Source organism: Pseudomonas lini, assembly GCF_030812475.1.
Classification (GTDB): Bacteria; Pseudomonadota; Gammaproteobacteria; order Pseudomonadales; family Pseudomonadaceae; genus Aquipseudomonas; species Aquipseudomonas lini_A.
This window is the reverse complement of record NZ_JAUSSR010000002.1, coordinates 403,700-461,370: the sequence shown is the minus strand read 5'-3', so window position 1 is coordinate 461,370 and position 57,671 is coordinate 403,700. Positions and strand designations below refer to the sequence as shown.

Below are 57,671 nucleotides of genomic sequence, written 5' to 3'. Positions count from 1 at the left end.
GGTAACCGCGTAGGCGCGTCCGGGGCGTTCAGCGGCCCCAGTCAGAGCACAAAAGAAGCGAGGAGGCGGGTCAAACAAGAGTACTTGCAGGCTCAGGAACAACAGCGAGTTCAGGAGGCCGCCGCCGCGGCACAAGCGCAGGAGCAGGTCCGAGTGCAGGCGCGACAGCAAGTACTCGAGTCGTGGATGCAGCGTCATCATAACGTCAGGACCGGTGTCGACCAAAACTTCGCTGCCAAAGCCTCGCAACTGGCGTCATCGCTTCAAGACGAAATTTCGGCGGCTAGACGCGCGCCTAACAGCGATTCGGCCGAACGCTGGCAGCTGTATCTCATCACCAAAGAGAAAAACGAAATTGACGGGCTGATCGCCCGCAAAACTTCAGAACTCGACGCAAAGAACTCGATGGCCCATGGGTTCGATGGTCACAATGCGCTCGATCGTTCAGCCAGTGATTACCTGTCGCGTCTGGACCAGTTCGGCGAGGCACTCGGCGAGGGTCATCAGAGTTGGGAAAACGCCTACAACGCCGCCCATGAGGCGCGTTTGTTGTTGGCACAAATCAATGCGCTCTCCGAAAAATCCATTGCCTTGTCCAGGCACCATGCCGAACAGACCATCGCCTGGCGAGAAAGAGAAGCCGTCTGGGAGCGTCATCGGCAGGTCAAGGAACAACGGGATGCGCGCATTCGCTTCAAGCAACAGGCCGATGCAGATGCGCGCATAGAGCGGGTCAGGCAGGCCAACACGCTGACCGTACCTGCCACTGCGCTTGCCCAGGGCGGGATGATCCTGCCCCAGGAAGCGGTACAGGTTGCACAAGAGGTTGCCGCCGCGCTGGAGAAAGCCGTTCAGGCGGCCGCCGATACGCTAATCGACGGGCTTCGCATTGCAGCAAGGACAGGTCCGGTTTTCGTCACGGCGATGGTGTACTCACCCGCCCTGGGCAACGGCGAGTTGACTGCGGAACAACGCAGGCGCTTGTTCCACGCTGTTGGCGTGCCTGCTCAAGCATTGGGGCTTTACGATCGTCAAGAGCTGCAAGCGATCGCTGACGCAGGCGGCCAGGTAGAGGTGGAGTTCCGGCTCAAATCCGTTGCCATACCGGAAGGTATTGCGATCATCGCCGTCAGTACCGGGGGTGACATTGATTCCCGGGTTCCAGTCGTCAATGCAGTACTCGATCCACTCTCCGGTCTGTACACCGCCGCAATCCCAGGGGCGCCGCCCCGTCAGTTGGTGATCGCGCCTGATGCCATGCCACAGTCAGCCTTGACGACCCCCTCTCGGTTGGCTGTCACACCGTCCGAGGTTCTGGACATCCCGTCAGGTGTCGATTTACGCATCCAGGACTGCATCGTTTGCGTGCCCGGTCTGCCGCCGACCTATCTGTCCTTCAGTTTGCCGCCGATGGGGGCGGGCGTCGTCACCGGAACCGGACAACCGGCAACTACTGACTGGTGGCGTTCGGCCTCCCCAACGCAGGGGGCAGCCATTCCCGCTCAGATCGGCGATCAGTTTCGAGGTCGGGAATTCAAGTCGTTCGAAGCCTTCGATAAAGCTGTGTGGCAAACGCTCGGAGAGCATCACCTGCTTGCCTCTGCATTCGATGAGGTGAACAAAAAACGCATCGAACAAGGCTTCGCACCCTACGCACCGAAAAGCACGTGGGTCGGTGAAAACCGTGAGTTCGAATTGCGGTATCAGGAACGGGCGGAGTTCTGGTCTGATCCTTTCAACCTCGACAACATCAGCATCAAGACGCCGAATAATGCTGAGGGCTGGCTCGGGATCGCACCTGCAGTGGTTCCTTGGCCAATCCCACCCGCCAGTAGCTGGAAACCTTTGGTGCCGCCGGGCAGCGAAGATCTTGGCTCGACGACATTGCCCATCGCGCCGACCGTACCGGTGGTTAATCCCGGCAACCCGGCCATCCCGGTCCTACCGGAAAACGAGACGTTTCCGGCTGTTGACGAAGGGGGGATTGGTGCGAAAATTCCCGGGTTTCCGGGGGATATGGAGCTGCCTTCACCGGATGTTTTGTTTCGTGATCGGCGGGACGATCCGGGTATAGCAATCGGAGTGGGGCAGACGGTTTCAGGGGTATGGTTAGGGGATGCTGCGCGGAAGGAGGGCGCTCCTATACCTTCTCAAATTGCTGATCAGTTAAGCGGGAAGGAGTTTGCCAATTTCCATCGATTCAGAGAGGCTGTTTGGAAGGCTGTGGCGGCGGATTCGAGACTGAGTCAGCAGTTCAGTGACCACAACCTACGCAGAATGCGCGAGGGCCTGGCTCCGTACCCTCGGCTCGCCGACCAAAGCGGCGGGCGTAAAACGTTCGAACTTCATCATGATGTGGAAGTGGCAATGGGCGGCGACGTTTATGGAATCGAAAATATTTCGGTTATGACTCCACGGCGTCATATACAGCTACATAAGGAAAGAAAAAATCATGATCTTTAAAGAGAAATTAGAAGACTACACCGAAGCTGAGTTTTTGTCGTTTCTGCGAAAATTTCGCGATTATCCCGATGGATTGCACGGCAGAGCGCTGGAGGTATATTTAGACCGACTTCTTACGCACTTTGAACTCGTCACAGAGCACCCCGACCGTTCAGACGTCATCTTCTATCCTAAGGAAGGCCAGGAAGACAGTCCGGAAGGAATCTTGAAAGAAGTCAAAGAATGGCGCGCAGCCAATAACAAATCTGGTTTCAAGCCGGAGTAGCTCGCGTATTGACAATCTGTAGCTGGCATCTGCCCGTGGATATCAGCTTCTTCGGCTGTCTTGCCCAAGCGAACAAGGAAGCACCAAAGATGGAACTTAAAACAACACTCAAGGAATACACCGCGTCAGAGTTTCAGGCGTTGGTCGACAGAATCTGGGCTGTCGATTTACCCAAGCAGGATCATGACCGACTCATCAATCATTTTGACCGGATCGTCGGTCATCCCCTAGGCGCAGACTTGCTGTTTTACGCCGACAACAGATTTTTTTCGAACAGCTCGGAGCTGGTCGTGCATAACGTCAGAAACTGGCATGAACAGCAAGGCCTTGCTGCATTCCAGAACGAGGCTGACTCCGCCCCGCGTCCATCGTTACCGGCGAGCCCTGTCGCCCGCAGCCTGATGGAGGTGGAAGAAATTGCCGCGAACGTGGCCAGTTCAGAACAAGCCGTGGAAATGGCATTCGGCGTTTTTGAGCGGGGTATCCAGCATTCGCAAAGTCAACAGAGCGCTCCGTTGGCTATCGCTGAGCAGGAGGCGAGCATACGTGCCCTGGAGCTTGCTCAGCACGAAACCTTGAAAGCCGTCAGCAAGTTCGAATTCCATAAAACTAGCATTGAATTCGCCAAAAAAAGTGCTCAGAGGAACCTGGATTATGTGCGGCCAGAGCAAGCGCAGTGGCAGGGCATCGCACAACAGATCAATGCCATACACGACCGTTACATTGCGCTATCGGTCACCATTGCTCCGCGGCATCGTGCGCTTCATGACCAGGCCGAAGCATTATTGCAGGAGGCGCAGGAGCAATTGATTCGTTCTCGTACCCAGGTCGGCGCCGTGTCGGCGCAAACCACTCACTTGACGACTGCGTCACTGCTCGTTGCCAATAAACGCCCCGACATTCTGCTGGATCGAGCGCCATCGATGCTGCTGTTTTCTCAACAGGTTGACCTGCAAAAAGCCATTCGTTCGGCTGTCGCAGAATTTACCTGGCGCAATACGTCAGGCGAGCTGAGTGATGAGAACCAATGCGCAGGTGTACTTAAATTCGAATTTTCCAGCCGCGCGGAGACTAAGATTTTTGGCCTCAGCGTTCCCTTATTCGAGTTGCAGCCGCTGGAGGGGCAGGATTGGCAGGCGCTGGCGGCAGACGGGGGCGAGGTCGATGTTCTTTTCAGAATGGGCACCGCTGTCGTACCCAGTAAACCCGGAACGATGTTCAAGGGGTTGCGCGAGATCAAGGAGCTGGAACAGGTTTACATTACGCCGTCGCCGCTAAAACCTCCGACCTCCCGGGTAAGGGTCAGATTGGCGCATTATGACGAGCAACTCAACACTTACAGTTTCACCGCTGACGGCACCGCACCGATCATCGTTCGCTGGTCTGATCCGGCCCCCCTCGAAAGAAGTGTTCCCGCAGCACCAACGGTATCGCCTCGCCTGGGGTTTGTTCAATCCTCGCCAGTGCCCACCCTCGAGCCTCTTGCGGGCGAAGGGAAAGACCTGCGGATCGACGATTATATCGTCGTCTTTCCCTCCGAATCAGAGCTTGACCCGCTGTACGTCATATTCACAAGTCGACGGTGAGCATCCGGTTAAACCGGTGCAGTACGAAGCGTTCGATCACGTCCATCGCCAACGGCAAAGCTCCGGGCATGATCGCGCTACCGTTCAGCACCCATTCAGGCTCACTGAGTCAGGGCTTCTTCATCTGCTCGCGCAGGCGTTCTTCCTGCTCGCGCAGTTTCGAGGTGAATTCGTCACCGAAATCCTCGGCCTCATACACCTGGCGAATCTCGATTTCGGCGTCGGTGCCCGGCATCGGGTTGGGGCAGCGCTTGACCCAGTCGATCGCTTCCTGTTTCGACTTCACCTGCCATAACCAATAGCCGGCGATCAATTCCCTGGTTTCGGCGAACGGGCCGTCGATGACCGTGCGCTGGTCTCCCGAGAAACGCACTCGGGCACCCTTGCTGCTGGGCTGCAGCCCGTCGCAGTCGATGAGGACGCCGGCCTTGACCAGTTCCTCGTTGAAGTTGCCCATGGCGGTCATCAGTTCTTCGCTGGGCAGGATGCCGGCTTCGGAATCCGGGCTGGCTTTCACAAAAATCATGAATCGCATGGTCTTGTCTCCGCTGGATGTGAGTGACTCAGTGCTAGTCGAATGACGCTGTCCCTAATCGACAACGCTGCGCACGAAAGATCACTGCAACTTGTCCTGACACCCAGGCTTCCTGTAGGCGCCGGATGAATCGCGGGTTTTTGTATCCAGTTTTGCGGCTTACTGAATGACAATTTGTATCCGGGCATAGGTCGCCAGATCATTTCATGGTTAACTTCGACCTCGTCAAAAATCTCCACATCAACGATCAGAAGGACTACGTTCATGGCTCAAGTCACTCTTAAAGGCAACCCGGTTCAAGTCAATGGCGAACTGCCACAAGCCGGTTCCAAGGCGCCAGCCTTTTCCCTGGTGGCGGGCAATCTGTCCGACAAAACCCTGGCAGACTTCGCCGGCAAGCGTAAAGTGTTGAACATCTTCCCGAGCGTCGACACCCCGACCTGCGCCACTTCGGTCCGCAAGTTCAACGCCCAGGCCAACGACATCGCCAACACCGTGGTGCTGTGCATCTCCGCTGACCTGCCATTCGCCCAGGCCCGTTTCTGCGGCGCCGAAGGCCTGGACAACGTACAGAACCTGTCGACCCTGCGCGGTGCCGAGTTCATCCAGAACTACGGCGTGGCGATTGCTGACGGTCCGCTCAAAGGCCTGACTGCCCGTGCCGTCGTGGTCCTGGACGAAAACGACAATGTTCTGTACAGCGAACTGGTCAAGGAAATCGCTCAGGAACCGAACTACGACGCGGCCCTTGCGGTTCTGAAATAAGTAAAGCATTACAATTGTTAACGGCCTGGCCCTGTCCAGGCCGTTTTCATTTGTGTTTCAGTGTCTTGGACAAACCTCCTGATACGTAAGCCAAAGGTAAATTGCCGGTAAAGGCGCTTTGCTAAACGTCCTCCAGTGCTTATCGTTCAGCCTCCCGTAGAAAAAGCCCACGCGCCCAATGGTTGATCATTCAATGCAATCCTCTGCTTCCCGTAGTCCTCGTCGCTGGCTGTTCGGCCTGCTTGTGCTGTTGGTCATCGCCGTCCTGTGCTGGAAATTCTGGCCTGGCGGTGATGCGCCAAAAGAAGGCACGGGGCAAAAAGCCGTGTCCGGGCAGACCGGTCGATCGGGGGGCATGCGTCCGGGCTTCGGTGGCGCGGCCGGCCCGGTGCCGGTGCGGGTGGCGCCGGCGGTGAAGGGCGACTTCCCGCTGTACTACAAGGCGTTGGGCACCGTGACGGCGCAGAACACCATCAATGTGCGCAGCCGGGTCGGCGGCGAACTGATCAAGATTGCGTTCGAAGAAGGGCAGATGGTCAAGGCGGGCGATCTGCTGGCCGAGATCGATCCGCGTCCCTACCAGAACGCCTTGCTCCAGGCTGAAGGCACCTTGCTGCAGAACCAGGCGCAACTGAAGAACGCCCAGGTCGACGTCGAACGTTACCGCGGCTTGTATCGCGAGGACAGTATCGCCAAGCAGACCCTGGACACCGCCGAAGCGCTGGTGGGCCAGTATCAGGGCACGGTCAAGACCAACCAGGCGGCGGTCAACGACGCCAGGCTCAATCTCGAATTCACCCGGATCCGCGCCCCGATCACCGGCCGCGTGGGCCTGCGTCAGCTGGACGTCGGCAACCTCGTCGCCGCCAATGACACCACGGCGCTGGCCATCATCACCCAGACCCAACCGATCAGCGTGGCCTTTACCCTGCCGGAAAACAGCCTTGACGTGGTACTGGCCCGCTATCGCACCGGCGCCAAACTGCCCGCCGAAGCCTGGGACCGTGGCGATACCAAGTTGCAGGCCACCGGCGTGTTACAGAGCCTGGACAACCAGATCGACGTCACTACCGGCACCTTGAAATTCAAGGCGCGCTACGAGAACCGTGACCAGGCGTTGTTCCCCAATCAGTTCGTCAACGTCCACCTGCTGGCCGACACGCTCAAGAACGTCGTGCTGGTGCCCTCGGCGGCGATCCAGTTCGGCACCAACGGCACCTTCGTCTACGCGATGGAAGGCGACAAGAAGGTCACGATCCGTCAGTTGAAAGTGGGCTCCAGCGATGGCGACAACACCGTCATCACCGAGGGCCTGGCCGCCGGTGATCGAGTGGTGCTGGAAGGCACCGACCGCCTGAAAGAGGGCAGTGAAGTGGAAGTGGTCAACGACAGCAAGGATGTGCCGACCACCCCCACCGAGCATCTGCAAGGCAAGTCGGCCGCCACCGCGCCTGACACGACCGTCACCGACAAGGCGAAAAAGGGCGGCGCATGAACATCTCGCGGCTGTTCATCCTTCGCCCGGTCGCCACGACCCTGAGCATGCTGGCCATTATCCTGGCGGGCGTGATCGCTTATCGGTTGCTGCCGGTATCGGCCTTGCCCCAGGTGGATTACCCGACCATTCGCGTCATGACGCTGTACCCCGGCGCCAGCCCGGATGTGATGACCAGCGCCGTGACCGCACCACTGGAGCGTCAGTTCGGGCAGATGCCCGGCCTGACCCAGATGGCCTCGACCAGTTCCGGCGGCGCCTCGGTGCTGACCCTGCGCTTCAGTCTCGACATCAACATGGACGTCGCCGAACAGCAGGTCCAGGCGGCGATCAACGCCGCGACCAATCTGCTGCCCAAGGACTTGCCGGCGCCACCGGTGTACAACAAGGTCAACCCGGCGGACACCCCGGTGTTGACCCTGGCCATCACCTCTAAGACCATGTTGTTGCCCAAGCTCAACGATCTGGTCGACACCCGCATGGCGCAGAAGATCGCCCAGATCAGCGGCGTCGGCATGGTCAGCATCGCCGGTGGCCAGCGTCAGGCGGTACGGATCAAGGTCAACCCAGAGGCCCTGGCGGCCAACGGCCTGAACCTGTCCGACGTGCGGACCCTGATCGGCGCCTCCAACGTCAACCAGCCCAAGGGTAACTTCGACGGCCCGACCCGGGTGTCGATGCTCGATGCCAACGACCAGCTGACCTCGCCCAAGGATTACGCCAACCTGATCCTGGCTTACGCCAACGGCGCACCGCTGCGGCTCAAGGACGTGGCAGAGATCGTCGACGGCGCCGAGAACGAGCGACTGGCGGCCTGGGCCAATGAAAACCAGGCGGTCTTGCTGAACATCCAGCGCCAGCCCGGCGCCAACGTCATCGAAGTGGTCGACCGGATCAAGGCCTTGCTGCCCAGCATCACCGACAACTTGCCGGCCGGTCTCGATGTGGTGGTGCTCACCGACCGCACCCAGACCATCCGCGCCTCCGTCACCGACGTGCAGCACGAATTGCTGATCGCCATTGCCCTGGTGGTGATGGTGACCTTCCTGTTCCTGCGCCGCGCCAGTGCCACGATCATTCCGTCGGTGGCCGTGCCGCTGTCGCTGATCGGTACCTTCGGGGTGATGTACCTCGCCGGTTTCTCTGTCAACAACCTGACCCTGATGGCCCTGACCATCGCCACCGGTTTCGTGGTGGACGATGCGATCGTGATGCTGGAGAACATTTCCCGCTACATCGAAGAGGGCGACAGCCCGCTGAACGCGGCGCTCAAGGGCGCCAAGCAGATCGGTTTCACCCTGGTGTCCCTGACCCTGTCGCTGATCGCGGTGCTGATTCCGCTGTTGTTCATGGCGGACGTAGTGGGGCGCCTGTTCCGCGAGTTTGCGATCACCCTGGCGGTGGCCATCCTGATCTCGCTGGTGGTGTCCCTGACCTTGACGCCGATGATGTGCGCGCGGTTGCTCAAGCGTGAACCAAAGGAGGAAGAACAGGGCCGTTTCTACCGGGCCAGCGGCGCGATAATTGATTGGATGATCGCGGCTTACGGTCGCAAGTTAAAGTGGGTTCTCAAGCACCAACCGCTGACGTTGCTGGTGGCCATCGGCACCCTGGCGCTGACCGTGTTCCTGTACATGGTGGTGCCCAAGGGCTTCTTTCCGGTGCAGGACACCGGGGTGATCCAGGGCATTTCCGAGGCGCCGCAGTCGATTTCCTTTGCAGCCATGAGTGAGCGGCAACAGGAACTGGCCAAGGTGATTCTTGCCGACCCGGCGGTGGAAAGCCTGTCGTCCTACATCGGGGTCGACGGCGATAACTCGACGCTCAACAGCGGCCGATTGCTGATCAACCTCAAGTCCCACAGCAACCGTGACCTGAGCGCGACCGAAGTGATTGCGCGCCTGCAACCCGAGCTGGACAAGCTGACCGGCATCCGCCTGTTCATGCAGCCGGTGCAGGACTTGACCATCGAAGACCGGGTCAGTCGCACCCAGTACCAATTCAGCATGTCATCGCCCGATTCCGAGTTGCTCAGCCTGTGGAGCGGCCGTCTGGTGGAGGCCCTGGCCGGTCGGCCGGAGTTGACCGACGTCGCCAGCGACTTGCAGGACAAAGGCTTGCAGGTCTACCTGGTGATCGATCGTGACGCGGCGTCGCGGGTAGGGGTATCCGTGTCGAACATCACCGATGCGCTGTACGACGCCTTTGGCCAGCGGCAGATTTCCACCATCTACACCCAGGCCAGCCAGTACCGCGTGGTCCTGCAATCACAGGCCGGCGAGAAGATCGGCCCGGACGCGCTGAATCAGATTCACGTCAAGACCACCGATGGCGGGCAAGTGCGCCTGTCCAGCCTGGCGCGACTCGAAGAGCGCCAGGCGCAACTGGCGATCACCCACATCGGCCAGTTCCCGGCGGTGATGATGTCGTTCAACCTGGCACCCGGCGTGGCGCTGGGGCATGCGGTGGACATCATCGAACAGGTGCAACAGGACATCGGCATGCCGATCGGCGTGCAGACCCGGTTCCAGGGCGCGGCCGAGGCATTCCAGGCCTCGCTGTCGAGCACCTTGCTGCTGATCCTGGCGGCGGTGGTGACCATGTACATCGTGCTCGGCGTGCTGTACGAGAGCTATATCCACCCGATCACCATCCTCTCGACCTTGCCCTCGGCGGCGGTCGGCGCCTTGCTCGCGCTGCTGTTGAGCGGCAACGACCTGGGGATGATCGCGATCATCGGCATCATCCTGCTGATCGGTATCGTGAAAAAGAACGCGATCATGATGATCGACTTCGCCCTCGACGCTGAACGCAACCAGGGCCTGGACCCGGAAACGGCGATCTATCAGGCGGCACTGCTGCGCTTCCGGCCGATCCTGATGACGACACTCGCGGCGCTGTTTGGCGCGGTGCCGTTGATGCTGGCCACCGGATCCGGCGCTGAGTTGCGCCAACCGTTGGGCCTGGTGATGGTCGGTGGCTTGCTGATGAGTCAGGTACTGACGCTGTTCACCACCCCGGTGATTTACCTGTACTTCGACCGCCTTGGCCGTCGCTGGGGGCACAAGTCCGGGTCCGTGGAAGTGGTCGAACAGCCATGAACCTCTCCGGACCTTTCATCAAGCGCCCGGTCGCCACCCTGTTGCTGAGCCTGGCGATCATGCTGCTGGGCGGCGTGAGCTTTGGCTTGTTGCCGGTATCGCCGCTGCCGCAAATGGACTTCCCGGTGATCGTGGTCCAGGCCAGCCTGCCCGGCGCGAGCCCGGAAGTGATGGCCTCGACGGTGGCCACGCCGCTGGAACGCTCCTTCGGGGCGATTGCCGGCGTGAACACCATGAGCAGCCGGTCCAGCCAGGGCTCGACCCGGGTGATCCTGCAATTTGACCTCGATCGCGACATCAACGGCGCGGCGCGGGAAGTACAGGCGGCGATCAACGCCTCGCGCAACCTGCTGCCGAGCGGGATGCGCAGCATGCCGACTTATAAAAAGGTCAACCCGTCCCAGGCGCCGATCATGGTGCTGTCATTGACCTCGGACGTGCTGGAGAAAGGCCAGCTCTACGACCTGGCCTCGACCATCCTGTCCCAGAGCCTGTCCCAGGTGCAGGGCGTCGGCGAAGTGCAGATCGGCGGCAGTTCCCTGCCGGCGGTGCGCATCGAACTCGAGCCCCAGGCGCTGAACCAGTACGGCGTGGCGCTGGACGATGTGCGCAACACCATCGCCAATGCCAATGTGCGCAGGCCCAAAGGCTCGGTCGAAGACGGTCAGCGGCTATGGCAGGTGCAGGCCAACGATCAACTGGAGAAAGCCAAGGATTACGAGTCGCTGATCATCCATTACGCGGATGGCGCGGCCTTGCGCCTGAAGGATGTGGCCAAGGTCAGCGACGGCGTCGAGGACCGCTACAACAGCGGTTTCTTCAACGACGACGCGGCGGTCTTGCTGGTGATCAATCGCCAGGCCGGTGCCAACATCATCGAGACGGTCAACGAGATCAAGGCCCAGCTGCCGGCGTTGCAGGCGGTGCTGCCGGCCAGCGTCAAGCTGAACCTGGCGATGGACCGCTCGCCGGTGATCAAGGCGACCCTGCACGAAGCGGAAATGACCCTGTTGATTGCGGTGGCCCTGGTGATCCTGGTGGTGTTCCTGTTTCTGGGTAACTTTCGCGCGTCGTTGATCCCGACCCTGGCGGTGCCGGTGTCGCTGGTCGGCACTTTTGCGGTGATGTACCTCTACGGCTTCTCGCTGAATAACCTGTCGTTGATGGCGCTGATCCTGGCCACCGGGCTGGTGGTGGACGACGCCATCGTGGTGTTGGAGAACATTTCCCGGCACATCGACGAAGGCGTGCCGCCGATGAAGGCAGCCTACCTCGGGGCCCAGGAAGTCGGTTTCACCTTGCTGTCGATGAACGTGTCGCTGGTGGCGGTGTTCCTGTCGATCCTGTTCATGGGCGGGATCGTCGAAAGCCTGTTCCGCGAGTTCTCCATCACCCTGGCGGCGTCGATCGTGGTGTCGCTGCTGGTCTCGCTGACGCTGACGCCGATGCTCTGCGCCCGCTGGCTCAAGCCACACACGCCGGGGCAGGAAAACCGTCTGCAGCGCTGGAGCCAGCGGGCCAACGCGTGGATGGTCGGTAAATACGCCACCAGCCTCGACTGGGTGCTGCGTCACCGGCTGCTGACGCTGCTCAGTCTATTCGTGACAGTTGGCGTTAACATTGCTCTTTATGTCGTTGTTCCTAAAACATTTATGCCCCAGCAAGATACCGGCCAGCTGATCGGCTTCGTGCGCGGTGACGACGGGCTGTCGTTCACCGTGATGCAGCCGAAAATGGAAATCTTCCGGCGCGAAGTGCTCAAGGATCCGGCAGTGGAAAGCGTCGCCGGCTTCATCGGCGGCAACAACGGCACCAACAACGCCTTCATGCTGGTGCGCCTAAAACCGATCAAGGAACGTAACCTGTCCGCGCAGAAAGTCATTGAACGCCTGCGCAAGGAAATGCCCAAGGTCCCCGGGGCGCAGTTGATGCTGATGGCCGACCAGGACCTGCAGTTCGGCGGTGGCCGCGAACAGACCACGTCGCAATATTCATACATCCTGCAAAGCGGAGATCTGGGAGAGTTGCGCGAGTGGTACCCCAAGGTCGTGACCGCGCTCAAGGCGTTGCCGGAACTGACGGCGATCGACGCCCGTGAAGGCCGTGGCGCCCAGCAAGTCACGCTGATTGTCGATCGCGACCAGGCCAAACGCCTGGGCGTCGACATGGATATGGTCACCTCGGTGCTCAACAACGCCTACAGCCAGCGGCAGATATCGACGATCTACGACAGCCTCAACCAGTATCAGGTCGTGATGGAGGTCAACCCCAAATACGCCCAGGACCCGATCACCCTCAATCAGGTCCAGGTGATCACCGCCGACGGCGCGCGGATTCCGTTGTCGACCATCGCTCATTATGAAAACAGCCTGGAAGACGATCGGGTCAGCCACGAAGGCCAGTTCGCCTCGGAGAGCATTGCCTTCGACATGGCTGAAGGCGTGACGGTGGAGCAGGGCACGGCCGCCATCGAGCGGGCGATTGCCAGGGTCGGCTTGCCTGAAGCCGTGATCGCGAAAATGTCCGGGACCGCCGATGCGTTTGCCGCCACCCAGAAGAGCCAGCCGTGGATGATTCTCGGGGCGCTGGTGGCGGTGTACCTGGTGTTGGGCGTGCTGTATGAGAGCTACATTCATCCGCTGACCATTCTCTCGACCTTGCCGTCGGCCGGAGTGGGCGCGCTGCTGTCCATCTATGCGCTGGGCGGCGAGTTCAGCCTGATCTCGTTGCTCGGCCTGTTCCTGCTGATTGGCGTGGTGAAGAAAAACGCCATTCTGATGATCGATCTGGCCTTGCAGCTCGAACGGCATCAGGGCCTGGAACCTCTGGAATCGATCCGCAGTGCCTGCCTGCAACGTCTGCGGCCGATTCTGATGACCACGCTGGCCGCGATCCTGGGCGCGTTGCCGTTGCTGCTGGGCCGCGCCGAAGGGGCGGAAATGCGTCAGCCCCTGGGCCTGACCATCATCGGCGGGTTGATCTTCAGCCAGGTGTTGACCCTCTACACCACCCCGGTGGTTTACCTCTATCTCGACAAACTGCGCCATCGCTTCAATCACTGGCGTGGGGTGCGTACCGATGCTGCTCTGGAAACTCCGCTATGACTGACCATTCGCTGTTCAACCTTGCTGCACCCGTGGTCACGGCCCGAGGTTCGCGTTTACTCGGCCTGGCGCTGTGCGTGGCGCTGCTCAGCGCCTGCGCCATCGGCCCGGATTACCAGCGCCCGTCGGCCGCCGCGCCCGCCCAATACAAGGAAGCGGCCGGCTGGCGCCAGGCCAATCCGAGCGATGCCCTGGCTCGCGGTGCCTGGTGGGAGCTGTATGGCGATCGGCAGCTCAATGACCTGATCGTGAAACTCAACAGCGCCAACCAGACCGTCGCCCAGTCCGAAGCCCAGTACCGTCAGGCCCAGGCCCTGGTTCGCAGTGCCCGTGGGGCGTTTTTCCCCACCGTGAACCTGACTGTCGGTAAAGACCGTAGCAGCCAGGGTACCGGGAGCAGCAGCTCGAGCCTGACCAGTACCTCCAGCGGCATCCGGGACACTTACACCGCCCAGGCCGGGGTCAGTTGGGAGGCCGATGTCTGGGGCAAGCTGCGCCGGGGCCTTGAGGCCGATACGGCCAACGCCGAGGCGAGTTTTGCCGATCTGGCGGCGATGCGGTTGAGCCAGCAGTCGGAACTGGTGCAGAACTATCTGCAATTGCGGGTGATCGATGAGCAGAAACGCCTGCTTGAAGCGACAGTCGACGCCTATCGACGCTCGCTGACCATGACTCAAAACCAGTATCGCGCCGGGGTCTCCGGCAAGGACGCGGTGGCCCAGGCCACCACTCAGCTAAAAACGACCGAGGCCGAGCTGGTCGATCTGATCTGGCAGCGCGCCCAGTTCGAGAACGCCATCGCCGTGCTGGTCGGGCTGGCACCGGCGGATTTCAGCCTGGCCGAAACCCGGGACATCCCGGCCTTGCCGCAGGTGCCGCTGGCCTTGCCATCGCAATTGCTGGAACGCCGCCCGGACATCGCCGCCGCAGAACGCTCGGTCATGGCGGCCAATGCCAACATCGGCGTGGCCAAGGCTGCGTATTACCCGGACCTGACACTGAGCTTGAACGGTGGGTATAGCAGCAGCACCTCCAACAACTGGTTCAGCGTGCCCAACCGCTTTTGGTCGGTCGGTCCCCAACTGGCAATGACCTTGTTCGACGGTGGCCAGCGCTCGGCGGAAGTCGACCGCAGCGAAGCCGCCTACGACGAAACCGTGGCCAATTATCGCCAGACCGTGCTCGACGGCTTCCGCGAAGTGGAGAACTACCTGGTTCAACTCAAGGTGCTGGAAAACGAAGCAGGCGTACGCCAGGAAGCATTGGACGCGGCGCGTGAATCGCTGCGCCTGATCCAGAATCAGTACAAGGCCGGGGTGATCGCGTATCTCGACGTGGTGGTGGTGCAAGCTACTGCATTAAGTAACGAGCGTAACGTATTGAATTTACTGCAGAGTCGTTTGATTGCCAGCGTGCAATTGATCGCGGCGCTGGGTGGTGGATGGGATGGGGCGCAGATGAGTGAAAACCTGTAGGAGCTGGCTCGCCAGCGAAGGCGGACTCACATTCACCATCGATGTCGACTGACCCACCGCTGTCGCCGGCAAGCCGGCTCCTACAGGGGGCGGTGTTTTATCCCAAAACACGGTATCGGCCATGACCCAGTTTTCACTTCAAACAAGCGTTTCATCAGCTTGCTGGCCTTTTGCTAATTTTGTCAGTGCGTTCTTGTGCGCAATCAGTACAATCGCCGGATTTTCCCCCTCGAGAAAGGAAGCAGTACGACGGGGGTGATCGCGAGAAGCCCCATGCTCATCGGTAGCTATTCCCCCACACTGGTTATCATCTCGCTCTGTGTAGCGATTCTCGCTTCCTATACCGCACTTGACCTCACCGAACGCATCGCCACGGCCAAAGGTCGCGCCGTGCATCTATGGACCGCGGGCGGCGCCTTTGCCATGGGCATAGGCGTGTGGTCGATGCATTTCATCGGCATGCTCGCGTTCAAACTACCCATCGACCTCGGTTACGACGTCACCCTGACCTTGCTGTCACTGCTGATCGGAATTCTGTCCAGCGGCTTTGCCTTGTGGCTGGTCAGCCAGCCGCAGTTGCCCGCCTGGCAACTGGCGTTCGGTGCGTTGGTCATGGGCGCGGGTATCAGTGCGATGCATTACACCGGCATGGCCGCCATGCGCATGCAGCCGGGCATCGATTACGACCCGACGCTGTTCTGGGCGTCGCTGCTCATCGCCGTCGGTGCGTCGGGCGCCGCGTTATGGATCGCTTTCCGCCTGCGCCAGCACAGCCCTTATGTGATCCTGATCCGTGGCGGTGCGGCGATCATCATGGGGATCGCCATCGTCGGCATGCACTACACCGCCATGGCCGCGGCGCGCTTCGCCGACGGCAGTTTCTGTGGCGCGGCCATCGACGGCTTGAACGGCAAAGGCCTGGATAACCTGGTGCTGATCACCACACTGGCCATCTTGACCATTGCCTTGCTGACGTCGGTGCTCGATGCACGCATGGAGACGCGAACGGCCAGCCTTGCCCACTCGCTGACCGAAGCGAATCGTGAACTGACCCAACTGGCCCTGCATGACACCCTGACCGGCCTGCCGAATCGGGTACTGCTGGCTGACCGCATCGATCAGGCGATGTCAAAGGTGCAGGAGCAGGGCGGTTGTTTTGCGCTGATGTTCATCGATCTGGACGGGTTCAAACCGGTCAACGATGCCTTCGGTCATCACATGGGCGATCAGTTGCTGCGAGCGGTCAGCTTGCGGTTGCGCGAGGATTTGCGCAGTCAGGACACCCTGGCGCGCATCGGTGGCGATGAGTTCGTGCTGCTGGTGCAACTGGGCGAGGAGAACCACGCCTTGAACCTGGCGGCCCGCCAGGTAGGTTTGATTGCGCGCCCCTTCCAGGTGGCCGAACATGACCTGCAAATCTCCGCCAGTGTCGGCATCGCGGTTTACCCGGGTAACGGCTATACCGCCGAAGATCTGCTGATGAACGCCGACGCGGCGATGTATCACGCCAAGGGCACAGGGAAAAACGGCTACAGTTTTTTCGATGTGTCGATGAACAGCAACGCGCGCAAACAGCTGCAATTGCTGCAAGACCTGCGCAACGCACTGGAGCAGCAGCAGTTCAGTCTCCATTACCAGCCCAAGTTCGACGCCGCCAATGGACATCCGGTCGGCGCCGAAGCGCTGCTGCGCTGGGAGCATCCTACCCAGGGCCTGCTGCTGCCGGACAAGTTCATCGATGTTGCGGAAAAAACCGGGCTGATCATTCCGATTGGCAATTGGGTGCTCAATGAAGCTTGTCGGCAGATGCGCGAGTGGTATCTGCTCGGTTACACCGATTGGCGCATTGCGGTGAATCTTTCGGCCTTGCAGTTCTGTCACGTCGGGCTGGTGCAAAGCGTCGCCAGAGCCTTGGCTACGCACCAATTGCCGGCCAACAGCCTGACATTGGAAATCACCGAGACCACAGCCATGTACGACGCCGATGTGAGCATGACGGTGCTTCAGGCGTTGTCGGAGATGGGCGTCGACCTGTCCATCGATGATTTTGGCACCGGCTATTCGAGCTTGATGTACCTCAAGCGCCTGCCGGCCAATGAGCTGAAGATCGACCGTGGATTTGTCCGCGATCTGGAACACGACAGCGACGACGCCGCCATCGTTTCAGCCATCGTCGCCCTTGGCCGGGCACTGGGTCTGCGGATCGTCGCCGAAGGCGTTGAAACCGGGGTGCAGCAGGACTTCCTGACGAAGCTCGGCTGTGACTCGTTGCAAGGCTACCTGCTCGGCCATCCGCTGCCGGCGGCGCGTTTCATGGCGGATATTCTGCTGGGTGAAAAATTGGCTGTGAGTTGAAGGCTGTCTTTTGCACGAGCCAGCGGTGCCGGTGATCCGCAGAATGGGGTGTACCTGCCGCACCGCGTAATCGTTCTTCGCGAGCAAGCTTGCTCCTACACAGGTCATGCAAAAACCGGCAATGGCGGTTATTCTTTGCTCCGACTGCTAAAGCTTGAAACGGGGGAAAGCCAGCATGGATAAAGTCATCGTCATCACCGGCGGCAGCCGCGGCATCGGCGCCGCCACTGCTTTGTTGGCCGCTGAACAGGGCTATCGGATCTGCATTAACTACCTGTCCGACGAAGACGCCGCCCAGACGGTGCTCGAGCAAGTCCGCGCCCTCGGCGCGCAAGCCATTGCGATACGTGCCGACGTCAGCATCGAAGACGAAGTGATCGCCCTGTTTCAGCGGGTGGACAACGAACTGGGCAGGGTCACGGCCCTGGTCAATAACGCTGGCACCGTCGGCCACAAGTCCCGGGTCGAGGAAATGTCGGAATTTCGCATCCTCAAGACCCTCAAGACCAACGTCCTGGCGCCGATCCTCTGCGCCAAGCATGCGCTCCTGCGCATGTCGCCCAGACACGGCGGACAGGGCGGCAGCATCGTCAACGTATCCTCGGTCGCCTCGCGCCTGGGCTCTCCCAACGAATACGTGGACTACGCAGCGTCCAAAGGTGCGCTGGACAGCTTCACCATCGGTTTGGCCAAGGAAGTGGCGGGCGAGGGGATTCGTGTCAACGCCGTGCGCCCGGGGTATATCTACACCGACTTTCATGCGCTGAGCGGCGATCCGGACCGGGTCAGCAAGCTGGAATCGGCGATTCCCATGGCACGCGGTGGCAGGCCGGATGAAGTGGCGGAGGCGATTGTCTGGTTGCTGTCGGACAAGGCGTCGTATGCAACCGGGACCTTTGTCGACCTGGGTGGTGGCCGGTAGTAGCTGAAGATCAGAAGTTTACGGCCTTCGGGAGTACGCAAACCCTGTAGGAGCTGGCTTGCCAGCGAAGACGGCGGCACATTCAACATAGATGTTGACTGACAGATCGCCTTCGCTGGCAAGCCAGCTCCTACAAGGTTGCTGCGATCTATTGCTTTAAAACGACCTGACAATCCTGCCCAACGTCTCCATCGCCTTCTCCGCAGCCTCATCCCACGGGCTGCCATAGTTCAGTCGAATACAATTCCTGAACCGCTGTGCCGGTGAAAAAATCGGTCCTGGGGCGATGCTGATCCCCTGCGCCAGCGCCATCTGAAACAACTTCAACGAATCCATCTGCGCCGGCAACTCCAGCCACAAAAAGTACCCGCCCGCCGGCTGACTGACCCGGGTCTGCGCTGGAAAATAGCGCGCAATGGCCGTCAGCATCGCGCTCTGCTGCTCTTCCAGCGCATAACGCAGCTTGCGCAAATGCCGGTCGTAACCGCCATGCTGCAGGTAATCGGCAATGGCCGCCTGGGCCGGCATCGAGGCGCAGAGCGAGGTCATGAGCTTCAACCGTTCAATCTTCTGCGCGTAACGCCCGGCAGCGACCCAGCCGATGCGGTAGCCGGGGGCCAGGCTCTTGGCGAAGGAACCGCAGTGCATCACCAGTCCTTCAGTGTCGAAGGCTTTGGCCGGTTTCGGCGCCTGCTGGCCGTAATAGAGTTCGGCGTAGACGTCATCTTCGATCAGTGGCACTTGATGGCTGCGCAACAACGCCACCAGTTCGCGTTTTTTACCTTCGGGCATGGTCGCGCCCATGGGGTTCTGGAAACTGGTCATGCACCAGCACGCCTTGATCGGGTGGCGCTCCAGGGTTTGCGCGAGTACGCCAAGGTCGATGCCGTCGCGGGGGTGCACGGGAATTTCCACGGCTTTGAGCTTCAGGCGCTCCAGCACTTGCAGGCAGGCGTAGAACGCCGGCGCTTCGATGGCCACCAGGTCGCCAGGCTCGGTGACCGCTTGCAGACACAGGTTCAAGGCTTCCAGCGCGCCATTGGTGATCAGCAGTTCTTCCATGGGCAGCATCAGCCCGCCGACCATGTAGCGCAGGGCGATTTGTCGACGCAGCTGCGGGTTGCCCGGGGACATGTCGGTGACCACCATGCGCGGGTCCATGTCCCGGGTGGCACTGGCCAGCGAGCGCGACAGACGTTGTAGCGGGAAGAGGGCAGGACTGGGGAAGGCCGAGCCGAAGGGCACGGTGTTGGGGTCCTTGATCGAATCGAGGACCGAGAACACCAGTTCGCTGACGTCGACTTCCGTGGATTCGTTGACCTGGCTGCTGATCACCGGCTCGGAAAACGGGCTCGGTGCATGGGCGTTGACGAAGTAGCCGGAACGCGGCCGGGCGCGGATCAGCCCACGGCGTTCGAGCAGGTAATAGGCCTGGAACACCGTGGACGGGCTGACGCCATAGGTCTGGCTGGCGTAGCGCACCGAAGGCACACGCTGGCCGGGGCCGAGGACGCCGGAGCGGATCAGTTCAGCGATGTCGTCGGCGAATTTTTCGTAGCGTTTCATCGGGTGCCTGGATGGGTGTCATTCAGAAATATCGAGGTGACTTGTTCGCGAGCAGGCTCGCTCCTACAAGTACACTGCGACACCTGTGGGAGCGAGCCTGCTCGCGAATGGCAGCATCGCAGTCTAAGGGATCAACGGTTCATCGGCGCAACAAACCGGCTCGTGGCCACGCTATAAATGTCGGGCTCATCACCGTCGACAATCTTGAAGATGATGGTCTGCGAGCCGCTGCTCGGCCGTTCCGCCGTCATCGCCACCGACACCGGCACATCGACGATCTCGCCGGGCGCCAGGCTCAGGTCGGTCTTGCCCTGGAGCTGGAAGCCGTCGCCATCGACCAGGGTCAAACGGTAGTCCTGCCGTTGCTGGGTCTTGTTGATAATTTTCAGGCTATAGATATTTTCAATCTGGCCCTGGCTGTTCTCGCGAAACAGGCCCCGGTCCTTGCTCACGTCCAGCGAGACCATCGACCGCTCTACCAGCGCCAGGGCGAGGGCGCCGATCATCACCAGCAGCACCGCGGTGTAGCCGATCAACCGTGGCCGCAGCAGCCGGGTCTTGCCCCCCTGCAACTCATGCTCCGAGGTATAGCTGATCAGTCCGCGGGCATAACCCATCTTGTCCATGATCGAATCGCAGGCGTCGATGCACGCGGCGCAGCCGATGCACTCCATCTGCAAACCGTCGCGAATATCGATACCGGTGGGACAGACCTGGACGCAGAGCTGGCAGTCGATGCAATCGCCAAGTCCGACCTCTGCCGGAGCCACCTCGCGCTTGCGTGGGCCACGGTGCTCGCCACGGGCGACGTCGTAGGAAATGGTCAGGGTGTCTTTGTCGAACATCACGCTCTGGAACCGTGCATAGGGGCACATGTGCATGCACACCGCTTCACGCAGCCAGCCAGCGTTGATGTAGGTGGCGCCGGTGAAAAACAACACCCAGAACAGGCTTACGCCGCCCATTTGCAGGGTCAGCAACTCCTCGGCCAACGGCCGGATGGGCGTGAAGTAGCCAACGAAGGTCAGGCCGGTCAGCAGGCTGATGGCCAGCCACAAGGTGTGTTTGGTCGAGCGCCGGATCAGCTTGTTCAGGCTCCAGGGCGCGGCGTGCAGTTTGATCCGCTGGTTGCGCTCACCCTCGGTGACCTTCTCGCACCACATGAAGATCCAGGTCCAGGAGCTCTGGGGGCAGGTGTAGCCGCACCAGACCCGCCCGGCGAACACAGTGATCGCAAACAGGCCGAACGCGGCGATGATCAGCAGTGCCGAGAGCAGGATGAAATCCTGTGGCCAGAAGGTCGCGCCGAAGATATGGAACTTGCTTTGCGAAAGATCCCAGAGCACCGCCTGGCGGCCGCCCCAGTTCAACCACACGGTGCCGAAGAACAGCAGGAACAGAAAGCCCGCGCCGCCCATGCGCAATGTGCGGAACAGGCCGGTGAAACTGCGGGTGTGGATCAGGTTGTCGCTGGACTTGGCCTTCATCTTTGGACGCGAAGGCTCGAAGCTTTGTACGGGCGGGACGTTTTCCAGGGTTCGGACGGGAATTCTTTCGCTCATGGTCTGTCGCTCATCAGCCTCCATCAGGCAGGAGCACTATGAGCGCCGATCTGTTTGCATAACAGACTCAGCTATTGCAATAAAAAGCGGATCAGATGGGCTGGAGCCCGCGGCCTGCGACAACTTGAAGCACCTGGCGCAGCGCGACCCCGACGCCTGTATCAGGCGCCGGGAAGTTGTTGATGCCAATCAGTCAAATCACCGAATCACTGTCGGTGGCCTTCAGATGCCTGCGACCGTCCACGGCACCTGCTACGGTCAATGCATCGGCTTCAGCTTCGGTGATGTAGATGTGCTGACCATTGATGTCCACCGCCGACATGGCCTTTTCGGGGTCAGTGACAACAGTGACATCGGGGCACAGACGAATTTCTTCGCCGTTCTCGGTGGTAAAGAAGCAGGTTTGGTTTTCGATGCGTACCGTCATGGGAGGTGTCCTTTTTTCGGCGGGTTCTAGACTGTTAGGGCGTCACGGGCGGACATCGTTCGGTGCAACCGATTAATGGTCGCCGCGGTCCATCTTCTAATCGATTTCATTACAAGGACTGCACATGAACGCCTGGTGGCATGAGGTTTGGGAAACGCTGCAAGCAGAGTTCGCCGACATCACGGATGCGTCTCAGTTGACACGCATCACCGTCCGCCTGTTGATGGCTGCGCTGCTTGGCGGGATTCTCGGTTTCGAGCGCGAACAAAAGGGCAAGGCTGCCGGGGTACGCACCCACATGCTGGTGGCGCTGGGAGCGGCGCTGTTCGTGCTGGTGCCGCAGATGTCCGGCTCCCAGGCCGACGCCATGAGCCGGGTGGTGCAGGGCGTGATTGCCGGCATCGGCTTTCTCGGGGCCGGGACCATCCTGAAGAACCAGGAGGGCGATGAAGGCCACGTCAAAGGCCTGACCACCGCCGCCGGCCTGTGGATGACCGCGGCCATCGGCGTTTCAGCCGGGTTGGGGCGCGAGGCGACGGCGGTGCTCAGTACGTTGCTGGCGTTGGCGATCTTGGGTGTGATGCCCAAGATCGTGAAGATGCTCGAGAAAGATCGCGCCCCGTAGGGCGCAAAATTCAGTCCACACTCGAACGTCGCTGTCTGGCAGGATAATTACCGCTCCTAAGACGGTGGGGTCAATCACCTTTCCAGAATAACTGTTTTATTTATATAACCAATCTCTAATATTTTCTTGGCCCCTATGTCTAGCGGCCATAACGTTATCTGTTTCTCGAATGGCCTTTCGTTTCCGGGCAACGTCTATGGGGCGCTTAATTGACTTGAATTGGCTCGCAGTTAACCCCTTTTCTGAAATATCGAGCTCTGCCATTATACGCTTCAGGTAGTCGTTGGAGTTCTTTAGCTTTGCTTGGAATACCGGGTCTTGTTGTTCCATGTGAAGTTCAAGTTGTGATTGGGTGGGCGTGCGTTCTAAAGGTGCGGGCTCATGGATTGAAGTGGGGGACGGCTCTTTTGCCAAGCGCTCTTTAGATAATCTACCTGAGGGCTTGATTTTTTGTTGCGTTGTAATGTTGATTCCTTTTACTTGCCCTGTTCTTTGGTAGAAGCTCTTTCCTTCAGCGGTTACCTTAACTGCTTTTGAGGAAACGCCTTTAAAGTTACTTTTGCCAACTATTCCAAAAAACCGCCCGACCCAGGAATTCCCGGTATCATCGTGCCGCATCATGGGTTCCCCCTCACAATACGCATAGGCATTTAATCCGCCCTGCCCAAAAGGGCTCAAGCCATCAGGACTATTAAATCGCATAAGAACAGGATTGAATGCGCGATACCCATTGCCCAGCAAATAATAACCGGTAACCGGATCCCTTCTCTGACCATTAAAGCCAAGCAAGCTGAGTAAGCCGCTACCCGCCAAGCGATGCCCATAGGGCGTATAAACAAGTGTGTGAAGCTGATGCTGTTCAAGGACGTGTGTCACTGAGCGTTGTAGATCGGTGGCAAATAATGTGGTGTCGACCTTGCCGCGTTGAGACTGCAGTTGCGCCAATGGTTGGTCATCATGCCGGAAGAAACTGGTTTGCATGTCGCCCTGGATTTCGGTCGATAAATGATCTTCAGCATAAAAGCGCCGACTGTGAGGCTCGGTGGAAGTTTCGCAATCGACCAAGCGATCCAGCGCGTCATAGAGGTAGTGACACAGTAAGTTTTCGCGAGCAAGCGTTGGCATTGGCTGAACTCCGTGTAAGGACGCGGCTATCATCAGCGCTTTTGCTTCGTTTGCCTACTATCAGAACTGATAGGGTGCATTGGTAAAAAAGAATCAAAGTAGCGACAGGCCCAAGCCTCACTCTATAGCGCTTGTTGATGATTAATCCCACGCTCGGCGCAGGAATGCCTCAAGGAGAGCTCTGCGTTTCAGCTGGAAAGGGACGGGGGAGCGTCCCCGGGCTGCGTTCCCACGCAAGGGGTGGGAACGATCAATGCGCCGGGGCTTTTACTCTGGCGTGACGATCACCGGCGGCATCGTGTCCGGTGGTTCCTCCCTCGGCGGTGGGGTGGTGCCGGGCGGCTCCTGCTCGGGCACCGGTTCGGGTTCGGTCGGTGGAATCGTCGGGTCATCGATATTCGGATCTGGGGTTTTAGCCGGGACGGGAATAACCATCGTTGAAGCCTCCTTGTGGCACATGGCGTAAGACGTGCTTAAGTAGGTTGACCCTTGCACAAAGGAATTGATTCCCGCGAAGACTCAAGCAAATCCCCGTGAACTTTACCCGCGCCCGTCGCTCGGAACCTAAGTGAGTTCATTCCGGGGCCGACGGCCTTGCGCGAATGGCAACCAAGCACAAGAGCGTCCATGGGGCGTAAAGGAGAGATGCTCGATGACTGCTGAAAAACCGACAGAGCTCAACTACAACCCGCACATGCCGCTGTCGCAGGCTTTACTGCTGCCGCGCATCGCGATCGAAAACACCATGCCGACCCTCGATGGCGGGCAGTTTGCCGTCAAAGCCGTGGCGGGGCAGGACGTGGTGGTGACCAGCAAGGTATTTGCCGATGGCCACGATCAACTGGCCGTGCGGGTGCGCTGGCGTGCCGATGGCGACGAGACCTGGCAAAGCGAGGTCATGACCAGCCTGGGCAATAATGGCTGGAAGGGCCAATTTCATGTGGTAGAGCAGGGTCGTTACGTATTTTGCATCGAAGCCTGGATCGACCAGTTCGCCAGCTTCCGCTATGAGCTGGAGAAAAAGCATCTGGCCAGCGTGCCCGTCAGTCTGGAATTGCAGGAAGGTCGCAATCAGGTCCAGCAAGCGGCGGAGCGCACCGAAGGCCGGTTGAGCGAAGACCTGGCGGCGCTGCACCATGAATTGTCCGGCCTGCTCGAAACCGAGCAGGTCGCGCTGTTCATGCACCAGCGCAGTGCCGAATTGATGGCCCAGGCCGATCACCGCGCTTATTTGAGCCTCAGTCCCGAGTATCCGCTGGATGTCGAGCGCGGGCTGGCGCAGTTCGCCAGCTGGTATGAACTGTTTCCACGCTCGATCACCGATGACCCGGCCCGCCACGGCACCTTCAACGATGTGCATGCGCGGCTGCCGATGATCCAGGACATGGGCTTCGACGTGCTGTACTTCCCGCCGATCCACCCGATCGGCCGCAGTTACCGCAAAGGGCCGAACAATTCCCTCACCGCCGGCCCCAATGATCCGGGCAGCCCCTATGCCATTGGCAGCGAAGAGGGCGGGCACGAGGCGATTCACTCGGAACTGGGCACCCGCGAAGATTTCCGCCGCCTGGTCGCTGCAGCCGCTGACCACGGGCTGGAAATCGCCCTCGATTTCGCGATCCAGTGTTCCCAGGACCATCCGTGGCTCAAACAGCACCCGGGCTGGTTCAACTGGCGGCCGGACGGCACGATCAAATACGCCGAAAACCCGCCGAAGAAATACCAGGACATCGTCAACGTCGACTTCTATGCCACCGATGCCATTCCCAGTCTCTGGGTGGAATTGCGCGACATCGTGGTCGGTTGGGTCGAGGAGGGCGTGAAGATTTTTCGCGTCGACAACCCTCACACCAAGCCGCTGCCGTTCTGGCAATGGTTGATCGCCGATGTGCGGGCGTTGCACCCGGAAGTGATCTTCCTGGCCGAAGCCTTCACCACTCCGGCGATGATGGCGCGACTGGGCAAGGTCGGTTATAGCCAGAGCTATACCTACTTCACCTGGCGTAACACCAAGGCCGAACTGGCGACGTACTTCACCGAACTGAACGAGTCGCCGTGGCGCGAGTGCTACCGCCCGAACTTCTTCGTCAATACGCCCGATATCAACCCGGCGTTCCTCCATGAATCCGGACGCGCCGGCTTTCTCATCCGCGCGGCACTGGCGACCATGGGCTCCGGCCTGTGGGGCATGTATTCAGGCTTCGAGCTTTGTGAAGCGGCACCCGTGCCGGGCAAGGAGGAATACCTCAATTCCGAGAAGTATGAAATCCGCCCGCGGGACTTCACCGCACCGGGCAATATCATTGCCGAGATCGCCCAGCTCAACCGGATTCGCCGCCAGAACCCGGCCCTGCAGACGCACCTGGGACTCAAGGTCTACAACGCCTGGAATGACAACATCCTCTATTTCGGTAAACGCAGTGCCGACGGCAGCAATTTCATTCTGGTGGCGGTGAGCCTGGATCCGCATAACGTCCAGGAAGCGAACTTCGAATTACCGTTGTGGGAAATGGGTTTGCCCGACGATGCCAGCTGCCAGGGCGAAGACCTGATGAGCGGTCATCGCTGGACCTGGCATGGCAAGTACCAGTTCATGCGAATCGATCCGGCGCATCAGCCGTTCGGGATCTGGCGCTTCACTGTTTAGACACAAGGGTACCCGCGTTTGTGGCGAGGGAGCTTGCTCCTGTTCGGCTGCGAATCAGTCGCAAAACCAGCGAACGCGGTGTACTGGATGAATTGCAATGGGGTTGCTGCGCAACCCAGCGGGAGCAAGCTCCATCGCCACAAAGAGCCATCCTCGGCAGCATCAATGCTCCCCCAGGCGGCTTTATTGAATTCAACAGGAGTTTCAAATGGCGAAGAAACCCAAGGCAGCCACCTTTATCAAGGATCCGCTCTGGTATAAGGATGCAGTGATCTACCAGGTTCACGTCAAATCGTTTTTCGACTCCAACAATGACGGGATCGGCGACTTTCCCGGTCTTATCGCCAAACTCGATTACATTGCCGACCTCGGCGTCAACACCATCTGGCTGTTGCCGTTCTACCCTTCGCCACGGCGCGACGATGGCTATGACATCGCCGAATACCGGGGCGTGCATTCCGACTACGGCACCATGGCCGACGCCAGGCGGTTCATTGCCGAGGCTCACGAGCGTGGCCTGCGGGTGATTACCGAACTGGTCATCAACCACACCTCGGACCAGCATGCGTGGTTCCAGCGCGCACGCAAGGCCAAGAAAGGTTCGGCGGCGCGGGACTTCTATGTCTGGTCCGATGACGATCACAAATACGACGGCACCCGGATCATCTTTCTCGACACGGAGAAGTCCAACTGGACCTGGGATCCGGTGGCCGGCCAGTACTTCTGGCACCGCTTCTATTCGCACCAGCCGGACCTGAACTTCGACAACCCGCAAGTCATGAAGGCCGTACTGTCGGTCATGCGTTACTGGCTCGACATGGGAATCGACGGCTTGCGCCTGGATGCGATTCCGTACCTGATCGAACGTGACGGCACCAATAACGAAAACCTGCCCGAGACCCATGACGTCCTCAAGCAGATCCGCGCCGAAATCGACGCCAACTACCCGGACCGCATGCTCCTGGCGGAGGCCAACCAGTGGCCGGAAGACACCCAGCTGTATTTCGGCGACACCGACGCCAAGGGCCTCAACGGCGATGAGTGCCACATGGCGTTCCACTTCCCGTTGATGCCGCGCATGTACATGGCGCTGGCCCAGGAAGACCGTTTCCCGATCACCGACATCCTGCGCCAGACCCCGGAAATTCCGGCCAACTGCCAGTGGGCGATTTTCCTGCGCAACCACGATGAACTGACGCTGGAAATGGTCACCGACAAGGAGCGCGACTACCTGTGGAATTACTACGCGGCCGACCGTCGGGCGCGGATCAACCTGGGCATTCGCCGCCGCCTGGCGCCGTTGATGGAGCGCGATCGCCGTCGTGTCGAATTGCTTAACAGCTTGCTGCTGTCGATGCCCGGCACGCCGACCCTGTATTACGGCGATGAAATCGGCATGGGCGACAACATCTACCTCGGTGACCGCGACGGCGTGCGTACACCGATGCAGTGGTCGATCGACCGTAATGGCGGCTTCTCCCGCGCCGACCCGGCCAGCCTGGTGCTGCCACCGATCATGGACCCGCAATACGGCTACCTGTCGGTCAACGTCGAAACCCAGGCCGGAGACCCTCACTCGCTGTTGAACTGGACGCGGCGCATGCTTGCCGTGCGCAAGCAGTCGAAGGCCTTCGGTCGCGGCACGTTGAAAATGCTCTCGCCCAGCAACCGCCGGATCCTGGCGTACACTCGTGAATACAACGGGCCGGATGGCAAGTACGAAATCATCCTGTGTGTGGCCAACGTCTCGCGCAGCGCGCAAGCGGCGGAGCTGGACCTGTCCGCCTACGCCGGCATGGTGCCGGTGGAGATGCTGGGCGGTAACGCCTTCCCGCCAATCGGCCAGCTGAATTTCCTGCTGACCCTGGCGCCCTACGGTTTTTACTGGTTCGGACTCGCAGCGGAGAATCAAATGCCCAGCTGGCACGTAGAACCGGCGCACAGTCTTCCAGACTTCACAACGCTGGTACTGAAGAAACGCATGGAAGAGCTGCTCGAAGCGCCTTCACGCGCCACGATGGAGCAGGGCATCCTGCCCAGCTGGTTGCAAAACCGCCGCTGGTTCGCGGGCAAGGACGCGGCCATCGACAAGGTCCACCTGGCCTACGGCGTGCGCTTCGGTGATGCGCAGCATCCAGTGTTGCTCAGTGAAATCGAAGTCACCAGCGGCGGCCAGACCAACCGTTACCAATTGCCGTTCGGCTACATTGCCGACGATCAGGTCGGCCCGGCGTTGCCGCAGCAATTGGCGCTGTCTCGGGTGCGACGTGGGCCGCAGGTCGGTCTGATCACCGATGCGTTCGCCCTGGAAAACTTCATCCGCGCGGTATTGCAGGGCATGCAGAACAACACCCTGTTGCCTTCGGATGGTGGCGAGATCCGTTTCGAATCCACCGACGAACTGGTCAAGCTGGGTCTCCCGGCCGAGCCGGAAGTGCGTTACCTGTCAGCCGAGCAGTCCAACAGTTCGGTGGTGGTGGGCAGCAGCATGGTGCTCAAGCTGATCCGTAAAGTCGCCTCGGGCGTGCACCCGGAGCTGGAGATGAGTGCGTACCTGACCGAGGCCGGTTTCGCCAATATTTCGCCGCTGCTGGGTTCGGTGATTCGTCGCGATGCGGCGGGCGAGGACAATCTATTGATGATTGCCCAGGGTTACCTGAGCAATCAGGGAGATGCCTGGGAGTGGACGCAGAACAACCTGGAACGGGCATTGCGCGACGAATTGGCCGACGCCATGTCCGAACAGGAGCAGCACTACAACGCCCTCGGCGAGCTGAGGGACTTCGCCGGCATGCTTGGCCAGCGCCTGGGGGAAATGCACCAGGTGTTGGCGGCACCCACCGACAACCCGGACTTTGCGCCGCAGGTCACCACCCAGAAAGAGGCGCTGGCCTCGGCCAAGGACGTGGCGGCGCAGCTGGAAAACGCGCTCAGGTTGCTCAAGCAGCATCAAAACGAACTGAACCCGGCGGACAAAAGCCTGGTCACTCGTTTACTGGACAACAAAAAAGCCATTCTCAGCCACGTCCAGGAATTGGGCAAAAAGGCTGCCGGCGGCCTGCGGATCCGCGTCCACGGCGACTTGCACCTCGGGCAAGTGCTGGTGATCAAGGGCGATGCCTACCTGATCGACTTTGAAGGCGAACCGGCGCGCCCGCTCCACGAACGACGGGGCAAACACAGTCCGTATAAAGATGTGAGTGGAGTGTTGCGTTCGTTCGACTACGCTGCGGCGATGACGATCAACGTGCACAACGTCGACAATACCGACGTAGCCCAGGCCGCTCGCCAGCGTGTCGCCGAACGCTATTTGAATGAAGCGCGACAAGCATTTGTCGACGCTTATCGGCTGGCGGCAGCTAGTCTTGCTCATGCGTGGCAAGATCCGGAAGGCGAGGACGCCGCGCTGGCGTTGTTCGGTCTGGAGAAGGCGGCTTATGAGGTGGCGTATGAAGCTGAAAATCGCCCCACTTGGTTGCCGGTGCCGCTGCACGGTTTGTATGGGCTTTTGAGTGGGCTTAAACCCTTTTCCGATTTTGATGGAGAGTAGTCATGAGTTTCTCGAACAGGGAACAGGGTCACGCTAAAGAAGCGCTGTTGCCCAAGTCACGGGATATCGATGCTCTGGTACGTGCCGAGCATCATGACCCTTTCGCAATACTCGGCCCCCACGGCGATGGCGCCGGCGGGCAATTCATTAGGGCCTATTTGCCGGACGCCTTGAGCGTGCAAGTGGTGGCCAAGGACTCCGGGGAGGAACTTGGCAACCTCGAGGCCACCCAGACACCCGGTTTGTTTGTCGGGCACTTCGATCGGGCCCAGCCCTATCTGCTGCGCACCCGCTGGGCCGGCGGCGAACAAGTGTCCGAAGACCCCTACAGCTTTGGCCCGTTGCTCGGCGAGATGGACTTGTACCTGTTCGCCGAAGGCAACCATCGCGATCTCAGCGCATGCCTCGGTGCGCAACTGAAGACAGTCGACGGTGTCGACGGCGTGCGCTTCGCCGTGTGGGCACCGAACGCCAAGCGGGTGTCGGTGGTCGGAGACTTCAACAACTGGGACGGCCGCCGCCATCCCATGCGTCTGCGACATCCCACCGGCGTCTGGGAACTCTTCATCCCGCGCATGCAAGCAGGGGAGGCCTACAAATACGAAATCCTCGGCAGCCACGGCATTCTGCCGCTCAAGGCCGACCCGATGGCCCTGGCCACCTCGTTGCCGCCGGACACTGCGTCGAAAGTCGCTTCACCGCTGAAAGTGGACTGGCAGGATCAGGACTGGATGCTGTCGCGCGGCGACCGTCACCGTTCGGATGCGCCACTGTCGATCTACGAACTGCATGCCGGGTCCTGGCAGTGCGAGCTGGATGATCTGGGCGAGGTAGCCCGTCAGTACACCTGGCACGAACTGGCCGACCGGTTGATTCCATACGTCAAGGAACTGGGTTTCACCCACATTGAACTGATGCCGATCATGGAACATCCATTCGGCGGTTCATGGGGTTATCAACTGCTCTCGCAATTCGCCCCGAGCGCCCGCTATGGTTCTCCGGATGATTTCGCGGCCTTCGTCAACGCCTGTCACCAAGCGGAAATCGGCGTGATCCTCGATTGGGTGCCGGCGCATTTTCCGACCGATACCCATGGCATGGCGCAATTTGACGGCACCGCTCTGTACGAATACGGCAATCCGCAAGAAGGCTTTCACCAGGATTGGGACACGCTGATCTATAACCTGGGCCGTACCGAAGTGCACGGCTACATGCTGGCGTCGGCGCTGCACTGGCTCAAGCATTTCCACGTCGATGGCCTGCGGGTCGATGCCGTGGCGTCGATGCTGTATCGCGACTACTCGCGCAAGGCCGGCGAGTGGGTACCCAACCGGCATGGCGGCCGGGAAAACCTTGAAGCCATCGACTTCCTGCGCCATCTCAATGACGTGGTAGAACTCGAAGCCCCCGGCGCGCTGGTGATTGCCGAAGAGTCCACCGCGTGGCCCGGTGTCAGCCAGACCACCCAACAGGGCGGCCTGGGCTTTGACTACAAGTGGAACATGGGCTGGATGCACGATTCGCTGCATTACATCCAGCAGGATCCGGTATACCGCGCCCATCACCATAACGAACTGAGTTTCGGCCTGGTGTACGCGTGGTCCGAGCGTTTCATTCTGCCGATCTCCCACGATGAAGTGGTGCACGGCAAGCATTCGCTGATCGACAAGATGCCCGGCGATCGCTGGCAGAAATTCGCCAACCTGCGGGCATACCTGAGTTTCATGTGGGCGCACCCGGGCAAGAAGCTGCTGTTCATGGGGTGCGAGTTCGGCCAGTGGCGCGAGTGGAACCATGACCAGCAACTCGACTGGTACCTGCTGCAGTACTCGGAACACAAGGGCGTGCAGAAACTGGTCGGCGATCTCAATCGACTGTACCGCGAAGAGCCGGCACTGCACGAGCAGGACGCCGCGCCGCAAGGTTTCCAGTGGTTGATCGGCGATGACGCGGTCAACAGCGTCTATGCCTTCATGCGCTGGAGCAAGGACGGGCGGCCGGTATTGGTGGTGGCAAACTTCACGCCGGTACCGCGTGAGGGTTATCGCATTGGTGTACCGTTTGCCGGTCGCTGGAGCGAGGTGATCAACAGTGATTCGGCGACTTATGCCGGTTCCAACTACGGTAACAGCGGCGGAGCGTTTACCGAGGATGAGCCGAGCCATGGGCAGGCGCTGTCCCTGGTGCTGAATCTGCCGCCGTTGGCGGTATTGATGTTGCGTCCGGAGGGTTGATCTGACACCGCGTCGCGCCCTTCGTCGGAACGCCACCCCGAGCAAGCTCGCTCCGGGTGGCATTCCGACGAAGGCGTCAGATCCGACAATGCATTCTTTGAAGACAAACACTCACCACCGCATCCGCACCCCAAGACTCCCAATCAACCCGTTCAAATCATTGTCATCCACATCACTGCTGTAATCGGCACTGACGTATAGACTCAGCGCGGGCGTCACCCGGGCCACCAACCCCAAACCCACTTCGACCGTCGACGAATAGCGGCTGCTGCTGATCTTGTCGACTTGATCGAGGGTGACCGAATTGCCGGTGTACACCGTGTGCCACAAGTTGGTCCGCACATAAGGTTCGACGGGCAGGCCGTTGATGTCGTAACTACCTTTCAACCTTGCACCGACGCGACCGCTCCAGGAGGTCAGGTCACTGGAGGTGGCATCCCTCGAGCTTGCATTGGGGGTGTCCAGGGTGATCCGTTGATTGATCAATTGCGCCTGGGGTTCGACCACCCAGTTTTCGCTCAGGCCGATCGCAAAACCACCTTCCACCGACAGCGTTACCGCGCTGCCTTCGGTCACCTGCCGGGCGCCTTCGCTATTACGGCTGTAGCCGTTGACCCGGCCGCCACTGGCGCTCAAGTCGACGTGCCAGCCTTGGGGGCCGGTCAGGCTCCAATAAGCGCCGAGGCTCTCGCCTTGCAGGTTGAGGGTATCGGTCTGGGGATCGGAAAGGGCACGACTGGTCAACAAACCGTTGCTATTACCCTGGAAGTGGCTCGTACCGCCTATCAGGCCGACCCGCTGGGTATGACCGCTGCCGCTTCGAACGGTGAGCATCGCCGGGCCTTTGAATTGGTTGGCGTCCGGAATCGACGAGCCCTGGGCTTGATAATCGGTCAGCGCCTGCCTCGATGCCTGCCCATAGATCTGATCCCAGGCCAGGGGGGCGGCGTCCTCAACGGTGAGATGTGAACTGCGCATGTCAGGGTTGGGACCGAAGTGGCCAGGATAGGTGGTAGCGAGGGAGGGCAAGGTCAGCATCTGAACCTCCTGGTCATACCAGGGGGTAGCTGCTTGATCTTCTGGCGAAGCGTGGGTCTCCATGGCTGAGCACAGCAGGAGAGAACTCGAGACCGTGCAAAACGTGAATTTGATCTCTTGCGGGCTGAGTGGATTTTTCATGGAGGTCTTCCTTGCAATAGCATGCCTTATCTCGCTATGGCGCCTTTCTCCTACCCCGAATGAGGGGCGACCGAATGGGTTGGGCAAACCTCTGGCCGCCCGTTATGGCGGGAGTCCGTAGGCTTGCCCCTGATATGGTTCCGGGGGTAGTAAGGTGTAGCTAAGAAGCCCTTTGCCATTGCGTCAAGAAATTGGCCGATGAGCGGTACTGGTATTTTTAGGGCCTATAAGTGACTGAATTATGGCGCTTCTCTAACCTCTTGTTTGTTCGTCAGATCGTCAAAAAAGCGCGAACCAAAGCCCTCGCCATTGTCAGCAACCTATCCTCGAACGTGCCGTGCCGGCTCTGGAGAATTTGTGTTCCACAGGTTGGCGCGCCGGAAAGGTTTCAGTGGCAGACCGGCGATTGTGTAGCGAATTTTTAACCGCACCCCGCGGCAACCGGTCCAGGCGCTGTCGGAGTCGAACGATAGGTGTGAAAAACCGTCATCCTGGCGGTGGAGGACCACCAGCTGGTAGATCCTGGTGTCGCAAGGATTTGTGACAAAAATCAGGGGATTGCCCGTCAATGTCCCGTCGTTGAAGCGTTCAGGCCCGTTACAGGCGGATCTTCAGAGGTGGACTTCCACCGCCAGAGGCAAGTGATCCGACAGGTGTGTCCACGGCCGGGTGCCCAATATCCGAGGGTCATGGCTGCTGGCGTTGCGCAGGTAAATCCGGTCCAGGCGCAGCAGCGGGAACCGCGCCGGATAAGTCTTCGCGGGGCGGCCATGATGGCGTTCGAAGGCTTCATGCAGGTAGTCGCGACGGATCAGTGCGGCATTGCCCTGGAGCTGCCAGTCGTTGAAGTCGCCGGCGATGATGACAGGCGCATCGTCAGGCAAGGATTCGAGCAACTGGCACAAGAGCTGAAGTTGCAGCTGACGATGGCTTTCCAGCAGGCTCAGGTGCACGCAGATCGCATGGACTTCGGCGTGCCCCGGGACCTCCAGCACACAATGCAGCAGGCCGCGGCGTTCGGGGCCGGTGATCGACACGTCGAGGTTGCGGTATTCGCGGATGGGGTATTTCGACAGCAGGGCATTGCCGTGGTGACCGTCGGGGTAAACCGCGTTGCGGCCGTAGGCGAAGTCGTTCCACATGCTGTCGGCCAGGAACTCGTATTGCGAGGTTTGCGGCCAATTGTTGAAACGAGAGGAATGACGCTCGTGCTCGCCGACGACTTCCTGCAGGAAGACCAGGTCGGCCGAGGTGCTGCGCACCGCTTCGCGCAGTTCGGGAAGAATGAAGCGTCGGTTGAGCGCGGTAAAACCTTTGTGGGTATTGACGGTGAGCACTCTCAGCCGATGAACCACCGCAGGTATTTCCAACGGCGTGGATTCGATGCTCTGCGGCTTGGAATCACTGGTCACGTTCACTCCTCTGATTTCGGGCTGCATATGTATGCGACTGATGCGGGGGCCGGCAGTTCAGCGGGATTCGTCGTGACATTGGTTTCATGGCTCAAATAAAATCCCTGTAGGAGCCGGCTTGCCGGCGAAGGCGGCCTCGAGCCTTGCGGTGCTAATGAAAACGCCTTCTTTGGCAAGCCAGATCCCACAGGGTTTGGCGTGTCCACAATCGAGCGTACCCAAATCCCGAGTTGGTAAAGTCCAATGTGGGATCGGCGTTGGCTCAGACGAAGACTATTTCATACGGCAAGCGTATTCGCTCCAGCAATACCCGGGGCAGCAGCGGGACGAGGCCGATGGCCGGTTCGCCGTCGAGCTGGCTGGCGTAGGCGTGGGTGGCGTGGCTTTTGCGTGCGACGGTCCAGGTATCGAGCCGGATCTTGCGCGCGCGATGCCACGGAATCATGCCGCGATTGCGGGTCGGCCAGTGCCAGGCCCAGAGCGGTACTTCATGAAACGTTGCACCCACCATGGCTGCCGCCTTGGCGCTGGCCCGGCCAACCGCAGCATGGTCATTATTGCTGTCCTCGCCCCAGGTGCTGAATACCACGTCGCCGGGGCGCAGGTAACGGGCGATGAATTGAGTCAGTTGAAGTTCCCGCCCGGCCAAGGCGTTGTCGGTGAAACCGCCGCGAATCCACTTCAGGCTGTGCATCGGTAACCCCAGCCGGCGCAAGGCCTCGACGCTTTCCTGGGGGCGAAACACACTCAGGCGTTTCTCCGACCACTGCTGCGACCCCGGATGGCTGGCGCTGCCGTCGCTCATGGAAATCAATTGCAGGGGATGCCCGAGGGTGCTGAGCAACTGCAGCAAGCCGCCGCAGGTCACGACTTCATCCCCGGGATGCGGCGCGATCACCACGACACGCGCGCCAAGGGGCACCAGGGTTTCGGTATTGATGACGGGAATGGTGTTCAGTTGAGGGGCGCTGTTCCAGATCTGCGCGGGGTGGCTGCTTTCATTGACGGAAACAGTCTTCATCGGTGCTACATCCTTGTCTGATTACAAAGTGCAGCGCTCCCAACCCTGGATTGCCGCGAGCAGAGTATTGCTCATGTCAGGCTATTCGTCGCGTCGATGATCTATCTGGTACGTTTTTTATCTTTTTGGCCTGGACGAGCCTCGCACATGAAAAAACCTTTCATCATCGCAAGCCTTCCAGGGCCGCCACCGAACGGGGTTCGCGGCTCCATAGTTCCAACAGGAAATCGGCCTCCTGATGCAGGACCAGGCGCGGCAGGTGCAAATGCTCGTGGAGCAGGTCATGAACGAGCCGGGCATTGAGCGGACAGCCATCGATCGGCGGGCGCCAGTGACACGCCAGGAGCTGGCCGTCGGCGGTCAGCGATTTTGCGGCGCGTTCGATCAGTTGCTTGAGATCCGGGGCATCCAGGTAATAGCCGACTTCGCTGAGCACGATCAGGTCGAACTGTTCGTTGGGCCAATCGCCCGGCAAACGGCTCTGGCGGACTTCAGCATGATCGAACAGGCTCAGACGAGTGCGGGCCAGTGCCACCGCCGCGGCCGCGGTGTCGCAACACAGCAGGCGGTCGCAGCGGGCGGCCAGATCCGCACTCAGTTCGCCGTTGGCGCAACCCGGCTCGAAGATGGCGCGATAGTGCGCCCGGGGCAGCGCGGCCAGGGTGATGGCACGTTTGCGCTGTTCATACCAACGATCGCGGAACGCCCAAGGATCATCGCTACCTGCAAACAACCCGTCGAAGTAGCGATCCTCGACGCTCATAGAAACACCACCTCGAAAGGTTGCAGCAATCGATCGAGCACATAGGGGGCCAGGACCGGCGGCAAGCCGATGCGCGGATCGCCTTCCAACTGGCTGGCGAAGGCGTGTACGGCATGACGCTTGCGCGCCACCTGATGCGGCGTGAGCAAGACTTTTCGCGCCCGGTGCCACGGCACACCACTGTCATCGGGGGTTGCCCAGTGCCAGGTCCAGACGGGCAGTTCGTGCAAAGTGGCACCGACGCGTCGGGCCGCCTCGGCGCTGGCACGACCCACGGCCTCGTGGTCGCAATGACCGTCTTCGCGCCAGGTGGTAAACACCACATCGCTGGCACACAGGTGGCGTTCGATGAACGCGCTCAACTCGGCTTCCCGCGCCGCCACCCGACTGTCCGCAAAGCCGCCGCGCAACCATTTCAGACTGTGCAGCGGCAAGCCTAGACGGCGCAGGGCTTCGGCGGACTCCTGGGGGCGGACCGCACTCAGACGTTCCACCGGCCAGCGCTCGGACCCCGGGTGACTGGCACTGCCATCGGTGACCGAGATCAACTGCAGCGCACGATCAGCCGCCGCGAGCAGTTGCAGGAAGCCGCCGCAGCCCAGCACTTCATCGTCCGGATGGGGCGCGATGATCACGGCCCGGGAACCCTCCGGCACCAGCGCCAGGATGTCGATCACCGGTAGCTGCGCCAGGTGGCTGGACGTTTGCCACAGGTGCAGCGGCGTACCCTGACCGACGATTGGATTGGTTTTCATAGGCTCCATGTTCCGTTGATGACCTGTCGACCCAGCGCCGCAAGGTCTCGTTCGGCGTGGCTCTGACGCAGGAACACCGGCAGGTCGGCGATCAGCCGGGCGAATTGTCGATCCTTGCAATAGGGACCGGCGCCCAAGCCATGGCCGACATGCAGGATGACCTGTTCGGCGCTATGCTCGACCACCGCCCGCACGCGACGAGCCAGCAGCTCGGCATTGTCCAGTGGAGCGGCATCGATGCCCAGGGCACTACCGCGCAGCACCTCGGCAGCGGCCTGCAATGCGCTATCCACCGCCCCGAGGTGGGCCAGGGCATGGGGTTCTTCGTGGTGGGCGCAGTGACTGCGCAGACGTTCGGCAATGCGTTGAGCGGCGCCATACCAACAGGCGGCAATACCGATCCCGCCTTGCCAGAAGCCGGGGCGTTGCAGGTAGTCGCCGGGCTGGCCGATGGCGTGCGCCCTGGCGCCGTCGAACAGCACGTCGACGCTGCCGGTCGCACCCATGCCGACGGCGTGCCAGCCTTGATCGGTGATGGTCACACCGGGTTGATCCAGCGCCACCGCCACCAGTTGCTGTCGATCCTGCTCGTCCCAGGCGGTCAGCAAACCGTGGTTCAACACCGCAGCGCCGGAACACCAGGCCTTGCATCCGTTCAGTACAATCGATTGCCCCTGTGGGCTGATCCGGACCCGCGCCTGGGGCGGTTCGGCGGCCCACATGCCCCATGTACTGCCCGGTGTTGGCGATCCACCGAGTTGCCGGATGATCGCCAGCGCATCTGTATGGCCCTCGTACAACTTGCACAACCCCAGATCATGCCCGCCGACCTCGGCCAGCGCCTGAAATCGCTCCAGGGTCCGGCCACTGCCGGGCAGCGGAAGCCGATCGAGACCTGCTTCCACCAGCGCCCGCAGGCACCGGCCTAACGCTTGGGTGTCAGCGTAATCCGGTGACAGACGATGCAGGAAACCCTGGAGGTCCATTTCACTCGTCATCCTCACGCTGCAATTCGAACAGCAGCAGCGAACGCCCGGTGACCGAGTACTCGTGACCGAATTCGAAGCGTTCCTGACCGCGAATGGAAGGTTGGTTGGTGTCGATCATACAGGTCCAGTAACTGCCATCGGGCACTTCCGGCAGCAGGAAATTGACCACATCATGATGGGCGTTAACCACCAGCAGCAGGGTCGCATCGCCACCTTTGCGGCGAATCCCGGTTTCCTGGGCGCGGCCGTCGAGCAGCATGCCCAGGCACCGTCCGTGGGCTTCTTCCCACTGTTCGATGGTCATCTCGCTGCCGTCCGGCGCCAGCCAGGTGACGTCCTTGACCCCGATGTCTTCGTTGTAATTGCCCACCAGGAAACGCCCGCGACGCAGGATCGGGTAGGCCAGGCGCAGCTTGATCAGGCGTTTGACGAACTTGAGCAAGGCCTTGCCGTCTTCGCTCAGGTCCCAGTTGACCCAACCGATCTCGCTGTCCTGGCAATAGGCGTTGTTGTTGCCTTCCTGGGTGCGGGCGAATTCGTCGCCGGCCACCAGCATCGGTGTACCTTGGGACAGCAGCAGCGTGGCGAAGAAGTTACGCATCTGGCGCTGACGCAGTTCATTGATCTCGGGATCGTCGGTCGGACCTTCGACACCGTGGTTCCACGACAGGTTGTTGTTGCTGCCGTCCTGGTTGTCTTCGTCGTTGGCTTCGTTGTGCTTGTCGTTGTACGAGACCAGGTCGTTAAGGGTGAAACCGTCGTGGGCGGTGATGAAGTTCAACGAGGCGTAAGGCCGCCGACCCCGCTGGTTGAACATCTCGCCGGAAGCGGTCATACGGCTGGCGAAGTCCGCGAGCTGGCCATCGTCGCCTTTCCAGAACGCGCGCACGGTGTCGCGAAATTTGTCGTTCCACTCGACCCAACCTGGCGGAAAACCACCGACCTGATAACCGCCGGGGCCGCAATCCCACGGCTCGGCGATCATTTTCACCTGGCGCAGCACCGGGTCCTGGCGACAGGCAACGAGGAAGCTGTGACGTTCGTCGAAGCCTTCGTGGTAACGGCCGAGAATGGTCGCCAGATCGAAGCGGAAACCGTCCACGTGCATTTCCGTGGCCCAGTAGCGCAGGGAGTCGGTGACCATCTGCAGCACACAGGGGTGACTCAGGTCCAGGGTGTTGCCGGTGCCGGAGTCGTTGATGTAGTAGCGTTTGTCATCAGGCATCAAGCGGTAGTACGAGGCATTGTCGATGCCGCGCATGGACAGGGTCGGGCCCTGTTCATTGCCCTCGGCGGTATGGTTGTAGACCACGTCGAGGATCACTTCGAGATTGGCTTCGTGCAGGTGCGCGACCATCTCCTTGAATTCGGCGATCTTGCCGCTGGCCAGGTACCGCGGATCGGGGGCGAAAAAGGCAATGCTGTTGTAGCCCCAGTAATTGGTCATGCCCTTGTGCAGCAAGTGCTGGTCGTTGACGAAGGCATGGATAGGCAGCAACTCCACGGACGACACACCGAGCTTGCGGATATGTTCCAGCACATCATCGACCATCAAGCCGGCGAAGGTGCCACGCTGGTTCTCGGGGACAGAAGGGTGGCGCATGCTGATGCCGCGCACGTGAGTCTCATAAATGATCGTCTTGTCCCACGGTACGCTGACACGATGGTCGTGCCCCCAGGTGTGGGCCGGGTCGATCACCTTGCATTTGGGGACGAAGGGCGCGCTGTCACGCTCATCGAAGCTGAGGTCGGCGTCCGGGTGGCCAATGGTATAGCCGAACAAGGCTTCGGACCATTTCAACTCGCCGACCAATTGCTTGGCATAGGGGTCGATCAGCAATTTGTTGTGGTTGAATCGATGACCGTTGGCCGGGTCGTACGCACCATGGACGCGGTAACCGTAGATCATCCCCGGATGCGCGTCGGGCAGGTAACCGTGATAGATCTCGTCGGTGTATTCCGGCAACTCGATGCGCTCGAGTTCGACTTCGCCGGCGTCATCGAAGATGCACAGCTCCACCTTGGTGGCGTTGGCGGAAAACAAGGCGAAATTGACCCCCAGGCCATCCCAGGTCGCGCCGAGCGGGAAGGGCAGTCCTTCACGGATTCGCGATGGCGTCTCGACGTGCGGTTCTGGCGCGGATTTCTTTGTACTGCTCATACATGCTCCTGCAAAGGGGGACAATTCATGGCTCAGGCGTTTTTCGAGGGCGAGCGAGCCCTCGGTGGCGAGGAGGCACTCGCCACGCATTCAATCGTTCAGGACACGTTAAGGAAGCATTAGACCGCGGGAGGTTTACGCGCGGTGCGAGGCTTCTTCGCGGTGGCTTTTTCACCAGGCGGGATGACCGATGAGGCAGCGGCCGGTTTGGCCTTGGCCTTGGTTTTCGGCTCTACGCCCTTGCCATCCAGGGTCTTGTCATTGACTAACTTGCCGTCGGGCTTTTTCGTCGCTGTCTTGGTGGCGGCAGCTTTACCGCCTGCGGCTTTTGACGATTTGTTCGGTGACAGGGCTTCGGCTTCAGCCAGCTTGCGAGCCATTTCCCAGTGACGGGCGTCCTGGCCTTCGGGCTTTCCTTCCGATTCCCAGATCTGATAGGCAAACTCGCGGATGCGTTTATCTTCGGTACTCATCGCTATGCTCCTGAACTGCACTCAAGTGTCGGTAGTTTGGATAAAGAGATTGACCGGGAATTCCCCCAGCGCAGCGCTGATCATCAGCTCCCCTTGGGTTGTGACTGCGACGCTGGAAAAAAGTCCCTTCAAATGTTCATCAGGGGTGGCGAACGGTAATTTGACCCGGGTATCGCCCCACAGCCGCGCATCGATTTGCGGTTGGGCACTGTTTTTCAGCAACTCGGCGCAGCGGATCGGCACGATCACGATCGCCCGTTTTCCTGCCTCGTAGCGGGCAAACGCCAACACCCGGTGCGCCTGACTGCCGACCACTTCCAGAGCCTGATACGCCCCTCGCCGAAACAACTCGGCGTGTTCGGCCCGCAGGTTCAACGCCTGGGCGATAAGGCTTTGCTTAATGCGCCCGTCCCGCCAGGTTGCCAGCAGTTCGGGCAAATCCGCAGAGGCGTGCAGCGCCCGTTGCCTGTGCGCGTAATCCACCGGCCGCCGATTATCCGGATCCACCAAGGTGAAATCCCAGTACTCGTTGCCCTGATAAAGATCCGGTATGCCCGGCGCGGTCATGCGCAGCAAGGTTTGCGCCAATCCGTTGAGTGCGCCGGGTGCGGCGAGGGAGTTGACCGCCTTGCCCAGGGCTGCGCGCAACAGCTCACCTTCGGGACTGAGCATCAGTCGGTGCAAAAATTGCTGCATCGCTTGTTCGTAAGCGTCGTTGGGTGCGCTCCAGCTGCTTTGCAACTTGGCCTCGCGCAAGGCTTTCTGTTGCCACTGCCAGAGTCGTTGGGTGTACGCCTCGATCGCTACTGGATCTTCACTGCGCAATTCCAGCGGCCAGCTGCCGAGGATCGCTTGATACAGGATCAACTCGTCACCCGTCGATGGCATCTGGTCGTCATCGCGAAGAGGGCGGGCCAGCGCTTGCCAGAGCGGCACTTGCTCGGCATACCAGGCACTGCGTTCGCTCAGCACCGCCAACCGCGCACGGGTGTCTTCGCCGCGCTTGTGGTCGTGGGTGGCGGTGGCCAGCAGATTATCCGGAAACGCTTCGAGACGGCTGATGCAAACGGCATGGAAATCGGCAACCGGCGCGCTGAACTGTTCGGTGCTGAACCCCACGTCATTGCGCGACAGCAACACCGCCGAGCGATAGAACGCGGTATCTTCCACAGCCTTGGCCGCGGCCGGCGAGGTCAACTGCTGAAAGCGCACGCAAGCGTGCTTGAGCATCTTGCGCTGGCGACCCGCCGGGCGTTGGCGCCATGGTTCACCACCGAGCCAGCGGGCCAGGCAATCGAGCACCGGCCAATCGGCCTCGCTGAGCGATTGCCGGGCACCGTCCATGGCCTGCTGGAAAAACACATCGTCTTCGGCACTGCGGCCAAGGGGGCTGATATAGGTGCGATACACCGGGAAGTGCACGATCAATTCCTGCAAAGCCCGCCGAATCGCGCCGAGGGTCAGGTCGCGTGTCATCAGGTCGTCCCGGGCGACTTGCAGCAACGCCTGGGCCACGCTCTCGAAGTCCCCGGCAAGAGAACCGTTAAGGATCTGCTGGCGGGCCAGCTGCGCTTCCTGGCGAAAATCGGCGGGACGTCCGCTGTATCGGCTCCAGAGCTTGCCCAGGGTCTGGGCGCCTTCGGGGTCGTGTTGCAGCAGCGACAACTGGTTCATGAATTCATAACCGGTGGTGCCATCGACGGACCAGTCGCGATGCAGGGTTTCGCCTTCGCCGAGGATCTTCTCGACGAAGATCGGCAGGTGCCGCTGCGGTGACAGGCTATCGACCCGGCGCCGTAATTTACGGCAATAACCCCGGGGGTCGGCAAGGCCGTCGATGTGGTCGATACGCAGACCGTCGACCAGGCCGTCGGCCACCAATTCGAAGATCTTCGCGTGGGTCTCCTCGAACACGGCCGGGCGCTCGACCCGCAGGCCGCCGAGTTCGTTGACATCGAAAAAGCGCCGCCAATTGATATCGTCCGCCGCTGTGCGCCAGCTGGCCAGGCGGTAGCTTTGGCGCTCCAGCAAGTTGTGCAGACGCTCGAATCCCTCGCGCGTGAGCGAATCGTAAGCCTCCACGTTGCGCTGGATCGCTTGCGCAATGGCCGGATCAGCAGCGAGCTCGCGCAGCTCTGTCTTGAGCGGAATCGCCAGGCTGTGTCCGTCCATCTGATAGCTCAAGGCGCTGAAACGGTCGGCCAGGGATTTAAGTTGCTCGGCCTGATCGGCATTCAGCGTGTCATCGGCCTTGAGCAGTTCGCCGTAACCCGTCGGGCAGATCGGGAAGTGATGCTCGTAGTGCTCGACATGAAACGCCCCGTCCTGGGCATCGAAACGCAAGGGCAAGGTGCCGTCCTGCAAGGCGACGCCGTAATCGCTTCCGAGGAAGGGCAGCAACAATTGGCCTGCCATCAACGGATCGGGGGAATGCCACTGGATATCGAAGAACTCGCCGTAGGGGCTCAGGCGTCCCCATTCCAGCAAGTCCAGCCACCAGGGGTTGTCGCCACCGCCGACCGCCATGTGGTTGGACACGATGTCGAGGATCAGCCCCATCCGGTGCTCACGCAAGGTGCTGACCAGGCGGCGCAAGGCCGCTTCGCCGCCCAGCTCCGGGTTGACCGTGGTCGGGTCCACCACATCGTAGCCATGCATGGAGCCGGGGCGGGCGCTCAGCAGGGGTGACGCATAGAGGTGGCTGATGCCCAGGCTGGCGAAATAAGGGACCAGCGGCACGGCCTGGTCCAGGGTGAAACCTTTATGAAACTGCAGTCGCAGGGTGGCCCGCAATGGTTGGATGAGCGCTTGATTCATTGGTCACGCTCGGCCGCCTGAAGTCGCGCGCAGGCGAGCAGTTCCAGGCGCCGGGCGGCGTCCGGGTCATCGAGCAATGTTTCGCTGTCTCCCGGCAAGCGTCGGGACCAGTTGGGGTGGGCGTCGGTGGTGCCGGGCAGGTTGGCCTGCTGTTCGATGCCCAGAGCATCTTCCAGCGGCAGCAACACCAGCGGCGCCGGGGTATGCCCGAGGAAACGGATCGCGGCATCCAGCACCTGATCGGTTTCATGGGATTCTTCGCGGAAATTCTGCGGATCCTCGCTCAACACCCGGCGCAGGCCTTCGCGCTCGCGCTCGCGGTGATGGCGCCATTCGATTTCACTCGAAGCGTCGACCAGCCCGAGACGGGCATTCCAGTCGATGTCGTGGCCGTGCCACCAACCATTGAGAGTCGGCAAGTCATGGGTGCTGGTGGTGGCCAGCGCGTTGTCCGGCCAATCGAGCATGGGCTTGAAGTGGGCATTGTCCTGTTCGAACAACAGCACGCGCATGCCGAGGATCGAACGGGCGATGAGTTTTTCCCGAAGGCCCTCCGGCACTGTCCCCAGGTCTTCACCGAGCACGATGGCTTGATGGCGATGGGATTCGAGGGCCAGCAAGCGCAGCAGGTCGTCCACCGGGTAATACAGGTAGGCGCCGTCCGCCGGGGGGGCGTCATTGGGGATCACCCAGAGCCGTTGCAGGCCCATGACGTGGTCGATGCGCAGGCCTCCGGCGTGGGCGAAGTTATCCCGGAGCATTTCAATGAACGCACGAAAGCCGTTGCGCACCAGGCCTTCGGGGGAGAACGCGGAAATGCCCCAGCCCTGGCCGCTACGGTTGAGAATGTCCGGTGGTGCGCCCACGGTCAGCGAGGCGAGCAATTCGTCCTGGCGACTCCAGGCCTGGCTGCCGCCGCCGTCGGCACCTACCGCCAGGTCGGCGATCAGTCCGATGCTCATGCCGCTGGCGCGGGCGGCGGTTTGTGCGCGCTCCAGGCAGCGAGTGATCAGCCATTGGCAGAAGGCAAAGAAGCCGATGCGGCCGGCGTTTTCTTCGGCAAACGCGGCGAGGGCGGCGCTGCGCGGATCGCGCCATTGTTCGGGCCACTCGCGCCAGTCGAGGCCTTCACCCTTCGCGGCACGGGCTTGCTGAATGGCTTCGAAGCGGCAATGGTTTTCCAGGGCTTCGCCGCCGGCGTGGCGGAAGCTGCTGAAGTCGGCATGCAGCGGGTGTTCGCCCTGGACAAAGCCTTCGTACAGCGCCTGCAGCAGACGATGCTTGGCCTCGGCGGCCACCGGCCAATCGATCAGCGGCAGCTCTTCAAGGTGCTTGAGTTCGGCGGCCAGCCCCGTGGCATCGATCGCCGTGCGCACGGCGCGTTCACCAAGAATGAGACCCGGTGCGGCGTAGAGGCTGTTGAGGAACAGACGGCTGGACGGCGAATAAGGGCTGTAGCGATGGGTGTCGTTGGCGAACATCGCATGCAGCGGGCTGATCGCGATGGCTTCGGCACCACGCTCGCCAGCGACCCGGACCAGATCTTCCAGGGCCTGGGTGTCACCGAAGCCACCGTCGCCGGGACGACGCAAGCCGTACAGCTGGACGCTCAGGCCCCAGGCGCGGGGGATCGGGTTGTTGACCGCATCGCCGACGCTGTAGCAGCGAGCCGGGGCGACGGCCAGGGTAAAGGATTGGCCGTCGATACTGACGTGTTGATAACCGACTGGAATCAGGCCGGGCAGAATCGCTTCGGCGTCCAGTTCAAGGTTGAGCCGCGAGCCATCTTCGAGATGGACCTCGCACGGCGTTTGGGGCTCGAAGTAGTGCGCCAGATTGAGGCCGACGCCGACGTCTGCGGTAATCAGCGGCGGCAGGTGACGGGTCTGTTGCACTTGCTGCAATTGCAGCAGGCTGGCGTCGATTTCCTGTGCGGAGCCGGCGGGGTGGCCGAGTCCGGTGAGGACGTTGCGCAAAACCGATGGGGCGACTTTCTGCGGGCGGCCGTTGGCGTCGATCCAGTCGACAGCCAAACCAGCACGGCTGGCCAGTATTTCCAGTTGCGCATCACTCATTGGCGCTCTCCATCCAGGGGTAGCATAGGGGCTGCGGCCGTGAGGCTGACTAGCGCGCAATACGGGGCAAGCGTGCCCCGATCCAACAGGCCGGCCGACTGAGGTGGGTGTTCGAACAGCAGCGAAGCGTCGGCCTGTGGTGAGTGGACCACAGGCTTGTCGCTGAGGTTCAGGTCAATACGCAGCTGACTGCCATTACCCAGTTGCCAGCGTGCGGTCACCGCGCCCTCGGCCAGGACCTCGGCGCCCAAGGCAACGGTACCCGGCAGATGGGGGATGATGTGTTTATGCCGCAGCCGCAACAGTTGGTGATACAGGCCCTGCATCGCCGATTGCCGGGTGGCGGTCAGTTTGGGCCGGGATGCTTCAAAAGTCTGCCGCGCGTTCGGATCGGGAATCTGTTCGCGTTTATGCGGATCGGTGAACGCGCTGAACGCGGCAAATTCATTGCGTCGTCCCTCGCGCACCAGTTCCGCCAGTTCACCGTGGTGGCTGGTGAAAAACAGGAAGGGCTCTTCGGCGGCGAACTCGTCGCCCATGAACATCAGCGGGATCATCGGTGACAGCAACAGCAGCGCCGTGGCGGCTTTCAAGGCCTCGCGGCTGGTCAGCTGGTGCAAGCGTTCGCCAAAAGCGCGATTGCCGATCTGGTCGTGGTTTTGCAAAAACAGCACAAAAGCACTGGGCGGCAGGTGACCGCTGGGTTCTCCGCGGGGGGTGCCGTGGCGGGTGACGTGACCCTGAAACACGAAACCCTGGCTCAGGCAGCGAGCCAGTTGCTCGGTGGGGTTGTCAGCATAGTCGGCGTAATAAGCATCGGTTTCGCCGGTGAGCAGCACATGCAGGGCGTTATGGCCGTCATCATTCCACTGCGCGTCGAAGCCTTCCTGCAGCAGGCTGGCCTGATTGTGCTCGTTCTCCACCGTCAGCCACACATGACGCGCCGGATCTGTCTGCTCACGAACCCGTTGCGCCAGTTCCTGGAGGAAGTCGGGGCTTTCAATGGCGTGGACCGCGTCCAGGCGCAGGCCGTCGAAGCGGTATTCGAGCAGCCACATCAGCGCGTTTTCGATGAAGAAGTCCCGTACCTCGCGCCGCCGGAAATCAATGGCCGCACCCCAGGGGGTGTGCTTGTCTTCGCGGAAAAAACCCTTGGCGTAGCGATGCAGGTAATTGCCGTCCGGGCCAAAGTGGTTGTAGACCACGTCGAGGATCACCGCCAGGCCGTGGCCGTGGGCGGTGTCGATCAGGTGCTTGAGTTGATCGGGGGTGCCATAGGATGATTGTGGCGCGTAGGGCAGGACGCCGTCGTAGCCCCAATTACGGTCACCGGGGAACTGCGCCAGGGGCATCAGTTCGATCGCGGTAATCCCCAGTTCCACCAGGCGCGCCAGGTGCTTCTCGACGTCACTGAAACCGCCGAGGGCACCGACGTGCAGTTCGTAAATCACCGCTTCGTTCCATGGCCGGCCCAACCAGGTGCTGTGTTGCCAACGATAGGCGAGAGGGTCGACCACGACGCTGTGCAGATGGATATCACCGGCCTGAGCGCGGGAGGCCGGGTCGGGCACCTCCAGCTCCCCATCGATGTTGTAGCGGTAACGCGTGCCCGCCGGGCAGCGGGTATTGATCACGAACCAACCATCGGCCTGAGGCAATAGTGGCAAGGATTGTCCATCTTCCAGTTCGACACTGACAAAAAACGCATCTGGCGCCCACAAGGCAAAACGCGTGTGTTCTGCGTCCAGCATAATTGCGCCGTGGGGCCAGGTCTCAAGGGTCCGTAACGGCATCTATGAAAACCTCTTACTGTCTGTGCGATTTACCCAGTGCTTTAGCCACCAGCTGTTCGTAAAGTTCGGCGTAGGGTTCGACCGCCTTGCACCAGTTGAATGGCGCGGCCATGGCACGGCAGCGCATGGCATTGAGCAGGTCGGGGTAGGCGAATACCTTGAATGCCCGGCTCAGGGCTTCCTGGTAACTTTCCACTGTGGATTCGTCGAACAGGAACCCGGTCACGCCATTTTCGATGGTGTCGGCCAAGCCACCGGTATTGCGTGCCACCGGCAATGAACCGAAGCGCTGGGCGTACATCTGGCTCAGGCCGCAAGGCTCGTAGCGCGACGGCATCAGCAGGAAGTCGCTGCCGGCGAACATGCGTCGGGCGTCGGTTTCATTGAAGCCAATGCGCACGCCGATTCGCCCCGGGAAACGCAGGGCCAGCTCACGCATCGCTTGCTCTTCTTCCGGCTCGCCACGTCCGATGATCGCGATCTGGCCACCGGATTCGACGATGTATTCGGAGACGGCTTCGGTCAGGTCCAGGCCTTTTTGATAAACCAGGCGCGAGACCACCGCAAACAGCGGGCCTTCGGAGTCATCCAGGCCGAACAGGTCTCGAACGTGGGCGGCATTGACGGCCTTGCCTTCCCAGTCGCCGATGCTGAACGGGCAGAACAGATGCGGGTCGGTAGCCGCATCCCAACTTTCATCGATGCCGTTGGGGATACCGCTGAGCAGCCCTTGCTGGGTCTTGGCGGCGAGAAAACCGTCGAGGCCGCAGCCGAAGGCCGGGGTGGTGATCTCCTGAGCGTAAGTCGCGCTGACCGTGGTGATATGGCTGGAATAGGCCATGCCGGCCTTGAGGAACGACATCTTGCCGTAGAACTCCATGCCGTCCTGTTGCAGTGCATGGTTGGGAATTCCCAGTTCCGGGCATGATCCCAGACTGGTCACGCCCTGATACGCCAGATTGTGGATGGTGAACAGGGTCGGGGTGCGCTGTCCACGCCAGTGCATATAGGCAGGCGCCAGGCCGGCCGGCCAGTCATGGGCGTGCACCAGGTCCGGGCACCAGTGGATTTGTGCGAGGTTGGCGGCGATATCGGCCGCCGCCAGGCCCAGTCGGGCGAAGCGAATATGGTTGTCCGGCCAGTCGCGACCGTTGTTGGCGCCGTAGGGCGACCCTTCGCGCTCGTAGAGTTCGGGGCAGATCAACACGTAAATGACCAGGCCATCGGGCATGTCCATGCGCCCGATCTTGCCGGGGGGAAGGGCTGCGTGACCGCCCAGCTCACCAATGATATGAATGGGGTTTTCGCTGTTCAGCACCTGCGGGTATCCGGGTATAAGCACACGCACATCGTGCAGTTGAGCCATGGCCCGGGGCAGCGCCGCGGAAACGTCGCCCAGGCCGCCGGTCTTCACCAGATCGGCAATTTCGGAGGTGACGAACAGGACTTTCTTTCTATTGGGGTTGTGCCTGGCAACCGGTGCCAGCGACTTGGTGCCGGGGACGCTGATCGTTTGGGCATTGCCTGTACTCACGACGCTCGACTCGCCGACCTGCTGATGAGCACGTTCTCCCTGAATATCTAAAGCCGCACTGATCATATGAATCTCCCGTGTTATTGATCTAATTCTTAGGTCTGGCAGACGATGTTCCATGGCCAATTCACCTGGCCGGGCGCAAACGCGCTACGCATCGGAGAGCAAATGCTGCCCATGCGTTGAAGCAGAAACGCTTGAAATGGACATTGCAAGGATTGCACCAGTCGCAACACTCCTCCCTTTCAGGTGACCCGTCGCGACGGGTAAAAGTTTCGAGTTTTTTTTCACTTTATGACTGACCGGTTTTGCCTCGCGCAAAGGAGTCTAGGCCAGAACTTAGAGCGGGGAAGGCCGAATGGCAAAATTGTTCGACAATCGGTCCAAAGAGGCACGGACGTCCCGTTTTGAAGGCGCAATCCACCGACGAAGGGCGACTTTTTCAAGGATTTGGCGCCAATAAATCGAAGTGATGACACATTATCGTGCACGGTCTTACGGGACCGATGCGCTTTTATGGTGCGCCGGATGGGTCCCGCTTTTGGCTGAACCGCTGCCTTCGGGGCACCTTGCGGCCTTGGTATAGTTCGGCTCTCGTTCTTGCCCGGTAAAGGATCACTCCCATGGCTCAGTACACCGCATTCACCGTCGAACTGGCGGACAAGATCGCCCATGTGCAGATCAATCGCCCTGAAAAGATCAATTCGATGAACGCGGCGTTCTGGAGCGAAATCATCGAGATTTTCCAATGGGTCGACGACACCGATGAAGTGCGGGTGGTGGTACTCAGTGGCGCCGGCAAGCATTTCTCTTCCGGCATCGACCTGATGATGCTGGCCGGCGTGGCCAATGAACTGGGCAAGGATGTCGGGCGTAACGCGCGCCTGCTGCGGCACAAGATCCTGGCGCTGCAGGCGTCGTTCAATGCCGTCGACCAATGCCGCAAGCCGGTGCTGGCGGCGGTGCAGGGTTATTGCCTGGGGGGCGCCATCGACCTGATTGCCGCCTGCGACATGCGCTACGCCGCCGAAGACGCGCAATTCTCGATCAAGGAAATCGACATCGGCATGGCCGCCGACGTCGGCACCTTGCAACGCTTGCCGCGGATCATCGGTGACGGCATGCTGCGTGAACTGGCTTACACTGGTCGCTCGTTTGGCGCCGAGGAAGCGCGGGGCATGGGCCTGGTCAATCGCGTCTACAGCGACACTGCCAGCCTGCTTGATGGCGTGATGGGCATCGCCCGGGAGATCGCCGGCAAGTCGCCGATCGCCATCAGCGGCACCAAGGAGATGATCAGCTACATGCGCGACCATCGCATCGACGACGGCCTCGAATACGTCGCCACCTGGAACGCCGCCATGCTGCAATCCACCGATCTGCGCGTGGCCATGGCCGCCCATATGAGCAAACAGAAACCTGAATTTCTGGATTGATTAACATGACTTCTCGCTGGACCACTGCAGTACTGGACACCGATCAACCCGGCGGCTGGGCCGTAGCGCGCAGCCCCGAAGGCTTTCTGTACGACGACAATGGCGCGCTGTTTCCACGGGAGTGGCTCAAACGCCAGGACCTGTCGATCCTCGCCGAGCACGGCATCGGTCACCTGGATGGTGAACCGGTCTATCTGCTGGAGCTGCGCAGTCACAGCGAAGTACCGGGCTGCAACTGGAAAGGCTTGCGCGCGTTCATGCTCGAAAGCGACCACGGGGTGTTCAAGGTGCTCGGTTATGCCGCGCAGATCGGCACCTGGGCTCGCGAACATCGCTTCTGCGGCAATTGCGGGCAGGCGACCCGCCAGGTCGTGCGCGAACGGGCGATGTACTGCGAGCCGTGCGATTTACGTTATTACCCGCGCATCTCGCCGAGCATGATCGTGCTGATCACCCGTGGCGACGAAATCCTGCTGGCGCGTTCTCCGCGTTTTGTCAGCGGGGTCTATAGCACCTTGGCGGGGTTCGCCGAGCCGGGCGAGTCGGCCGAGGACTGCCTGGTTCGCGAGGTGCATGAAGAGGTGCAGATCGAAGTCAGGAACATCCAGTACATGGGCAGCCAGTGCTGGCCGTTCCCCCATTCGATGATGCTCGGCTTCCATGCCGAGTACGCTGGTGGCGAGATCGTGTGCCAGGAGGACGAGATCGAAGACGCCCAGTGGTTCAACGTCAACGAGCTGCCGCCATTGCCGGCGTCACGCTCGATTGCCCGTTACCTGATCGACGTCTACGTGGCAAGACGCCTAGGCCACGCTGAACCAGTGTTGCCAGGCTAACCGCACCGTCAGGCCCAGCACCACGGTAATGAACACCGGGCGAATGAATTTCGCACCGCCACTGATGGCGGTGCGAGCGCCGAAGAACGCGCCGACCATCACCGACAGGCCCATGCTCAGGCCGATGATCCAGTCCACCTGCCCGGAAAACACGAACACCGACAGCGCCGCAATGTTGCTGACGAAGTTCATGCTGCGCGCCACGCCGCTGGCCTTCACCAGGTCGATGGGGTACATCAGCATGCTGCTGACGGTCCAGAAAGCCCCGGTGCCGGGGCCGGCCACGCCATCGTAGAAGCCGAGGCTGAAACCCTGGCTCGATTGCCACTTTTTCCTGATCGGTGCATCGCTGTCCAGTGGCGCCTTCGGCGTGCCGCCAAACAATAGATAGAGGCCGCAGGCGAAGACAATCACCGGAAGCATCTTGTTCAACCATTCCGCGGGCAGGTAATGGGCGACCACGGCACCGGTGAGGGCGCCGACCAGAGTGCCGACTATGGCATGCACCCACTGTCTTGGATGGAACAGCTTGCGGCGGTAGAACGTGAAGCTCGCGGTGGCCGAGCCGAAGGTCGAACTGAGTTTGTTGGTGCCCAGCACCAGGTGCGGTGGCAGGCCGGCGGTCAACAGTGCGGGCGTGGTCAACAAACCACCACCGCCGGCGATGGCGTCGATGAAACCGGCAACAAAAGCGACAAGGGCGAGGATGGCCAGGGTGGTGAGGTCAACGCTGAGTTCGAAAGGCATGGAATCGGCTTATTCGGCAGGACGAGGCTGCGGGGGAGGGCCGGTATCTTACCTACATCCATTGTTGTGGGCGACCGCGTTTGTTTGTGTAAACGTGGGTAATCGCGATTTCTAATGCAGGAACCGGCTTGCCGGCGAAGGCGTCTGCATGGGCGGTGCAGGGCTTGAGGCCGCTTTCGCTGGCAAGCCAGCTCCTACAGGGGGCTGTGTGGTCTAGAGACCGAGGTCGGACAGGCCTGGATGTTCGTCTGGACGACGTCCCAGCGGCCAGTGGAATTTTCGCTCGCCTTCCTTGATAGGCATGTCGTTGATGCTGGCGAACCGGTGGGCCATCAAACCGTCTTCGTTGAACTCCCAATTCTCGTTGCCATAAGACCGGAACCAGTTGCCCGAGTCGTCGTGCCATTCGTAGGCGTAACGCACGGCGATGCGGTTGTCTGTAAAGGCCCAGAGCTCCTTGATCAAGCGATAGTCGAGTTCCTTGGCCCATTTGCGAGTCAGAAAGTCCTTGGCTTCTTCGCGGTTGTTGGCGAATTCGGCGCGGTTGCGCCACCGGGTGTCCAGGGTATAGGCACGCGACACCCGTTCCGGGTCACGGGAGTTCCAGCCGTCCTCGGCCAGGCGAACTTTCTCGATGGCCGATTCACGGGTGAAGGGCGGTAACGGCGGACGAACTTCGGCGTTAGACATTTAAAATCTCCCTGGCAGATTGACGTTTTAGTTTAGCGCCTGTGAAACCGCCTTCGCGAGCAGGCTAGCCACAGGGGAAATGCATTTCAATGTGTGAGCGAGACCGGCTTGCCGGCGAAGAAGCCATCACAGACACCCACAAGACCCGAACCCCTCCATGGTGTAAGCTCTCAAACTCTTCGGATTCGACCCACTGCGAGCCCTATGCCGTCGCTTTTCAAACGCTCTCTGCTGCCCAAACTGCGCAGTTTTCCGCTGACCGCCGATGCCGTCACCATTCTTTCCGGCGCTGCCGAATTCCGCCGTTGCCTGCTGGAAAAAATCGCCCAGGCGACCCGGCGCATCTACATCGTCGCGCTCTACCTGCAGCAGGACGAAGCCGGCCAGGAAATCCTCGATGCCCTGCATGCCGCCAAGCTGGCGCGTCCGGAACTGGATGTGGTGGTGGTCGTCGACTGGCTGCGGGCCCAGCGTGGCTTGATCGGTGCCGGCAAGCAGCCGGGCAACAGCGCCTGGTATCAGGACATCACCCGCACCCATGAAAGCGTGGTGCCGGTGTATGGCGTTCCGGTACAGACCCGGGAACTGTTCGGCGTCCTGCACTTAAAGGGTTTTGTGATCGACGACTGCGTGATCTACAGCGGCGCCAGTCTGAACAACGTCTATCTGCACAAGTTCGACAAGTACCGCTACGACCGTTATCACCTGCTGCACAACAGCGCGCTGGCCGATTCGATGCAGCATCTGGTCCAGCACGGCCTGATCGCCTCCAAGGCGGTGCATCGCCTGGACCTGCCCAACCTGCCGACCACCCGCAGCCTGCGCAACGACATCGGCGACCTGCGCAGCCGCCTCAAGCACGCGGCGTACGACACCACGGCGGGCACTATCGCCAAGGACGGCTTGACCGTCAGCCCGTTGCTAGGCGTGGGCAAGAACAACCCGTTGAGCCGGGTGATTTGCGAGTTGATCGCCAGTGCCCGCGATCAACTGACGATCTGTACGCCGTACTTCAATCTGCCGCTGGCGGTCACCCGGGAAATCAACCGAGCCCTGGCGCGTGGGGTGAAGATCGACATCGTGGTCGGGGACAAGACCGCCAACGATTTCTACATCCCGCCGAGCGAACCGTTCAAAGTGATCGCCGCGCTGCCGTACCTGTACGAAATCAGCCTGCGGCGCTTCGCCAAACGCCATCATCGCAGCATCGACAGCGGTCTGTTGAACCTGCACCTGTGGAAAGACGGCGACAACACCTATCACCTCAAAGGCATGTGGATCGATCAGCGCTACACCTTGTTGACCGGCAACAACCTCAACCCGCGGGCATTCCGCCTGGACCTGGAAAACGCGCTGCTGATCGATGACCCCAAGGGTGAATTGCTCGTGCCGCGGGAAAAAGAGCTGGACGAGATTTTCCAGCACACCCGCCGCATCGAGCGTTACCAGGCGCTCGACACGCTGCTGGAATACCCGCCGGCGGTGGCCAGATTTCTCAAGCGCGTGAGCAGGGTGCGGATCGAGCGGTTGCTCTATCGGATTCTTTAATGTCGGAAAAAGACACCATTTCGATGCAATTGGTGCGAGAAGCACTGTTGCAAAGTTGCGTCCCGGGCGCTCCCACTGAAGAAGTGTTGAACAAGGTCGGCATCGATCCGGCCCTGTTGCAAACCGCCGAGGCCCGGGTCCCGGCCACTGCGTATGCTCGCCTGTGGCGATTGCTGGCCCGGCGCGGGGACGACGAGTTTTTTGGCATGGACCCGCGCAAGCTCAAGTCCGGCAGCCTGGCATTTCTCTGTCATTGCGCCATGGTCCAGCCGAACCTGGGCGCCGGCCTGACCTCGGGCCTGGATTTTCTGTCGCTGATGCTGGAACACCTGCCCGCCCAGTTGGTTCGCCAACAGAGCCTGGCGGAGATCGTGCTGCTGGAGGACGACCAGGACCCGCGTCGGGCCTTCACCTATTTCACCTACTGGATGATCGTCCACGGCGTGGCCTGCTGGCTGGCAGGGCGACGGATTCCGATCCTGGCGATCGAACTTCGCTGCCCGCAACCGGATTTCTGTGGTGACTATCAGGTCATGTTTTCCGAAAACCTGCGTTTCGACCGGCCGCGCACGCGAATGATCTTCTCCGCCGAATGCCTGGATCTGCCCATCAAGCGCACGGCTGAAGAACTCAAGCGTTTCCTGGCGCATGCGCCGGCCAATATCCTGGTCAAGTACCGCGATCCGCAAAGCCTGGCCAGCCGGATCAAGCATGATTTGCGGCAATTGCCCGCCGAACGCTGGCCCGAAACCGAGGCTTTGGCGCAACGACTGTGCATGTCGGCCTCGACCTTGCGCCGACGCCTGGCCGAAGAAGGGCAAACCTATCAAGGACTCAAGGACAGCGTGCGCAAGGAATTGGCGATCGTGTGGCTGGCCGAGCCCTCCATCAGTTTTGCCGAGATTGCCACGCGCCTGGGGTTTGCCGATGCCAGTTCGTTCTATAAGGCGTTTCGAAAGTGGTCGGGGTCGAATCCGGGGCATTATCGGAGTTTGATCCTCAACGAGGCTGGCTGATCCGGATTTTGTGGTGATCAGGCTGACGCCTTCGCTGCGGTGCGGCGATCCGACAAGCCAGCACCTACAGGGGGCTGCGGAGTACACGAAACTTGTGAACAACGCCAATCACTGTAGGAGCTGGCTTGTCGGATCGCCGCACCGCAGCGAAGGCGTCAGCACAGGCGCCACACCTCTGGGATCTTGGCCAAACCAGTCAAACAACTTGATAGCTTTGACCATTGCCCCGCCCCCCATGTAGAGCGAGTATTTCCCTGTTACTTACGGTTCCCCCAACCTAATAAGAAGACACAGGGATTCTGGCAATGCGCGATTACTTGTCTGCCACGTCACAGTTCGATTACCAGCACACCGTGGACGCCGCACTCGCGGGCGATTTGACGGCCCTCAACGCCTGTGTCGAGTGTTGCGACCGGCATGCCTTGCCGGGGCGCATCGCGCTGTTCTGGGAAGGCCGGGACGGCGCCAGCGCGGCCTACACCTTTACCGACCTGCAGGATAAAGCGGCAAGGTTTGCCAACTATCTCCTCGCCCAGGGCGTGAAGAAGGGCGACAAGGTTGCTGGCCTGCTGCCGCGCAATATCGAGTTGTTGATCACCGTGTTCGCCACCTGGCGCATCGGCGCGGTTTACCAACCGCTGTTCACCGCCTTCGGCCCCAAAGCCATCGAGCATCGCTTGAGCAGCTCCGGCGCCAAAGTGGTGGTCACCGATGCGGTCAATCGCCCGAAACTGAGTGAAGTGGCCGACTGCCCGACCATCGTTACCGTCGCCGGTCCCAAGGGGCAGGGCATCGTCCGGGGCGATTACAGTTTCTGGGCCGAACTGGCCAATTATTCCGCCCAGTGCGAGCCGGTGCTGCTGACCGGCGAAGACCCGTTCCTGCTGATGTTCACCTCGGGCACCACCGGCCCGTCCAAGGCCCTGTCGGTGCCGCTCAAGGCCATTGTCGCCTTCCAGAGCTACACCCGCGACGCCGTGGACCTGCGCCCTGAAGATGCGTTCTGGAACGTCGCCGATCCGGGCTGGGCCTATGGCATCTATTTCGGCGTCACCGGGCCGATGGCCATGGGGCATCCGATCACGTTCTACGACGGCCCGTTCACCCTCGAAAGCACCTGCCGGGTGATCAACAAATACGGGATCACCAACCTCACCGGCTCACCGACTGCCTATCGCTTGTTGATCGCCGGCGGCGACGAGTTCGCCCGCTCGATCAAGGGCAAGCTGCGCATCGTCAGCAGCGCCGGCGAGCCGCTGAACCCGGAAGTGATCCGCTGGTTCGCCGACAACCTTGGCGTAGTGATCCACGACCATTACGGCCAGACCGAACTGGGCATGGTGCTGTGCAATCACCATGGCCTGGAGCACCCGATCCACATGGGCGCCGCTGGATTTGCCTCGCCGGGCCACCGCATCGTGGTGCTGGACGACGAGTACAAGGAACTCGGCGTCGGCCAGCCGGGCATCCTGGCCATCGATCGCACCCAGTCGCCGATGTGCTGGTTCGGCGGTTACGAAGGTGCGCCGACCAAGGCCTTCGTCGGCAATTATTACCTGAGCGGCGACACCGTCGAGTGGAACCCGGACGGCAGCATCAGCTTCGTCGGCCGCAGCGACGATGTGATCACCACGTCGGGCTACCGGGTCGGTCCGTTCGACGTCGAAAGCGCGCTGATCGAACACCCGGCCGTGGTTGAAGCGGCGGTGGTCGGCAAGCCTGATCCGGAACGCACCGAGCTGGTCAAGGCCTTCGTTGTGCTCAGCGCGCAATACCGTCCTGAGCCGGAGCTGGCCGAAGAACTGCGTCAACACGTGCGCAAGCGCCTGGCCGCGCACTCATACCCCCGTGAAATCGAATTTGTCAGCGAGTTGCCGAAAACCCCTAGCGGCAAGTTGCAGCGCTTTATCTTGCGCAACCAGGAAATCGCCAAGGCTCAAGAGGCTATGGCGAAAAACGTTCAAGCTTGAATCCAAGGACACAATGATGCAGATCGCAAACAAGGTTTTTCTCGTCACCGGCGGTGCTTCCGGTCTCGGTGCCGCCACGGCTGAAATGCTGGTCGCGGCAGGCGCCAAGGTCATGCTGGTAGACATGAACGCCGAGGCGGTTGCCGCTCAGGCCCAACGTCTCGGCGCGCAAAGCGTGGTCGCCGATATCAGCAACGAAGCGGCGGCCGAAGCCGCGGTGCAGGCGACGGTCAAGGCGTTCGGCGGGCTCAATGGCCTGGTCAACTGCGCCGGCATCGTGCGCGGCGAGAAAATCCTCGGCAAGACCGGCCCGCACGTGCTGGCCAATTTCAGCCAGGTGATCAACGTCAACCTGATCGGCAGCTTCAACATGCTGCGCCTGGCCGCGGCGGCGATTGCCGAGACCGAAGCGGATGCCGATGGCGAGCGCGGTGTGATCATCAACACCGCCTCGGCGGCTGCCTATGACGGTCAGATCGGCCAGGCCGCCTACGCAGCCTCCAAAGGCGCGATCGTCAGCCTGACCTTGCCCGCCGCCCGTGAATTGGCGCGCTTCGGCATCCGCGTCATGACCATCGCCCCGGGGATTTTCGAAACGCCGATGATGGCTGGCATGACCCCTGAAGTCCGCGCATCCCTCGCTGCAGGCGTGCC

The 57,671-nt window shown here is 60.7% G+C and carries 40 protein-coding genes (2 of these 40 running past the window's edge); 20 read left to right on the top strand and 20 right to left on the bottom strand.

Annotated elements, in window-relative coordinates:
• The 3 genes in view from J2W17_RS05885 to J2W17_RS05875 are tightly spaced (at most 35 nt apart) and all read left to right on the top strand, a layout consistent with a single transcriptional unit that may run on beyond the window.
• Nucleotides 1–2,463, top strand: partial view of an S-type pyocin domain-containing protein gene (locus J2W17_RS05885; RefSeq protein ID WP_307330624.1) — the 3' portion only. It extends 105 nt beyond the left edge of the window; only the last 2,463 of its 2,568 coding nucleotides appear in the window; its start codon lies off the left edge, out of view; it ends in the stop codon at nt 2,461–2,463.
• Nucleotides 2,453–2,728 carry a bacteriocin immunity protein gene (locus tag J2W17_RS05880; RefSeq protein ID WP_307330622.1) on the top strand — a complete coding sequence of 92 codons (276 nt, stop codon included), beginning with the start codon at nt 2,453–2,455 and terminating at the stop codon, nt 2,726–2,728. The genes J2W17_RS05885 and J2W17_RS05880 overlap by 11 nt, the downstream gene beginning before the upstream one ends.
• A gap of 35 nt (nt 2,729–2,763) precedes the next feature.
• The gene (locus J2W17_RS05875; RefSeq protein WP_307330621.1) at nt 2,764–4,314 is read left to right on the top strand and encodes a bacteriocin immunity protein; all 1,551 of its coding nucleotides are present in this window, start codon (nt 2,764–2,766) and stop codon (nt 4,312–4,314) included.
• A 109-nt stretch (nt 4,315–4,423) separates the two neighbouring features.
• Here J2W17_RS05875 and J2W17_RS05870 read toward each other — a convergent pair whose 3' ends face one another.
• On the bottom strand, nt 4,424–4,849 hold the full coding sequence (locus tag J2W17_RS05870; RefSeq protein WP_307330618.1) for a YciI family protein: 426 nt from the start codon (nt 4,847–4,849) through the stop codon (nt 4,424–4,426).
• A gap of 264 nt (nt 4,850–5,113) precedes the next feature.
• Between J2W17_RS05870 and tpx the strand changes: the two genes are divergently transcribed.
• From tpx to J2W17_RS05835, 7 genes are all read left to right on the top strand, one after another.
• The gene (gene tpx / locus J2W17_RS05865) at nt 5,114–5,614 is read left to right on the top strand and encodes a thiol peroxidase (RefSeq protein WP_307330615.1); all 501 of its coding nucleotides are present in this window, start codon (nt 5,114–5,116) and stop codon (nt 5,612–5,614) included.
• Between the two features lie 178 nt (nt 5,615–5,792).
• The gene (locus tag J2W17_RS05860; RefSeq protein ID WP_307330612.1) at nt 5,793–7,109 is read left to right on the top strand and encodes an MdtA/MuxA family multidrug efflux RND transporter periplasmic adaptor subunit; all 1,317 of its coding nucleotides are present in this window, start codon (nt 5,793–5,795) and stop codon (nt 7,107–7,109) included.
• Nucleotides 7,106–10,210 (top strand): MdtB/MuxB family multidrug efflux RND transporter permease subunit, encoded by a 3,105-nt coding sequence (locus tag J2W17_RS05855; RefSeq protein WP_307330609.1) that lies wholly within the window; start codon nt 7,106–7,108, stop codon nt 10,208–10,210. Before J2W17_RS05860 ends, J2W17_RS05855 begins: the two co-directional genes overlap by 4 nt.
• Nucleotides 10,207–13,314 (top strand): efflux RND transporter permease subunit, encoded by a 3,108-nt coding sequence (locus tag J2W17_RS05850; protein WP_307330606.1) that lies wholly within the window; start codon nt 10,207–10,209, stop codon nt 13,312–13,314. Before J2W17_RS05855 ends, J2W17_RS05850 begins: the two co-directional genes overlap by 4 nt.
• On the top strand, nt 13,311–14,789 hold the full coding sequence (locus J2W17_RS05845) for an efflux transporter outer membrane subunit (RefSeq protein WP_307330603.1): 1,479 nt from the start codon (nt 13,311–13,313) through the stop codon (nt 14,787–14,789). Before J2W17_RS05850 ends, J2W17_RS05845 begins: the two co-directional genes overlap by 4 nt.
• Before the next feature lie 273 nt (nt 14,790–15,062).
• On the top strand, nt 15,063–17,144 hold the full coding sequence (locus J2W17_RS05840; protein ID WP_307330600.1) for a putative bifunctional diguanylate cyclase/phosphodiesterase: 2,082 nt from the start codon (nt 15,063–15,065) through the stop codon (nt 17,142–17,144).
• Between the two features lie 175 nt (nt 17,145–17,319).
• A complete protein-coding gene (locus J2W17_RS05835; protein WP_307330597.1) occupies nt 17,320–18,066 on the top strand; it encodes an SDR family oxidoreductase in 747 nt (248 codons plus the stop codon).
• Between the two features lie 156 nt (nt 18,067–18,222).
• Here J2W17_RS05835 and mapR read toward each other — a convergent pair whose 3' ends face one another.
• From mapR to J2W17_RS05820, 3 genes are all read right to left on the bottom strand, one after another.
• The gene (gene mapR, locus J2W17_RS05830; RefSeq protein ID WP_307330595.1) at nt 18,223–19,632 is read right to left on the bottom strand and encodes a GntR family transcriptional regulator MpaR; all 1,410 of its coding nucleotides are present in this window, start codon (nt 19,630–19,632) and stop codon (nt 18,223–18,225) included.
• A gap of 131 nt (nt 19,633–19,763) precedes the next feature.
• Nucleotides 19,764–21,194, bottom strand: a complete 1,431-nt coding sequence (gene ccoG / locus J2W17_RS05825; protein ID WP_307330592.1) for a cytochrome c oxidase accessory protein CcoG — start codon at nt 21,192–21,194, stop codon at nt 19,764–19,766.
• Between the two features lie 193 nt (nt 21,195–21,387).
• Complete coding sequence (locus J2W17_RS05820; RefSeq protein ID WP_307330589.1) at nt 21,388–21,621, bottom strand: DUF3203 family protein; 234 nt, start codon at nt 21,619–21,621, stop codon at nt 21,388–21,390.
• A 124-nt stretch (nt 21,622–21,745) separates the two neighbouring features.
• On the opposite strand from J2W17_RS05820, the gene J2W17_RS05815 reads away from it, so the two are divergent.
• Nucleotides 21,746–22,246 carry an MgtC/SapB family protein gene (locus J2W17_RS05815; RefSeq protein ID WP_307330586.1) on the top strand — a complete coding sequence of 167 codons (501 nt, stop codon included), beginning with the start codon at nt 21,746–21,748 and terminating at the stop codon, nt 22,244–22,246.
• A 96-nt stretch (nt 22,247–22,342) separates the two neighbouring features.
• Here J2W17_RS05815 and J2W17_RS05810 read toward each other — a convergent pair whose 3' ends face one another.
• Together J2W17_RS05810 and J2W17_RS05805 are read right to left on the bottom strand one after the other, a co-directional pair.
• The gene (locus J2W17_RS05810) at nt 22,343–23,371 is read right to left on the bottom strand and encodes an RHS repeat-associated core domain-containing protein (RefSeq protein ID WP_307330583.1); all 1,029 of its coding nucleotides are present in this window, start codon (nt 23,369–23,371) and stop codon (nt 22,343–22,345) included.
• A gap of 267 nt (nt 23,372–23,638) precedes the next feature.
• Nucleotides 23,639–23,806 carry a hypothetical protein gene (locus J2W17_RS05805; protein WP_167355119.1) on the bottom strand — a complete coding sequence of 56 codons (168 nt, stop codon included), beginning with the start codon at nt 23,804–23,806 and terminating at the stop codon, nt 23,639–23,641.
• A gap of 217 nt (nt 23,807–24,023) precedes the next feature.
• Between J2W17_RS05805 and J2W17_RS05800 the strand changes: the two genes are divergently transcribed.
• The 3 genes from J2W17_RS05800 to glgB all read left to right on the top strand — a co-directional run bounded on the left by J2W17_RS05800 (nt 24,024) and on the right by glgB (nt 31,802).
• Nucleotides 24,024–26,018 carry an alpha-1,4-glucan--maltose-1-phosphate maltosyltransferase gene (locus J2W17_RS05800; RefSeq protein ID WP_307330579.1) on the top strand — a complete coding sequence of 665 codons (1,995 nt, stop codon included), beginning with the start codon at nt 24,024–24,026 and terminating at the stop codon, nt 26,016–26,018.
• A gap of 208 nt (nt 26,019–26,226) precedes the next feature.
• Nucleotides 26,227–29,568 (top strand): maltose alpha-D-glucosyltransferase, encoded by a 3,342-nt coding sequence (treS, locus tag J2W17_RS05795; RefSeq protein ID WP_307330577.1) that lies wholly within the window; start codon nt 26,227–26,229, stop codon nt 29,566–29,568.
• A gap of 2 nt (nt 29,569–29,570) precedes the next feature.
• Nucleotides 29,571–31,802: a 1,4-alpha-glucan branching protein GlgB gene (glgB, locus tag J2W17_RS05790; RefSeq protein WP_307330575.1), complete on the top strand. Its 2,232-nt coding sequence runs from the start codon at nt 29,571–29,573 to the stop codon at nt 31,800–31,802.
• 111 nt (nt 31,803–31,913) lie between these two features.
• Here glgB and J2W17_RS05785 read toward each other — a convergent pair whose 3' ends face one another.
• From J2W17_RS05785 to glgA, 12 genes are all read right to left on the bottom strand, one after another.
• Complete coding sequence (locus tag J2W17_RS05785; protein WP_307330574.1) at nt 31,914–32,981, bottom strand: autotransporter domain-containing protein; 1,068 nt, start codon at nt 32,979–32,981, stop codon at nt 31,914–31,916.
• Between the two features lie 611 nt (nt 32,982–33,592).
• Nucleotides 33,593–34,393, bottom strand: a complete 801-nt coding sequence (locus J2W17_RS05780) for an endonuclease/exonuclease/phosphatase family protein (protein WP_307330573.1) — start codon at nt 34,391–34,393, stop codon at nt 33,593–33,595.
• A gap of 262 nt (nt 34,394–34,655) precedes the next feature.
• A complete protein-coding gene (locus J2W17_RS05775; RefSeq protein ID WP_307330571.1) occupies nt 34,656–35,414 on the bottom strand; it encodes a PIG-L deacetylase family protein in 759 nt (252 codons plus the stop codon).
• A gap of 163 nt (nt 35,415–35,577) precedes the next feature.
• Nucleotides 35,578–36,177, bottom strand: a complete 600-nt coding sequence (locus J2W17_RS05770) for an SAM-dependent methyltransferase (protein ID WP_307330569.1) — start codon at nt 36,175–36,177, stop codon at nt 35,578–35,580.
• Entirely contained in the window at nt 36,174–36,932 is a 759-nt protein-coding gene (locus J2W17_RS05765; RefSeq protein ID WP_307330568.1) for a PIG-L deacetylase family protein, read from the bottom strand. Before J2W17_RS05765 ends, J2W17_RS05770 begins: the two co-directional genes overlap by 4 nt.
• Complete coding sequence (locus tag J2W17_RS05760; RefSeq protein WP_307330567.1) at nt 36,929–37,918, bottom strand: acyl-CoA dehydrogenase; 990 nt, start codon at nt 37,916–37,918, stop codon at nt 36,929–36,931. Before J2W17_RS05760 ends, J2W17_RS05765 begins: the two co-directional genes overlap by 4 nt.
• Before the next feature lies 1 nt (nt 37,919).
• The gene (gene glgX, locus J2W17_RS05755) at nt 37,920–40,082 is read right to left on the bottom strand and encodes a glycogen debranching protein GlgX (RefSeq protein ID WP_307330544.1); all 2,163 of its coding nucleotides are present in this window, start codon (nt 40,080–40,082) and stop codon (nt 37,920–37,922) included.
• 119 nt (nt 40,083–40,201) lie between these two features.
• Nucleotides 40,202–40,555, bottom strand: coding sequence for a DUF2934 domain-containing protein (locus J2W17_RS05750; protein WP_307330543.1), 354 nt, complete (start codon nt 40,553–40,555; stop codon nt 40,202–40,204).
• Between the two features lie 21 nt (nt 40,556–40,576).
• Nucleotides 40,577–43,372, bottom strand: coding sequence for a malto-oligosyltrehalose synthase (locus J2W17_RS05745; protein WP_307330541.1), 2,796 nt, complete (start codon nt 43,370–43,372; stop codon nt 40,577–40,579).
• Entirely contained in the window at nt 43,369–45,447 is a 2,079-nt protein-coding gene (malQ, locus tag J2W17_RS05740) for a 4-alpha-glucanotransferase (protein WP_307330539.1), read from the bottom strand. The genes J2W17_RS05745 and malQ overlap by 4 nt, the downstream gene beginning before the upstream one ends.
• On the bottom strand, nt 45,444–47,240 hold the full coding sequence (treZ, locus tag J2W17_RS05735) for a malto-oligosyltrehalose trehalohydrolase (protein WP_307330537.1): 1,797 nt from the start codon (nt 47,238–47,240) through the stop codon (nt 45,444–45,446). Before treZ ends, malQ begins: the two co-directional genes overlap by 4 nt.
• 13 nt (nt 47,241–47,253) lie before the next feature.
• Entirely contained in the window at nt 47,254–48,840 is a 1,587-nt protein-coding gene (glgA, locus tag J2W17_RS05730) for a glycogen synthase GlgA (RefSeq protein WP_307330535.1), read from the bottom strand.
• Nucleotides 48,841–49,397: 557 nt separating this feature from the next.
• On the opposite strand from glgA, the gene J2W17_RS05725 reads away from it, so the two are divergent.
• Nucleotides 49,398–50,210, top strand: coding sequence for a crotonase/enoyl-CoA hydratase family protein (locus J2W17_RS05725; protein ID WP_307330533.1), 813 nt, complete (start codon nt 49,398–49,400; stop codon nt 50,208–50,210).
• 5 nt (nt 50,211–50,215) lie between these two features.
• Nucleotides 50,216–51,046 (top strand): NAD(+) diphosphatase, encoded by an 831-nt coding sequence (gene nudC / locus J2W17_RS05720; protein WP_307330530.1) that lies wholly within the window; start codon nt 50,216–50,218, stop codon nt 51,044–51,046.
• Here nudC and J2W17_RS05715 read toward each other — a convergent pair.
• Both J2W17_RS05715 and J2W17_RS05710 read right to left on the bottom strand, forming a co-directional pair.
• A complete protein-coding gene (locus J2W17_RS05715) occupies nt 51,014–51,793 on the bottom strand; it encodes a TSUP family transporter (RefSeq protein WP_307330527.1) in 780 nt (259 codons plus the stop codon). The genes nudC and J2W17_RS05715 overlap by 33 nt on opposite strands.
• 213 nt (nt 51,794–52,006) lie before the next feature.
• Nucleotides 52,007–52,483 carry a nuclear transport factor 2 family protein gene (locus J2W17_RS05710; protein WP_307330525.1) on the bottom strand — a complete coding sequence of 159 codons (477 nt, stop codon included), beginning with the start codon at nt 52,481–52,483 and terminating at the stop codon, nt 52,007–52,009.
• 204 nt (nt 52,484–52,687) lie between these two features.
• Here J2W17_RS05710 and pssA point away from each other — a divergent pair, with 204 nt between their 5' ends.
• The 4 genes from pssA to J2W17_RS05690 form a co-directional block, all read left to right on the top strand.
• A complete protein-coding gene (gene pssA, locus J2W17_RS05705; protein WP_307330523.1) occupies nt 52,688–54,031 on the top strand; it encodes a CDP-diacylglycerol--serine O-phosphatidyltransferase in 1,344 nt (447 codons plus the stop codon).
• Nucleotides 54,031–55,047, top strand: coding sequence for an AraC family transcriptional regulator (locus tag J2W17_RS05700; RefSeq protein WP_307330520.1), 1,017 nt, complete (start codon nt 54,031–54,033; stop codon nt 55,045–55,047). Before pssA ends, J2W17_RS05700 begins: the two co-directional genes overlap by 1 nt.
• 305 nt (nt 55,048–55,352) lie before the next feature.
• Complete coding sequence (locus J2W17_RS05695; protein ID WP_307330517.1) at nt 55,353–57,017, top strand: AMP-binding protein; 1,665 nt, start codon at nt 55,353–55,355, stop codon at nt 57,015–57,017.
• Between the two features lie 16 nt (nt 57,018–57,033).
• Nucleotides 57,034–57,671: the 5' portion of an SDR family NAD(P)-dependent oxidoreductase gene (locus J2W17_RS05690; protein WP_307330514.1), read on the top strand. Its footprint extends 124 nt past the window's final position; only the first 638 of its 762 coding nucleotides appear in the window; the start codon lies at nt 57,034–57,036; its stop codon lies off the right edge, out of view.

What these genes read in the sequence shown, in the direction of transcription:
- J2W17_RS05880 (WP_307330622.1), top strand. Translation starts at nt 2,453, where the DNA reads ATGATCTTTAAAGAGAAATTAGAAGACTACACCGAAGCTGAGTTTTTG.
- J2W17_RS05870 (WP_307330618.1), bottom strand. Translation starts at nt 4,849, where the DNA reads ATGCGATTCATGATTTTTGTGAAAGCCAGCCCGGATTCCGAAGCCGGC.
- tpx (WP_307330615.1), top strand. Translation starts at nt 5,114, where the DNA reads ATGGCTCAAGTCACTCTTAAAGGCAACCCGGTTCAAGTCAATGGCGAA.
- J2W17_RS05860 (WP_307330612.1), top strand. Translation starts at nt 5,793, where the DNA reads ATGGTTGATCATTCAATGCAATCCTCTGCTTCCCGTAGTCCTCGTCGC.
- J2W17_RS05855 (WP_307330609.1), top strand. Translation starts at nt 7,106, where the DNA reads ATGAACATCTCGCGGCTGTTCATCCTTCGCCCGGTCGCCACGACCCTG.
- J2W17_RS05850 (WP_307330606.1), top strand. Translation starts at nt 10,207, where the DNA reads ATGAACCTCTCCGGACCTTTCATCAAGCGCCCGGTCGCCACCCTGTTG.
- J2W17_RS05845 (WP_307330603.1), top strand. Translation starts at nt 13,311, where the DNA reads ATGACTGACCATTCGCTGTTCAACCTTGCTGCACCCGTGGTCACGGCC.
- J2W17_RS05840 (WP_307330600.1), top strand. Translation starts at nt 15,063, where the DNA reads ATGCTCATCGGTAGCTATTCCCCCACACTGGTTATCATCTCGCTCTGT.
- J2W17_RS05835 (WP_307330597.1), top strand. Translation starts at nt 17,320, where the DNA reads ATGGATAAAGTCATCGTCATCACCGGCGGCAGCCGCGGCATCGGCGCC.
- mapR (WP_307330595.1), bottom strand. Translation starts at nt 19,632, where the DNA reads ATGAAACGCTACGAAAAATTCGCCGACGACATCGCTGAACTGATCCGC.
- ccoG (WP_307330592.1), bottom strand. Translation starts at nt 21,194, where the DNA reads ATGAGCGAAAGAATTCCCGTCCGAACCCTGGAAAACGTCCCGCCCGTA.
- J2W17_RS05820 (WP_307330589.1), bottom strand. Translation starts at nt 21,621, where the DNA reads ATGACGGTACGCATCGAAAACCAAACCTGCTTCTTTACCACCGAGAAC.
- J2W17_RS05815 (WP_307330586.1), top strand. Translation starts at nt 21,746, where the DNA reads ATGAACGCCTGGTGGCATGAGGTTTGGGAAACGCTGCAAGCAGAGTTC.
- J2W17_RS05810 (WP_307330583.1), bottom strand. Translation starts at nt 23,371, where the DNA reads ATGCCAACGCTTGCTCGCGAAAACTTACTGTGTCACTACCTCTATGAC.
- J2W17_RS05805 (WP_167355119.1), bottom strand. Translation starts at nt 23,806, where the DNA reads ATGGTTATTCCCGTCCCGGCTAAAACCCCAGATCCGAATATCGATGAC.
- J2W17_RS05800 (WP_307330579.1), top strand. Translation starts at nt 24,024, where the DNA reads ATGACTGCTGAAAAACCGACAGAGCTCAACTACAACCCGCACATGCCG.
- treS (WP_307330577.1), top strand. Translation starts at nt 26,227, where the DNA reads ATGGCGAAGAAACCCAAGGCAGCCACCTTTATCAAGGATCCGCTCTGG.
- glgB (WP_307330575.1), top strand. Translation starts at nt 29,571, where the DNA reads ATGAGTTTCTCGAACAGGGAACAGGGTCACGCTAAAGAAGCGCTGTTG.
- J2W17_RS05785 (WP_307330574.1), bottom strand. Translation starts at nt 32,981, where the DNA reads ATGAAAAATCCACTCAGCCCGCAAGAGATCAAATTCACGTTTTGCACG.
- J2W17_RS05775 (WP_307330571.1), bottom strand. Translation starts at nt 35,414, where the DNA reads ATGAAGACTGTTTCCGTCAATGAAAGCAGCCACCCCGCGCAGATCTGG.
- J2W17_RS05770 (WP_307330569.1), bottom strand. Translation starts at nt 36,177, where the DNA reads ATGAGCGTCGAGGATCGCTACTTCGACGGGTTGTTTGCAGGTAGCGAT.
- J2W17_RS05765 (WP_307330568.1), bottom strand. Translation starts at nt 36,932, where the DNA reads ATGAAAACCAATCCAATCGTCGGTCAGGGTACGCCGCTGCACCTGTGG.
- J2W17_RS05760 (WP_307330567.1), bottom strand. Translation starts at nt 37,918, where the DNA reads ATGGACCTCCAGGGTTTCCTGCATCGTCTGTCACCGGATTACGCTGAC.
- glgX (WP_307330544.1), bottom strand. Translation starts at nt 40,082, where the DNA reads ATGAGCAGTACAAAGAAATCCGCGCCAGAACCGCACGTCGAGACGCCA.
- J2W17_RS05750 (WP_307330543.1), bottom strand. Translation starts at nt 40,555, where the DNA reads ATGAGTACCGAAGATAAACGCATCCGCGAGTTTGCCTATCAGATCTGG.
- J2W17_RS05745 (WP_307330541.1), bottom strand. Translation starts at nt 43,372, where the DNA reads ATGAATCAAGCGCTCATCCAACCATTGCGGGCCACCCTGCGACTGCAG.
- malQ (WP_307330539.1), bottom strand. Translation starts at nt 45,447, where the DNA reads ATGAGTGATGCGCAACTGGAAATACTGGCCAGCCGTGCTGGTTTGGCT.
- treZ (WP_307330537.1), bottom strand. Translation starts at nt 47,240, where the DNA reads ATGCCGTTACGGACCCTTGAGACCTGGCCCCACGGCGCAATTATGCTG.
- glgA (WP_307330535.1), bottom strand. Translation starts at nt 48,840, where the DNA reads ATGATCAGTGCGGCTTTAGATATTCAGGGAGAACGTGCTCATCAGCAG.
- J2W17_RS05725 (WP_307330533.1), top strand. Translation starts at nt 49,398, where the DNA reads ATGGCTCAGTACACCGCATTCACCGTCGAACTGGCGGACAAGATCGCC.
- nudC (WP_307330530.1), top strand. Translation starts at nt 50,216, where the DNA reads ATGACTTCTCGCTGGACCACTGCAGTACTGGACACCGATCAACCCGGC.
- J2W17_RS05715 (WP_307330527.1), bottom strand. Translation starts at nt 51,793, where the DNA reads ATGCCTTTCGAACTCAGCGTTGACCTCACCACCCTGGCCATCCTCGCC.
- J2W17_RS05710 (WP_307330525.1), bottom strand. Translation starts at nt 52,483, where the DNA reads ATGTCTAACGCCGAAGTTCGTCCGCCGTTACCGCCCTTCACCCGTGAA.
- pssA (WP_307330523.1), top strand. Translation starts at nt 52,688, where the DNA reads ATGCCGTCGCTTTTCAAACGCTCTCTGCTGCCCAAACTGCGCAGTTTT.
- J2W17_RS05700 (WP_307330520.1), top strand. Translation starts at nt 54,031, where the DNA reads ATGTCGGAAAAAGACACCATTTCGATGCAATTGGTGCGAGAAGCACTG.
- J2W17_RS05695 (WP_307330517.1), top strand. Translation starts at nt 55,353, where the DNA reads ATGCGCGATTACTTGTCTGCCACGTCACAGTTCGATTACCAGCACACC.